The following is a 47,945-nucleotide window of genomic DNA, read 5'->3' as shown; positions in this document are numbered from 1 at the left end:
GCCGCTTCCGACCATGGTCATCCCTGGAGGCGTGGCGGACTTTGAAACTTTTCTCGGAGAAAAATGATGAGCGACCAGCTGGTGCTGTCGGCCGAGACGCGTGATCGGGGAGGCAAGGGAGCCTCGCGTGAACTGCGTCGTAATGGCCGCGTCCCCGCCGTTGTCTATGGCGGCAAAGAAGAACCCCTGATGATCCACGTCGAAGAAAAGCTGCTGATGAAGGAGTTGATGACGGGTCACTTCATGAACTCGGTCGTGATGATCGACGTCGGCGGCAAGCAGATTCGCACGCTGCCCAAAGACGTCGCTTTCCACCCGGTCAAGGATCGTCCGATCCACGCCGACTTCCTGCGCATTTCGAAGGATTCGAAAGTCCAGGTCGCGGTGCCCGTGGTGTTCATCAACGAAGAAGCCTCGCCCGGCCTGAAGCGCGGCGGCGTGCTCAACGTCGTCCGCCACGAACTCGAACTGATCTGCGACGCCGACAAGATGCCCGACGACATCGAAATCGACGTCACCGGTTATGATGTCGGCGATTCGATCCACATCAGCGCGATCACGTTGCCCAAGGGTAGCGAAAGCGCGATCACCGATCGCGATTTCACCATCGCCACGATCGTCGCCCCCTCGGCGATGAAGTCGAGCGAAGGCGACACGACGGTCGATGGCGGCGAAGCTGCTGCCGAAGGCGACGAAGCCTAAACGCTAACCATCTTGGCCCCTCCCCTTCAGGGGAGGGGTTGGGGTGGGGTTTTGCGGGGCAGCGCGAGGCCGATGGCCCACCCCGCTGCGACTAGGCAGTATGCTGCCAAGTCTCGCTGCCCCTCCCCTAAAGTGGAGGGGATTTTTCGATGCAGCTCTGGGTCGGCCTCGGCAATCCCGGTCCGCAATATGCGATGCACCGCCACAATGTCGGCTTCATGGCCGCCGACGTCATCGCCAACGTCCATGATTTCCCGGCGCCCGCGAAGAAATTCCAAGGCTGGATCCAGGACGGACGCATCGGATCGCAGCGCATCCTGCTGCTCAAACCCGGCACCTTCATGAACGAAAGCGGCCGCAGCGTGCGCGCCGCGCTGGATTTCTACAAGCTCACAGCGCCCGACGTCACCGTCTTCTACGACGAGCTCGACCTGGTGCCGATGCAGGTGAAGGTCAAGCGCGGCGGCGGCGCGGCGGGACATAATGGCATCCGCAGCATGATCCAGCACATCGGCGAGGATTTTCGCCGCGTCCGCATCGGCATCGGCCATCCGGGCCACAAGGACCGCGTCACCGGCCATGTGCTGGGCAATTATCACAAGAGCGAAATGGAGCCACTCATCGACCTGCTCGGCGCGATCGCGGCCGAAGCGAAGTGGTTGGCGGACGGCAATGACGTTCGTTTTCAGAGCGACTTGGCGCTGCGTTTGCAGCGATAGGCAGTGGCTCGAAACGACCAATTGTGGACGTAGGAGATCCTCCCCGGAACGGGGAGGGGGACCACCGCGAAGCTGTGGTGGAGGGGCACAGGCGGTTTACGCGGCGCTGGACCGGATGGGTCACGCTTTTCCGGAAACCTCGCCGCGGAGCACTATCTCTGAATCAAGGCAAACCGATGGTGCCCCTCCACCAGCTTCGCTGGTCCCCCTCCCCGTTCCGGGGAGGATCGGCGGCGCCAGCCGCCCACCTCAAAGCCGCCGATTTGGCAGCCGATGCCAACTAGGGCATTATGGTTCCGAGAGGAGCCAGTCATGACCAACCGCCATACGCCCAGCCGCCGCCAACTCATTGCCGGAGCCGCCGCGCTGACCGCCACCGCCCCTGCCCTGCTGCAAGCCGCAACCCCTGCGCCAGCGCCGTCGCTCAAAGGCCGAACCGTCTTGATCACCGGTGCATCGAGCGGCTTTGGCCGGGTCGGTGCGCTATTCTACGCCCGGCTTGGCGCCAAGGTTATCGCCACGATGCGCGGCCTGCCGCGGCCCGAAGCGGAAACGCTCGCCGCCGAAGCCGCGAAGGACAAGCTAGACCTGCATATCGTCGAAATCGACGTCACCAGCGATGCCTCGGTCGCGAGCGGGACCGCCAAGGCGTTCGAAATCGCGGGTGGCGGCATCGACACGCTGATCAACAATGCCGGAATCGGGATCACCGGGCCGGTCGAGGTCCAGGACATGGAAGCGACCAAGCTGATCTTCGACACCAATGTCTTTGGCATCCAGCGGATGCTCCGTGCCGTGCTGCCCCAGATGCGCGCCGCGAAGAGCGGACAGATATTCAACATATCGTCACAGCTGGGACGCGTGATCGTCCCCGGCGGTGGCCATTATTCGGCGACGAAATTCGCGGTCGAGGCCTTGTCCGAACAGCTTGCCTATGAGCTGGTGCCGCATGGCATTGAGGTGACGGTGATCCAACCCGGCGGCTATCCGACCAAGGTCTGGGTCAATCGCAACGCCTATACCGGCGCGCTGAAGCAGCGCAGCGATGCGGCGGTGCTCGAAGCCTATGCGCCGTTCACCAAAGGCATGGGGACCGAGGATGGCAGTGGGCGCAGCGCCGACCCGCTCGACGTCCCGCGCGCGATTGCCGAGATCATGGCAATGCCCGCGGGCAAGCGCCCGCTGCGCCGCGCCGTCCATCCGGGCAACAAGCCGCAGGAGGCGATCAATCGCGTTTCCGCCGAGGTGCAGGTGGCATGGCTGGGCGGCGGTGCGTTGGGGCCGCTGATCAAGGCCGTCCACGACTGACCGCCGCTATGTCATTAGAGTGTCATGCAAATCCTGCCTTTCTGACTTGGTGAAGCCATTGAGCTGACACCTCCCACTGCCATCGGTGCGCCACCCAAAGCCGGACAAGCCAGTCCGGGGCTCAACCGAAAACAGGGGGACTGCATGTCACATCTTACCGACGAAGCCCGCGCGCCTTATCGCGGCGAAACTGCTAATGTTCCGGCGCCCGATAGCCTGGAGGCGATCGTTGCGGCCAATCCGACGCGGCGCTCACTGCTGAAAAACGGCCTGCTCGGGCTGTCGGTGCTGCCGACCATGGCGCTGGCGGCGTGCGGCGATACGAGCGGCGATCCCACGGTAACGCTGCCCCCGACGTCCGGCCCGACCCCCACACCGACCCCGACCCCGCCCGCCACCAGCTTTGCCGTGACCTTTGCCGCGGTCGCGGCGAACCAGAATGACGCGGTGACCGTGCCCGCGGGCTATACGGTCGATGTGCTGCTCAAGGCCGGCGATTCGGTCGAAAGCGGTGCCGCCTACACCGGCAGCTTCCCGACCCCGGCGGTTGCCGAGAAATGGGCCGGCGGCAATCATGATGGGATGGAATATTTCGCTTTTCCGGGGGTCGACGCCAACAACCGCGGGCTGCTTGCGATCAATCACGAATATCCCGACCTCAATATCTTGATGTCAGGCAGCTACAACGCCGCGACCGCGACGGCGGACCAGAAAGCGCTGGTGCTATCCGCGGTCGGTATCAGTGTTGTCGAAATCGCCAAAGGCAGCGACGGCAAATGGGCGGTGCAGGCCGGATCGACGTACAACCGCCGATATACGGGCAACAGCAGCTATCGCGTCGGCGGACCCGCCGCGAGCGTCGTCGCGGGACCGATCAAGGGCATGCTCAACAATTGTGCGAGTGGACGGACTCCGTGGGACACGTATCTGACCTGCGAAGAGTCGACCGACAATTATCTCGACCCGACCCAGCCCGCGAACGGCTATGGCTGGGTGATCGAAATCGACCCGCGGCGCGAACTGGCGCAGCCGACCAAGCGCACCGCCATGGGCCGCTTCGACCACGAAAATGTCGCGTTCATGGAAAACAGCGACCGCCGCACCGCATTTTACATGGGCGACGATGCTACCCCCGGGTGCATTTACAAGTTCGTGCCGGACCGTGCCTATAGCGCGACGAACCGCGCGGCGAACACCGACCTGCTCGATTCCGGCACGCTTTATGTCGCGCGCTTCAACGGCGACGGCACCGGCGAATGGCGCGCGCTGGTTGTCGGGCAGAACGGCCTGAGCGCCGGAGCGTCCGATCCCGGCAACACCAGCCAGAGCACGACCCCGCCGGCACCGACGATCGTCAATTTCAACAGCCAGGCCGATGTGCTGATCAACTGCAAGTCGGCGGCACGCGTGGCTGGCGGCACCGTGATGGACCGCCCCGAATGGATCACCGTCGCGCCCGACAACAGCGCCGTGTTCGTGACGCTGACCAACAACAGCGGCCGCCGCGTCACCGACCCGATGAACCCGCGGGTGAGCAATTTGCACGGCCACATCATCAAGTTCAGCGAACAGGGCAATTCGCCGCTGGCGACGACCTTCCGCTGGGAAATCTTCCTGCTCGCGGGCGATCCGTCGCTGGCCGCGGGGGGCAGCAACCTGACCGGCAATATCAACGGCGACACCTTCTCCAGCCCCGACGGGCTGCGCATCGACCCACAGGGCCGGATGTGGGTGCAGACCGACCATAGCGTCCCCGGAAATTCCGGCGTGTCGGGCCGGACAATCGACCAGGCGTTTGGCCACAATGCGATGTTCTATATCGACCAGGTGACGAAGCAGTCGAAACGCTTCCTCGTCGGCCCGCTTGGCTGCGAGATCACGGGGCTTGCCTACACCCCCGACCTGCGCACCTTCTTCGTCAATATCCAGCATCCGACGGGCAACTGGCCGGTGGCGGGGCAGCAGCCGCGCTCGTCGACGATCGTCGTGCGGCGAACCGACAACCAGCCGGTCGGCAACTGATCCAGGCAACGCCCGCTCCCTTCACCCATCGGGAGCGGGCGGCAGCCGGCATACCGGTGCACACAACCGATTTGGGATCGCAGCCGTCCGTGGCATGAAGGGTGCGGGAAGGATGTGCTTCGGTTGCCGTCGCCACCTGCCCGGGAGATGTCGATGCGAATGCTGCACACCATATCACTGACGCTGGCGATCGGCCTCATCGGCCACAGCGAACTGGCCGACGCCAAACCCGCTGCGCCGCGATCAGAAAAGCGGTGCGGCTGGATCGATAATCCGACCCCCGCCAATTGGTGGCTCACCGACGCGGCCGGGCAATGGACCATCGGCCTGCAGGGCGGCCATCAGGCGCCAGGTTTGAACAGGCTGCCCGACATGCGAGCCAAAGGCTGGGTCGAGACCAACGGGTCTTACGGCTATGGCTGCGCCTGTATGCAGGTGATGACTGACGAGCCCACTGGCCGGATCACGCGTATCTATTCCGCGACCCCGCTGCCGATCCAGCGCTGCATCGCCGACAAGAAATTGCCGCCCCGCGATCGTTAACGGGTCAGCGCGGCGGCGGCGCGGCTGGTCGTTTCGGTGGCGGTGGCGGTGACCCATCAGGGGTTTGCGACATCAGCATCACGCACATCGTCCGGTGGACGCGGTGGGTCCCGCACGCGACTCCGGCGTAGCGATGCGTCGGGCGAAGCAGGCTGTGACGATGACCGCGGTCGGGAACGCCATCGTCGATCAGCAACTGATGCACCACCCCCGCGGCACTGTGGTGACCATAGGTGATCACTTCGTTGACATAGGGGCCGCCGCCACGCGCTTTCATGCGTTCGCCCGGGCCATTGCCCCGGGTGTAGTGACCGACGGCACCCGACCGCGACTGGACCGCGACATGATCAGCGGCGGCGCGCGCCAGCATGTCGCTCTGCTGCAAGCGCGGCAGCGGCTTTTCATGGCGCAGATCGCGGATCGCCTCGTCAACCGCGGCGACGCCTTCGTTGGTCATGATGTGGATTTCGCCATCGTCTTCGGCGACCAGCAGCTTGCCCTCGAACCGCGGGCGATAGCTGCGCAGGACATCGGTGTACGCGGCGGGATCGCTGCGAAAGCGATTGAGTTCAGCGAGCACGCCCGCTTCGAAACGGCTGGGCGCGGCGCTGGCAGCGACCGCGCCCAGCCCCAGCACGAGCGCGGTGGCCGTCCATCGGGAGAGTGTCGTCATGGCGCCTACGATAAAGCCGCAAGGCTGAACCGTTCGCAACGATAATCGGGCGCGTCAAAAGCTGGCGTCGCGGGCGACTTGGCGCTAGGGGCGCTGCAACCCCGGCCTCACGCCGGATTGACGGAGTTTTTATGGGTTTCAAATGCGGCATCGTCGGCCTGCCCAACGTCGGCAAGTCCACCCTGTTCAACGCGCTGACCGAAACGGCCGCGGCGCAGGCGGCCAATTACCCGTTCTGCACGATCGAGCCGAACATCGGCAATGTCGCGGTCCCTGACGCGCGGCTCGAAAAGCTGGCCGCCATCGCGAACAGCAAAAAGATCATTGCGACGCAGCTCGCCTTCGTCGACATCGCCGGGCTGGTCCGCGGCGCGTCGAAGGGCGAAGGGCTGGGCAACCAGTTCCTCGGCAACATCCGCGAAGTCGATGCCATCGTCCACGTCCTGCGCTGTTTCGAAGATGACGACATCCAGCATGTCGAAAACAAGGTCGACCCGGTCGCCGATGCCGAAACAGTCGAAACCGAATTGCTGCTGTCCGACCTCGAAAGCCTCGAAAAGCGCGTCCCCGCCTTTGTGAAAAAAGCCGCGCAGGGCGACAAGGAAGCCAAGATCGCCGCATCGGTGCTCGGCCAGACGCTTGAGCTGCTGCGCGAAGGCAAGCCCGCGCGGTTGACCGAACCCAAGGATGAGGAGGAAGCCCGGGTGCTGCGCACGGCGCAGCTGCTGACCTCGAAACCCGTGCTCTATGTCTGCAACGTCGACGAAGGCAGCGCGGCGAACGGCAATGCGTTTTCGGAAAAGGTGTTCGCCAAGGCGGCCGCTGAGGGTGCCCAGGCAGTCGTCGTATCGGCCGCGATCGAAAGCGAGCTGGTGACGATGGACATGGCCGACCGGCTTGAATTCCTCGCCGAAATGGGCCTGACCGAAACCGGCCTCGCGCGCGTCATCCGCGCCGGATACGAGCTGCTCCACCTGATCACCTTCTTCACCGTCGGGCCGCAGGAAGCGCGCGCATGGACCGTCCACACCGGCGCCACGGCGCCCGAAGCCGCGGGCGAAATCCACAGCGACTTCCAGAAGGGCTTCATCCGCGCCGAAACCATCGCCTATGACGATTATATTGCGCTGGGCGGTGAAGCGCGGGCGCGCGAAGCGGGCAAACTGCGCGCCGAGGGCAAGGCTTATGTGGTGCACGACGGGGATGTGATGCACTTTTTGCATAGCTAAGGTCCGTGCTAAAGCAACCGGGATGCTGCGACACCTGTTCCTGACCCTGTTTCTGATTGGCTTGTCGCTGTCGTCGATGACAGCGCCGGTGCAAGCCGAAACCGCTGAGGCTGGCTGCCATGGCGCGATGCCGGTCGACACCCCGCATCATCAACCCGACGCCGACGACGGAAAGACCGCCGGGCATGTCTGCATCGGCTGCGTCGCCAGCACGCCGACTTCCGTCGCCGCTTCAACGACGCCCCTTCCTCCGCTCGTGCCGACAATCCAGCCGATGGCGCGGCTCGTTGGCGCCAATGCGCCGCCCAGCATCCCACCACCCCGACCCTGACACCCGCCAAACCGAACCCCGATTTTCCGATCCTGTCAGGACGATATTATGTTGAAAACGCCTTTGCTGGCGGGCGCTGCTGCGCTCGCCCTCCTCCCGCTGTCCGCTACCGCGCAAGACCATAGCGGGCATGATCCGCACGCGGGGCATCAGATGCCCGCCGCCGAACCCAAAGCCGCCGACCCGATCGACCATCGCGCGATGGACCATAGCGCGATGGATCACAGCAACCCGGTCGCCCCCGCCGAAGGATCGGGCACCGCCCGCCTGCCCGCCAACGAGGGCGGCCACTCCGGCCTGCACATCGACGCGGGCGACGACTGGATGGTGATGACCCACGGCTTTGCCTGGGGCGTCTATACCGACCAGTCGGGGTCGCGCGGCGACGACAAGGCCTATGTCCAATCAATGCTGATGCTGTCGGGCGAAAAGCAGACCGACGGGGGCCGCATCCAGCTGAAATCAATGATGAGCCTGGAGCCGCTGATGTCGAATTTCGGCTATCCCAATCTGTTCGCGACAGGCGAGACGGCGGGCGGCGAGCCCTTGGTCGATCGCCAGCATCCGCATGACCTGTTCATGGAGCTGGCGGCACGGATCGACGTCAATGTCGGCGATGATGCGCGGCTGTTCGTCTATGGCGGTCCGGTCGGGGAGCCCGCGATCGGCCCCAGCGCCTTCATGCACCGCAGCAGCGCGCGCTATAATCCCGAGGCGCCGATCACCCATCACTGGTTCGATTCGACGCACATCACCTATGGCGTCGCAACGCTGGGCTATGCGACGCCTGCGATCCAGATCGAAGGGTCGGTCTTTACCGGCCGCGAGCCCAATGAGGAACGGTGGGGTATCGAAACGCCGCGCTTCGACAGCTGGTCGCTCCGCGGCACCTGGACCCCGTCGCGGGCGCTGGCGATGCAGGTCAGCCACGGTTTTCTGAAGGAGCCCGAGGCGATCCACCCTGGCGAGAACGAGCATCGCACCACGGCCAGCGTTCATTGGAACAACGGCGGCGGTCTGTCGGCGACCGCCGCGTTCAGTGCCAAGAACCGCGACCCCGGCGCCACGCTGACCGCTTGGCTGGCCGAGGTGAACTGGAACATCGACGATCATCACACATTGTTCGGGCGCGTCGAAAATGTGAAGAATGACGAGCTGTTCCCCGACCATGACGATCCGCTGCATGATGTCCCGTTCCGGGTGAGCAAGTTTCAGGCGGGCTATGCCTATCGCCTGCCCATCACCGGTCCGCTGAACCTCGCGCTTGGCGGCAGCATCGCCGCGTTCGACAAGCCACGCGCGCTCGATGCCGCCTATGGCAGGAACCCGATCGGCGCGACGGTCTTTGCCCGATTGAGCATCGGTCATTGATGTAACTTATGGCTGGGCTATCGAAGGTTAGCGATTCGCGCCAACGGAGCCCAGCCATGTATAACCGCCGCCACTTCCTTGCCGGGGCGACCCTTGCCGGCCTTGCCGCGCCGGCGATCGTCCGTGCGCAGGGCCTCTTGCGCGACTTTCCGTTCAAGCTGGGCGTCGCGGCGGGTGATCCAGCGAGCGACGGGTTCGTCATCTGGACCCGGCTGGCGCCCGAGCCGATGGAGCGTCACGGCGGGATGCCGCTGACCAATGTGCCGGTCGAGTGGGAGGTCGCGAGCGACACCGGGTTTCGCGACGTGGTGGCCAAAGGCACCGAACTGGCGCGCCCCGAACTCGCGCACAGTGTGCATATCGAGGTGGCGGGGCTGCTGCCCGATCGTCCCTATTATTACCGCTTTACCGCGGCGGGCGAGCGCAGCCTGCGCGGGCGCGCCCGCACCCTGCCCGCCCCCGGCGCCAAGGTCGACTCGCTGAAATTCGGGGTCGCCGGGTGCCAGCATTTCGAGTCCGGATTTTACGGCGCCTATCGGCACATGGCGCGCGAAGAGCTGGCGTTTGTCTATCACTACGGCGACTTCATTTACGAATATCAGCAGAATTATCTGTTCGACGACGGCCTGCCGATCCGCCCGGTGCGCCGATACGAGCAGCGCGCGTTGGTGGACGTCACCGATTTCCGGGCTGCTTACGCGCAGACCTTGATGGACATCGACCAGCAAGCGGTGCGTTCGGTCCACGCCCATCTGTCAAGTTTCGATGATCATGAGATCATCAACGACTGGGTGTCCGACATCGACAACTGGTCGCTCGACCTGCCCGGCAACGACCCCGACGCGCCGTCGCCAGAGGTGTTCATGCTGAAAAAACAGGCGGCGATGCAGGCGTGGTACGAACATATGCCGGTACGCAGGGCGCTGTTGCCGCGCGGCGGCATGGTCGCGCTGAACCGCGAGTTTCGCTATGGCGACCTGATGGCGATGCAGCTGCTCGACACGCGGCAATATCGCGACGACCAACCCTGCGGCGATGGGTTTAAACCAGCGTGTGCCGAGGTGTTCGCAAAGGAAGCGCAGGTTCTCGGCCGCGCGCAGGAAGACTGGCTGAACCGGAATATGGCGAAGGGCGGCGCGACGTGGAACGCGCTGGCGCAGCAGGTAACGATGATGTCGCTCGACCGGCGCCGCAAGCCCGATGAGCCCCAGAAGATTGTCAATCTCGACAGCTGGGGAGGCTATGAAGCACCGCGCGAGCGGATGTTGTCGCGGCTGGCCGGGCTCGACAATTGCGTCGTGCTGACCGGCGACGAGCATCAGAATTTCTGCGGCGACCTGGTGTTGAAGGACAAGGTCGTCGGCGCCGAATTTGTCGCGACCTCGATCTCGAGCGGCGGCGACGGCAGCGACCGGCGCAATGGCACCGACGAGTTTCTGAAGCGCAATCCCGAGCTGAAATTCGCCAACGACCAGCGCGGCTACCTGATGTGCGAGGTCGGCCGCGAGGCGTGGCAGACGCATTTCATGGTCGTCGACAAAGTGACGACGCCGGTGAACACGCTGTCGAAGCGCGCGACGGCGGTGGTCGAGAATGGCGTTGCCGGGATCAAGATGGTTTAGCTGGCGGCGGCCTTGAGCCGCCCGACGACATCCTCATCGCGGATACGGCGCCACTTCGCTTCGACAAAGCTATGGACGCCGAACAGGAACAGGCCCGCGGCGACGAGCAGATAAAGTTCGCTATGTTCGGTGAGCGCCGACAGCGCATCGCCAAGCCCTTTGACCTCGCCCGCCGATCCAAACCAGCCCGCACGGATCAGCGACACGCCGATAACGGCAAACACCACCGCGCGCGCGGCGAGCCCGGCACGGCCGACGGGGACGACCCACGCGGGCGCATCGGCGGCAACGCCCTGCATGAATTCGGTGGTCCACGCCTTCATCGCCTGATGCGCAGCCGCGGCGAGAAAGCACAATCCGATGGCACCGAGCAGCGTGCCGCCCAGCGGCATGTCGAGCAGCATTCCGGCTGCCGCCTGTTCCTGCTCGCCATTACCGGCCGCGGCCTGGCCCGATGCGAGCCTGACGGCCGCCCAGGCCAGAACGAAATGCGCAACACCGCTGGCGGCGTAGCCAATGCGGATCGCGATGCCTTTGGCTTCGTCGCCCTTGCCCTCGCTGTCGAGCGCGGCACCATACAGGCGATAGGCGCCGTACAGCGCCAATCCAAAGGCGAGCAGGCCGAGCAGATAGGCACCACCGGGCATATCGCGAACCGAACGGAAGACCCCTTGCGGGCTGGCATCTTCGGCGTTGCCGCTGGTCAACGCAAAAAAGGCGAGCAGGCAATACACCACGCCCCGCGCGCACCAGCCTACACGGGCAAAGGTTTCGAGGCGGCGCAGTCGGTTCATCGGGGTCGCTCCTGTCGGGATGTCGTCAGGCAACGTCCCGGCGCGAGCGCAGTTCCCTGGGCGGCTATTTCCGGCCGAACAGTCGCTCGACGTCGTCCATCGCCAGCTTGACCCTAGTCAACCTCTTAGAGGTGCCCAGTTTTCCGCCCAAGCTGAAGTGAGAATGTCCGATATGGGGTTGGAAGCGGAGCCCCCTCACCGCTCGGTCAGGGCACTTTTTCGACAACTGCCAATTCTTTGATGAGCAAAGAGAGCAATTCGTTCTGCTGCGCCGAAAAAAAAAAGGCTTAACCGGACGGCAAGGCGGCATTGTAAGCGCAGCTTGCATCATACTGAGCGACTTCGCTCTCATGATCGGATTTTTAGCGACCGCCACATATCCACTCGCTGCCTCAACGTTGTTAATCGCGGCGCATTTTGCAAGCGAAGCGGCATCCACAACAACCATGCTGTGAGCTATTCCCCAATCGGCGATTAACTGATCGAGGGAGAACGGGAATGGTTCGCCATTCTCTATTTGCAAGCAGCCCTCCAATGCGGGCATCAACAGTTGGCTATTGGGGTCACGCTCATTCTGTTCTGGGGTTTGGGCATCGCGCCGATGCAGATGATACTCGGCGTATCCGCGTGTTTCTTTCGGGTGCCGTGAAAGTGTGCAGGACAACAGCTGCTCGTAATCACCATTGCTGAAGGCGCGCGGCTTTGCGTTCCAATCCAGCTTGGCAATCCCCTTGCGCTGCTCGGTCATCGTAGGGGACTGCGCGGCAGCTGGATTTGCAATTGCAATAGAAAGCATCGCCAAAAACATCTTGTTCATTACCCACCCCGCTCTAGCCGTTCGCGCCTCTGGCCCCGTGACGAGCCGAAGCGAGACAATTTTTTTCCATTACGCCAACTTGGGACGGAAACAATTGGTCCTGTGCAGTCATCAACCATGACCACCTTAGCTCTCGACGATAAGCGACCAAAATGTCAACGCCCTAACCTATTCATTTTCGGCCAAAAAGCCTCTCAACGTCATCCATCGACAGCTTCACCCACGTCGGGCGGCCATGGTTGCACTGACCGCTGTGCGGGGTGACCTCCATCGTGCGGAGCAGCGCGTTCATTTCGGCGACGCTGAGGGTGCGGCCGGCGCGGACCGAGCCGTGGCAGGCCATGGTGGCGGCGACCAGTTCGAGCTTTTCATTGAGCCCCAGCGCAGCGTCATAACCCGCCAGATCATCGGCGATGTCGGTGACGAGTTTGCGGCAGTCGATCGCGCCGAGCATCGCCGGGGTCGCGCGAACCATCACCGCGACCGGACCAAAGCGTTCGAGCTCGACCCCGAGCGCCGCAAGCTGCACCGCGGCGGCTTCGAGGCGGTCGCACGCGGGTTCGTCGAGCTCGACGACTTCGGGGAGGAGCAGGCCTTGCGACGGCACCGCCTGCCCGCTCATGCCGCGGCGCAATTGTTCGAGCACCAGCCGTTCGTGCGCGGCGTGCTGATCGACGATGACGAGGCCGTCCTCGGCCTCGGCGACGATGTAGGTGCGCGCGATCTGGCCGCGCGCGATGCCGAGCGGGTGGGCGTCACCCTGCGGCACCGGCGCGGTCGCCGCTTCGGCGCGGCCCATCGGCAGCGCGTCGCGCGGCGGCGCAAAATCGATCACGCGATCGCGGAGCAGTGCTTGGGTGGCGGAATCGCTGTCGGCGCCGAACAGATGCGTCGCCGGGGCGTGCGGATAGGGCAGATGCGCGGCGAACAGGGTGGGCGCGGGCGGCGCAACCGGTTCCTGCTGCCACGCCGCCAGCGCGGCTTCGGCGGGGCGCTGGACACTGCGAAAACCATGTTCGTCGAGCGCGCGGCGCAGCCCCCCGACGATCATCCCGCGGATCAGTTGCGGGTCGCGAAAGCGCACCTCGGTCTTGGCGGGATGGACGTTGACGTCGACCTCGCCGCCCGGGACGTCGAGGAACAGCGCAACGACGGGGTGACGGTCGCGCGCGAGCAGGTCAGCATAGGCACCGCGCAACGCCCCGACGAGCAGCCGGTCCTTCACCGGGCGGCCGTTGACGAACAGATATTGATGGTCGGCGATGCCGCGATTGTAGGTCGGCAGGCTGACCACCCCGCCGATATGGACGTCGCCGCGATTGAGATCGATCCCGATGCTGTTCGCGGCGAGGTCGCGCTGGGTCAGCGCCGCGACGCGACTGAGTTGGTCCTGCCCGCCCTGCACGTCGAGCACGCGCCGCCCGTCATGCTCGACGATGAAACCGACGTCGGGCCGCGCCATCACGAGCCGCTTCACCACGTCGAGACACGCGGCATATTCGCTGCGCGCGCTGCGCAGGAATTTGCGGCGAGCGGGAACGCGCGCAAACAGATCCTCGACGACAACGCGGGTGCCGTTCGCCAGCGCGGCCGGTCCTTCGGCGACCACCACGCCATTGTCGACGACGCGCCGCCACCCGTCACCGCCCGCCACCCGGCTCTCCAATGTCAGCCGCGCAACGCTGGCGATCGACGGCAGCGCTTCGCCGCGAAAGCCCAGCGTGGTGACGTCCTCGATCGCGTCATCGGGCAGCTTCGACGTCGCATGGCGTTCGAGCGCGAGTGCCATATCGGCGGGCGTCATGCCGCAGCCGTCATCCTCGACCTCCAGCCGCGAAATTCCGCCCTCGGCGATTCGCACCGAAATGCGCGTCGCCCCGGCGTCGATGGCGTTTTCGACCAGTTCTTTGAGCGCTGCGGCGGGTCTTTCGACCACTTCACCGGCTGCGATCCGATTTACGAGCGTTTCGGGCAGGCGACGTATTGACATGGGGGCTGTCCTAGCGCAGTCGAGCGCAAATCGCGACCCACCCGCACAGCCTTATCATATTGTCCAGCCCGCCCCCGTCGGCCGAGCCGGAATCTCTCCCTGATTGGTCCTGTCGCCGGCCGGGCGCGCAGGTGTAACGACGCGGCGGCGTGGTCCTTCCCCAGGGCCAGCGCCGAGGACAGGGAAGCAGTATCGATGTCATTCTTTTCTCGCTGGTTCAAATTCAACTCCCAGGACATGGCCATCGACCTCGGCACCGCCAACACGGTGGTCTATGTGCGCGGCAAGGGCATCGTGCTGAATGAGCCTTCGGTCGTCGCTGTGGAGACGATCAACGGGATCAAGCGGGTCAAGGCGGTCGGCGACGACGCGAAGCTGATGATGGGCAAGACCCCCGACAGCATCGAAGCAATCCGTCCGCTGCGCGATGGCGTCATCGCCGACATCGATGTCGCCGAACAGATGATCAAGCACTTCATTACCAAAGTGCATGGCGGCAAACCCAACGCGTTCCGTAGCCCCGAAATCGTGATCTGCGTCCCCTCGGGCTCGACCAGCGTCGAACGCCGCGCGATCCGTGACGCCGCGTCGAATGCGGGCGCCAGCGAAGTGTGGCTGATCGAGGAACCGATGGCCGCCGCGATCGGCGCCGACATGCCGGTCACCGAACCGATCGGGTCGATGGTCGTCGACATCGGTGGCGGCACAACCGAAGTCGCGGTGCTGTCGCTCCGCGGCCTCGCCTACACCACCTCGGTGCGCGCCGGCGGCGACAAGATGGACGAAGCGATCGTCTCCTATGTGCGCCGACATCATAATCTGCTGATCGGCGAAGCAACCGCCGAGCGGATCAAGAAGGATTTCGGCATCGCGCGCATTCCTGCGGATGGCGTCGGGCTGACGATCCACATCAAGGGCCGCGACCTCGTCAACGGCGTGCCCAAGGAAATCTCGATCAACCAGGCGCAGATCGCCGAAGCTTTGTCCGAACCGATCGGTACGATCGTCGAGGGCGTCCGCATTGCGCTGGAAAACACCGCCCCCGAACTTGCCGCCGACATTGTCGACCAAGGCATCGTCCTGACCGGCGGCGGCGCGCTGATCGCAGAGCTGGACGAATTGCTCAAGGAAGCGACCGGGCTGCCGGTGACGGTTGCCGACGATCCGCTGACCTGCGTCGCGATCGGCACCGGCCGCGCGATGGAAGATCCCGCGTTCCGCGGCGTACTCCAGCAAGCCTGAGCGAGCGTATCTGAGCTATGGTCCGCCCGGTACATCGACGTCCGGGGCAATCCCGAAAGGCCCAATACAGCCTGTTCGCGGCCTATGTCATCGCGGTGACAGGCGCCGTCGCCGGGCTGTTGCTGGCGATCCTGTCGGTCGTTGACCCCGTCGGCTTTGCCCAGCTTCGCGTGGCGAGCCAGGAAATCACTGCGCCTGTCGCGCGCGTGTCGCGGTCGGTCATCGGATCGATTTCGGGGATCGACGATACGGTCGGTGCCTATGTCCGCGCCGGGTCGCAGAACCGGCGGCTGCGCAGCGAACTGGCCGACACGCGCCGCGAACTGGTCGCGACCAGCACCTTGCAGGAAGAAAACCGCCAGCTGAAAGCGCTGCTCAAGCTGCAGGAAACCGACAAGACCGCGCTCGCCAACGGCTATCTACTCACCTCGACCTCGACCAGCAGCAAGCGCATCGCGCTGCTCAGCATCGGGCGCAATCTGGGGGTCGCCCCGGGCCAACCGGTGCGCGGTGCCGACGGCCTGGTCGGGCGCGTCCTTGGCTCAGGACCGTCGGTCTCGCAGGTGCTGCTGCTGACCGACGTCGACAACATCGTCCCCGTCCGCCGCGCCCGCGACGGCCTGCCCGCGCTCGCTTATGGCCGCGGCAATGGCGATCTCGACATCCGCACTCTCAACATCGCCAACAACCCCTTCAAGCCCGGCGACATATTGGTCACCTCGGGCACTGGCGGCCTCTATCCGCCGAACATCCCGGTCGCGATTGTCGTGCGGCGACAGGATGACGGCGCCCTCGCCCGCCCCCTCGCCGACCCCGGCAAGGTCGATGCGGTGTCGGTGCTGCGGCCGTACACGCCCGACAACATCGAGGCGCAGCCCGCCCCAGCGCCGCCGCGTCCGGCACCGGCAGGCGCCGCCCCATGAACAATCGCGCCGCGCCGCGCCTCGGCGAACCGGCCTCACTGTGGCGGATGCGGATCGTGCCGGTGGCAACGGTGATGGTCGCTTCGGCGCTCCCCCTGATGCTGCCGCTGGTCGCCAATTCGCCGGTGTTACCGCCGCTCGGCCTGCTGTTCTTTTTGTGCTGGCAATTGCTGCGCACCGAAATGTGGCCTGTGTGGATCGGGCTGCCGCTCGGGCTGTGGGACGATCTGTTCAGCGGCCAGCCGATCGGCACCGCGGTCGGGCTGTGGACACTCGCCAGCATCGCAATCCATTATTCGTCGCAGCGCATCTATTGGCGCGGTTTCCTGCACGATTGGGTGATCGCTGCCTTGCTGATTGCCATCATTCAATCGCTCGCGGCGCTGATCGCGCACCCCGGCGCTGCGACCGACCGCGTTCTTGGTCTGGTGGTGCCGCAAATCGTCCTGTCCATCCTGCTGGTCCCGTTGTTCATGCGTCTGACCGGCAAGTTTGACAATTTCCGGCTGAAACGCCGATAATCCCCCATGGCACGCGGCAAAAGCCCCCCCATTACCGAAGCCTGGCGCGGTATCACCTTCACCCGCCGCGCGCTCGTCGTCGGCGGCGCCCAGGCCGCAGTGGGCATCGCGCTGGCGGCGCGCATGGCCTATATTTCGGTGGTCGATAATGACCGCTATGTTCTCGAATCCGAAAGCAATCGCGTCAATCTGACGCTGGTACCACCCCGCCGCGGCTGGATCGTCGATCGCAACGGCAAGGCGCTGGCCAACAACCGCGTGTCACTGCGCATCGACATCATCCCCGACCGATTGCACAATCGCGACGTCGTGCTCGGGCAATTGCGCACCCTGTTGCAACTCGATGGCGATACCATGCAACGGATCAACCGGGACCTGAAGGCCGCCTCGGGCTACCAGCCGGTCGCGGTCGCCGAGGACATGAGCGAGGCCCAATATGCCTCGATTCTCGTCCGCCTGCCCGAAATGCCCGGCATCGCTCCGCAGCGCGGCTTTGCCCGCAACTATCCGACCGGCGCCGCGGTGGGCCACCTGATCGGCTATGTCGGGGCGCCCAACGCCGAAGAATATCAAAAGGCCAAGGATCCGCTCTACATCACGCCCGGATACCGGATCGGCAAAGATGGGTTGGAGAAGTATTTCCAGCCGATGCTGAAGGGCAAACCCGGCGCGCGGCGCGTCGAGGTCACCGCGCGCGGCAAGGTGGTGCGCGACCTCGACACCCAGCCCGACGTGCAAGGCAAGACCGTTCATCTGACGATCGATGCCGACCTGCAAGAATATGCCGCGCGTCGCATGGGCCGCGAATCGGGAGCGATCATCGTGATCGACTGCCTGAACGGCGACATCTTGTCGTTCGTCTCGATGCCAAGTTTCGATCCCAACAGCTTTTCGGACGGGATCAGCAACAATGAATATAGCTGGCTGCGCGCCGACGATCACCAACCGCTGATCAACAAGGCGACGCGCGGCCTTTATCCTCCCGGTTCGACGCTGAAACCGATGGCGGCGATCGCGGCGGTCCAGCACGGCGTCGACCCTGGCGAGCGCCACACCTGCATCGGCGGCTACCGGCTCGGCAACCGCTTCTTTCGCTGTCTTGGCACCCACGGCAGCGTCGACATGCCGACCGCGATCGAGAAAAGCTGCAACAGCTATTTCTACTGGCTGGCGCATCGCCTTGGCTATGACGCGATGGCACCGACCGCCAAATTGCTCGGGCTGGGCGAGGAATTTCAGCTCGCCGGCAGCAACCAGCGGTACGGCACAATTCCCGACAGCGCGTGGAAGATGCGCCGATACGACCAGAAATGGTCAGCGTCGGATTCGCTGAACGCGGTGATCGGACAAGGTTATGTCAGCGTCAATCCGCTGCAACTGGCGGTGATGACCGCGCGAATGGCGTCGGGGCGCCGGCTCTACCCGCGCCTGATCAACCGGACGTTCACGAACGAACCTTTGCCCTTTTCGGCCGAGGCGCTGGCCGTCGCGCGCGCCGGGATGGACCGCGTCGTCAACGGCGCCGGGACAGCGGTGCGCAGCCGCTTGCCGCTCGATGGCATCACCATGGGCGGCAAGACCGGGACGGCACAGGTGCGCGGCCTCGCCTCCGGATCGCGCGGCCAGAGTGGCGCGTGGAAATATCGCGACCATGGCCTGTTCGTCTGCTTCGCGCCGGTCGAAAATCCGCGCTATGCCGCATCGGTGGTGATCGAACATGGCATGGGCGGCTCGCGCGCCGCGGCGCCGATCGCCAAGGACATCTTCACTTTTCTCTATGACCGCGCAAAGGCGATGGAAGCACTCGAGACGCTCGAGGCTGGCTGGGGCGGCACGATCAAGGAGCGGATGGACCGCGACTATGCCGCCTGGAAAGCGGGCGCGGCAAGCGATCCCAACCCGGAGCTGCCGCAATGATCGTCGTCCCACCCGCCATCCAGCGCATTCCGTGGAAGCTGATCGCGCTGCTGACCGCCATCACCGGCTTTGGCATCCTCGTGCTTTATTCGGCGGCGGGCGGCAGTTTCACGCCGTGGGCGATGCAGCAGACCATTCGCTTCCTCGTCTTCCTGACCGTGGCGATGGTGATCGGGCGCTTTCCGCTCCGGATTTTCGAGGATTTCTCATACATCGCCTATATCGGCGTGCTCGTCCTGCTGATCGCGGTCGAGCTGCTCGGCTTTGTCGGCGGGGGCAGCCAGCGCTGGTTGAATCTGGGCTTCATGAACCTCCAGCCCTCCGAGTTGATGAAGGTCGCGATCGTCGTCGCGCTGGCGCGCTTCTATGCGCAATTGCCCCCCGGAAACACGCGCAGCTGGACGGCACTCTGGCCCGCGCTGATCATGATCGGCATTCCAACCGCGCTTGTCATGCTGCAACCTGATCTCGGCACCGCGCTGTCGATCTGTATCGGCGGCGTCGTGGTGATGTTCGTCGCCGGCCTGCCCTTCTGGTGGTTCGGCGGCACCGCGATCGCCGGGGCCGCGGCGCTTCCGATCCTCTTCTCCTTCCTGCACGACTATCAGCAAAAGCGCGTGCTGATCTTCCTCGATCCCGAAAGCGACCCGCTTGGCGCGGGTTATCACATCAGCCAGTCAAAGATCGCGATCGGGTCAGGCGGCATCGGCGGCAAGGGCTTCCTCAATGGGTCGCAAAGCCATCTCGACTATCTGCCCGAAGGTCACACCGACTTCATCTTTGCGACAATGGCCGAAGAATGGGGGCTGATCGGCGGGCTGGCGCTGATTTTCGGGTTCTTCCTGCTGCTCCGTTGGGGAACACGCGTCGCACTGAAAGCACGCACCCGCTTTGGTCAGCTGACCGCCGCGGGCCTGACAATGACGATCTTTTTCTACATCGCGGTCAATCTGATGATGGTGATGGGGCTCGCGCCCGTGGTCGGCATTCCGCTGCCCCTCTTTTCGTACGGCGGCTCGTCGATGCTCACGATCATGACCTGCGTCGGCATCATATTGGCGATCGAAAACGACAGCAAAACCGGGACGCGCCGCTTTCATTGAGAAAAATCTTCGGCGCAGGCATTGCCATCCCCGTATCGGCATGATAGCGGGCCGCTCGCTTCGCAGCAAAGAGGACAACTCGCCGCCGCCAAGCGCGCCGAAAACCGGCAGTGGACGCATAGCTCAGTTGGTAGAGCAGCTGACTCTTAATCAGCGGGTCCTAGGTTCGAGCCCTAGTGCGTCCACCATATTTTCCAATTGCTTAACGCCTCCGCTCAGGGGCACCGTCTTAGAAAGACGGGATCAAGACGGGCGTGCTGATTAGCGCTGGTACGATGCGCTACCCGTAGGGCCAACACGTTGTTCAGCCCTCCGTCATGGCTGCATACCAGCCGACCACTCGGGGCATGTATGACCACGGCAAGCGAAAATAGGAACGCGAGGGCGCGTGCGTGATCCACCACGGCACCAAACTCGTTCTGGATGTGAACGGGCTCCTAAAGATGCTTGAGTGCAAGCCCCTGATCGACCAGCCCAATAACGATATGTTGATCTTGAGCATCGCCACGCGCGGCTCGCTCGGCCATGCCACGGCTAGCCACTCAAGTGTCGGACGGCACCAAGGGAACGCGCGTTGCTATCGACGGAGAATGTCTGCCCTGTGTAGGGTCCGCCGTGGGCCCGGAGCCATCCGACCACAGATTTTTTCGCCGGTTTGCCTTGCGCTTGCGTGCCCAGATCATCAGCCCGGTGACGATGATGATCGACAAGACTACGCCCGACAGCGAGATAATGATCCGCCCGGCCAATCCAAATGCCTCGCCGCTGTGTAATGGAAACATCCAGGCGTTGAATAGGTCGCCGCTCGATCCCTCGGCCTGATGGCGCTCGGCCAGCACCTGACCGGTGGTGTAATCGACGACCGTCCAGCGTCGCCCGAGATCGTCGAGATCGCGCGGATCGAAGCTGCGCAGCCACCATATATGCTTGTCGGGATGCCAGGATATGGCATTGACCGCTCCGGCGCCGGGCCGACTTTCGGCAATCGCGATCGCGCGGTCGACGTCGAGCGCAGGCCGGAAAATCGGCTGGGGCTTGGGGGGGACATCTTCGATCGGAAAGGCGGAGATCGGCGAGAACTGGCCGACGACGGTGCGGAACTCGCCGTTCCACGTCAGCGCCCAGCCGGTCAGCGCCAGCGTGAATGTCACGGGGAGCAGCCACAGACCGCCCGCGCGGTGCAGATCGAAAGTCAGGCGAAAGCCGCCCGCGCGCCAGCGGGCGGTAAAACTGCGTTGCCAGTTTTTCGCTTTCGGGAAAGACAGCATGATGCTGACAAAATGATCGATCATCCAAAGCAGCGCCACCAGGCCGAAGAACCAGTAACCCCATGGTCCGAGGCTGAGGTCCATGTGCAGCTGGTAGAGAAATTGCATGACGCGGCGCCGGTCCAGTCCGGCCTCGCCAAAGATGCGCTGCCCCAGGATCTGGCCCGAATAGGGGTCGAGGTACGTCTGGCGAAACACATAGTCCGCGGGCGCCGGGCCGTTTGGCGCGACAAACGCCAGCACCGAATCGGTCGCCTCGCGCGGCCGCATCAGGTAATCGACGTGATAACCGGGGTTGGCCGCCTCAAGCCGGTCGACAAGCACCTGCACGGGCAGGCGGTCACCCGTTGCGGCGACATGGCGCAGGTCGGGGTTCAGCCAGCCATCTATTTCGTCGGACCACACGATGACCGAGCCCGTGATCGCAAGGATCAACAGCCACACAGCGGCCAGCAGCCCGAACCAACGGTGCCAGATGACAAGGAACCGCCGCGCCTTCATGGGCGACTACAGATCGACCGCGAGTGTCAGGCGCACCGTGCGCGGCGCGCCGGGCTGGGCGGTAAAATCGGTCGACTGGAAATAATCCTTGTCGAACAAGTTGGTGACACTCAGCCGTGCGGTCACCGGCGACTGGTTGATATCGAAACGATAGCGCGCACCCAGATCGAACACCGTGTAACCCGAAATGGCACGGCTGTTGGTGGCGTCGTAAAACTGGCCGCTGCTATAGCGCATATTCGCCAACAGCGCCGCGCCCGGTAGGCCGGGTATTGCGCCGTCGACCCCCAGCACGAGCACATTCTTCGGCACCGATATGGGGCGATTGCCGTCGAGCGTCGGGTCGGCGTTGTCGAGCAGCTTGGCATCGAGATAGGCATAGCTTGCCAGCAATTTGAGCCCCTCGACCGGCTCGCCGAACACATCGAGTTCGAACCCGCGATGGCGCTGGCGGCCAAAGGTGTCAAAGATCAGGGTGACCGGATCGACATAGGATGACGGTCGTTCGATGTCGAACAGGGCAGCGGTCAGACCGACGCTGCCGAAGTCGGCCTTCAATCCGCCCTCATACTGACGCGATACGCTTGGCGGCAGTATGGCGCCGCGATTGACGGCCTGCTGCGGGGCGATCGAGCCAGCCTCGACGGCCTTGAGATAATTGCCATAGACCGCAATCTGGTCGGTGATCTTGAACAATGCGGCAAAGGCGGGTGACCAGTCATCCGACCGGTAGGTCCTTAACGGACCGCCAGGGGTCGGCGCGCCATAGTTGAAACTGTCGATCGAAATCCGGGTATATCGGACGCCACCGGTCACGAGCAGCCTGCCATCGAACAAGGCCAGCTCGTCGGCGACCACAAGCCCCTGGGTGGTGGTGTCGCTGAAGGGGAAGAACGTGCCGGTGCCGACGGTGCCGGGCGTGGTGCCTTCATAGCTTGCCGGATCATAAATATTGAAGATGGGCTGGACATACGCGGGATCGATGGCGAGATCGGAAAATTTCGGCTTTGATCGAATATAGCTGTACGACAGGGTCACCGCGTGGCCGATCGCACCGGTATCGAACCGCCCCCGCAAGCCGACATCGACATTATAGCCGTCGCCCCAATCGACTTCGCCCTCCTGCGCGAAGACGAAGCTATCCGATGTGCCGTCGGTGTCGATCACCGATGCGGTCAGTCCGACATAGCGTTCCTGGCTGCGGACGAGTCCCGCGACGGCGAAGGCATTGAAGCCTTCGGCGATCTGGACGTCGAGCGCGGCGCGAACGAACTGGTCATGCTGCATCCGCCGGTCCCATTCGGGGCCGCTGATCCGGTCTCCCGCAGGCGGACGGCCGATCGCGACGCCTGGATTATAGAAATAGCCGCCGGTGCCGCCGCGGGTGAGCGAGTACATATTGCCATATTGCAGGTCGAGGTTGACCGGTCCGCGGCGATAGTTGAGCGCGATGTGGGAAACCTGGCTCTTTTCCTCGATATCGTCGATGGCGCTTTCGCCGTCACGCAGCGACAGGTTGACTCTTATTCCCAGTTGATCTGCCGCGCCAAACCTCCGGCTGATGTCCGCCAATCCGCCGAACGTGCCCTGGCTAGCAAAGAGCCCCGTCACGCGGGTCAGCGGTGCGTCGATCGGCTTCTTCGAGACGTAGTTGATTGTGCCGCCGACACCACCGACAATGCCGGTAAATACCGCCGTCGGCCCTTTCAGGATATCGACACGCTCCAGCAATTCCAGCGGGTAGCGGCGTGTCGCAACAGTGTAGAAGCCATCGAAGCTCGACTCGAACGGCTCCATGCGAAAGCCGCGCAGCCGACCGGCGCCGGCACCGTTGATCGTCGTTGCATTGGTGCTGCTGAACGAAGCATCGCGGCTGACGATGTCATTGGACGTCAGCGCAATCTGATCGGCGATGTAAGCCTCGCTGAACGATTTTGTGCTGACCGGCGTCTCAAACAGGTCGCGATCGCCAAAGGTGCCAAGGGTGGCGCCCCGCGAAATCTGGTCGCCGGCATAGTCCTCGATTTTCTGGCCGGTGACGACGATGGCCCTGTCGCTTGCCCGATCATCCTGGCTGCCAGTCGGGAGTGCCGCATCTTGGGCGGCGGCGGGCTGGCTGGCGATGGCCAGCAAGGCGCTCCAGCTGACGAGAGAAAATTTAGAACGGTTCACGACGTTTCCTGCCTGGTGATTCGCACGGCGGGTATCATCAGCCAGCTCGAAACTCAATGCGAATGATTTGCATTAACTTTCCGCATCGCCGGTCGAGGCGGGGATTGAGCCATCGGTCGGCAGCGTCGGTGACAGCTAAGACAACGCCTTGGCCAAGCCAATCAATCGCCTTTACAACACTCAGGTAATCGATCGGGGATCACGATGGCGATCCCTTGACGCCGTCGAATATACCACGCTCGAATTGATCGACTGGTTCAACAACCGGCGGCTTCTGGAGCCCATCGGCAATATCCCGCCCGCCGAAGCCGAAGAACGAGATTGCGCCATGCTGGACGACGTCGCCATGGCCGCGTAACCTACACGAAATGGCCTCCGGCAGTCCCGGCGCGGTTCAGCCCTTCAAAATCGGCCACTCTGCTCAAACAAAATTGCCCCGGCTCATCACTGCCGCCAAAGGCAGCGTTGGCTCCAGCGGTCGTCGCGACGGCAACCAATGCGCGCACATTGCCCGGAGACCTGGAGCGGGTAGCGGGAATCGAACCCGCCTAGCTAGCTTGGAAGGCTAGAGCATTACCACTATGCTATACCCGCATCGCCAAGGTCGGCGGCGATTGCCATTTCGCTCCGTCGGCGTCAAGTCCGGCGTCGCCCGTCTATTGAGAACATCGTGGCAACATGCTAAGCCATCCGGGTGGAAGATGCCGCCGACCTCGCCCCTGACGCGCCCATGGATGGCCCGGTTCGCAAGATCATCCATGTCGACATGGACGCTTTTTATGCGTCGGTCGAACAGCGCGACGATCCGGCGCTGCGCGGCAAGCCCGTCGCCGTCGGTGGATCGTCGCGGCGCGGGGTGGTCGCCGCGGCCAGCTATGAAGCGCGCAAGTTCGGGGTGCGTTCGGCCATGCCCAGCATCACCGCCAAGCGCCAATGCCCCGAGCTGATTTTTGTACCGCCCCGCTTCGACGCCTATCGCGAGGTCTCGCACCAGATCCGCGCAATTTTTCATGATTATGCCGATGAGGTTGAGCCGCTGTCGCTCGACGAAGCCTATCTCGACGTCAGCGCCGACAAGTCCGGCCTCGGCAGTGCGACCGCAACCGCCAAACTGATCCGCCGCCGCATCCGCGAGGAAACCGGCCTGACCGCCTCCGCCGGCGTGTCGTACAACAAGTTCATCGCGAAGCTGGCGTCGGACCAGAACAAGCCCGACGGGCTCACCGTCATTCCGCCCGGCAAGGGCGCCGATTTTGTCCAGGCATTGTCGATCCGCCGTTTCCACGGCATCGGCCCGGTGACGTCGGCGAAGATGGAGGGGCTCGGGGTGTTTTCGGGCGCCGATCTCGCAGGCAAGGACCCGTTATGGCTGGCGACGCATTTCGGTAACAGCGCCGAATGGCTGTTCAACCTGGCGCGCGGCATCGACCATCGCCGCGTCAAATCACACCGACCGCTGAAATCGCTGGGCGGCGAGCGCACCTTTTTCAACGACCTGATCACCGACACCGAAATCCGCGAGGCGCTGGCGCATGTGTGCGCCGTCGTGTGGGACCGGGCGGCGAAAAAAGGCGCGCGCGGGCGGACGGTGACACTGAAACTGCGCTACGCCGATTTTCGCACGATCACGCGGGCGAAATCGGTTGCGACGCCGATTCTGGACGGCACATCTTTGCTGGCGGCAGGTGAAGCGATACTGGCGCCGCTCCTGCCGACCGAGCAGGGAATCCGCCTGCTGGGACTGACCCTGAGCAAATTCGAAGGCGAGGAAGCAGACACGTCCGATGTGTCGCCGATGTCCGCCGACCTCCTCAGCCTTATTTAACCACCGCGGGCGCATGGCGCCTGATCGCGGCCTGCATCCTGGGCGATAGCGTCGGCAAGGCACAACGGATGAGCGCTTCATCCGACACCTGGATTTCCTCGCGAAATGGTGCGCCCACACGATAGAGCGCGCGGTCGGGGCCCGTCACCTTGACCCGAAAATAGCCTGCGCCGTCATAGCCGTCGAACTGCATCTGGGTGAAACCGCCCTCCACCACCCGCGTCTGCGTGATCGGGCGCAATTCGGCTGCCGGGCCAAGGTTTCCGGTCGGCCCGTAGAAATAGAGGGAGCCCCATCGCGTCCCGTCAAAGACATAACCATAACGCACATTCGCGCATTTCTGGTTATCGTTGGTCCATAACCCCTTCGCGATTGGCAATTTTATGGTAGGCTGCGCCATCGCAGGCACACAACTGGCGATCGCCGCCAGCGTCAGCATGACTATCCGCATCGTCTTCCTCCCGTCAGCCCGAAGCGGCGTCATGGTGGCGGATTTGGCGCACGCGATCAACCCGGCATGGGCAGGCTATTCGGCCAAAGCTCCCAGCCGCCTTTCCTTCGTGGCAGTAAAGCGAATGTCGGGATTGCGCTGAGTGATATAGCCGACTTCCCAGCCGTCCTTGGCCATGAACACCGGCGCGCCGTCGCGGTCGGTGGCGCTGGCGCCGCGATGTTCCGACTGGAACGCTTTCAGCTTCGCGGGATCGTCGCTGGCGATCCAGCGCGCGGTTTCCCACGGCGACTGCTCCAGCTTCGCCTCGACCTTATATTCGGCGTCGAGGCGGCTGATCAGCACTTCGAGCTGCAATTGCCCGACGACCCCGACGATCATGTTCGCGCCGATTTCGGGGTAGAAGACCTGGATGATCCCCTCCTCGGCCATGTCGTCGAGCGCCTTGCGGAGCTTTTTCGTCTGGGTCGGATCGACGAGCGCAACGCGGCGCAGCAATTCGGGGGCGAAGTTCGGCAGGCCGGTGATCGTGACGTCAGTGCGCTCGGACAAGGTGTCGCCAACGCGCAATGTGCCATGGTTCGGAATGCCGATGATGTCGCCAGGAAAGGCTTCCTCGGCCATTTCGCGGTCCTGCGCCAGGAACAGCATCGGGCGGCTGATCGCGATCGCCTTGCCCGTCCCGCCCTGCATCAGCCGCATCCCGCGCTCGAATTTGCCCGAGCAGAGGCGCATGAACGCGATGCGGTCGCGGTGCGCGGGGTTCATATTGGCCTGGACCTTGAACACAAAGCCGGTGACCGCATCGTCGGTCGGCTGCACCGGCGCGGGCTCGGCGGGTTGCGGCTGCGGCCCCGGCGCGTGCTGCGCCAGCGCGGCAAGCAGGTCGGTGATCCCGAATTCCTTCAGCGCCGATCCGAAATAGACCGGCGTCAGGTCGCCATTGCGATAGGCCGCGGCATCGAACTCGGCGTAGCAGGCCGACGCCAGCTCGGTTTCTTCCTTGAGGTGCGCGAGCGCATCGGCGCTGATCTCCGCCGCCAGCGCCGGATCGCCGAGTCCTGCCACCTTGGCGCGGTGGCCTTCATACATCCGCGACGCATCGCCGCCCGGTTTCATGATCGCCGGATCGACCAGATCGTAAATCCCCTCGAACTGCCCGCCCATGCCCGCGGGCCAGTTCATCGGGCAGACATCAAGCGCGAGCCGATCGGCGACCTCGTCGAGCAGTTCGAACGGCGGCAACCCCTCACGATCAACCTTGTTGATAAAGGTGATGATCGGTACCGAACGCAACCGGCACACCTCGAACAGCTTCAGCGTTTGCGGTTCGATGCCCTTTGCGGCGTCGATCACCATCACCGCGCTGTCGACCGCGGTCAGGGTGCGATAGGTGTCTTCGCTAAAATCCTCGTGGCCCGGGGTGTCCAGCAGGTTGAAGACCAGCCCGGCATGTTCGAAGGTCATCACCGACGAGGTCACCGAAATTCCGCGCTGCTGCTCGATCTTCATCCAGTCGGATCGAGCGCGCCGCGCCTGTCCGCGCGCCTTGACCTCGCCCGCGATATGAATTGCGCCGCCGGCGACAAGCAATTTCTCGGTCAGCGTCGTTTTACCTGCGTCGGGATGCGAGATGATGGCGAAGGTGCGGCGGTCGGGGTGCGTCTGGGACATGGCGCGGGCGGTTAGCAGGTGGCGCCGGATGTGGAAAGGGTTGGCATCGCGCCTCGCGCGCGATTGTCGTATCCGCCGGAGTGGGCCGCCGCGGGCCAAGCGACGGCTCATTTGGTTTGCCCGCCTGCCTCCCAATTGACCTCGCCGATGAACCGGCGCAGCATCGCGGGATGACCCTCACCATCACCCCCAGCGGCCAGTCCTGCGGCGCCCGCGTCACCGGCATCGACCTGACCCAGCCGCTCGCTCCCGACACCGTCGCTGAAATCCGCGCCGCCTGGCTTGACCATCACATCCTCGCCTTCCCCAATCAGAAAATGGACGACGACGATCTCGAACGCTTCACCCTATATTTCGGCGGTTTCGGCGACGATCCCTTCATCAAGCCGATCCCCGGCCGCCAGCATGTCATCGCCGTCAAGCGCCGCGCCGACGAAACCTCGCCCTTGTTCGCCGAAAACTGGCACAGCGACTGGAGCTTTCAGGCCCGCCCGCCCGCCGGAACCTGCCTGTTCGGCATCACCATCCCGCCTGTCGGCGGCAACACCGAATTTTCCAACCAGCACGCCGCGCTCGACGCGATGCCCGCTGCGCTGCGCGCGAAAATCGAAGGACGCAACGCGATCCACAGCGCGCGCGGCGGCTATGCGCCGTCGGGGATGTATGGCGCGCAGGATAAGGATCGCAGCATGGACATCCGCTCGGGCGACGAGGCGCTGGCGACGCAGCTCCACCCTTTCATCCGCCGCCACCCCGAAACCGGCCGCGAAGGGCTGTTCGGCTGCGCCGGTTACATCATGGGCATCGAAGGCATGGACGATGCCGAGGCGCTGCCGATCCTCTCCGAACTGCTGCAATGGCAGGGGCGCGAGGAATTTCGCTATTCGCACCAGTGGGAGCCCGACATGCTGGTAATGTGGGACAACCGCTCGCTCCTGCACCGCGCCACCGGTGGCTACGACGGCCACGACCGCCTGCTCCACCGCACGACGATCGCGGCGTGGGAGGGGTAATCTCAGGGAGTGCAGCGGCTGCGTTGGGGTCGGGAGCTGATTGCAAATCCTCTCCCCTTGAGGGAGAGGATAGCGCAGCTTGCTCCGTGAGGAGCTAGCGAAGCTTGGTGAGGGGGTGAGCCGCCTGCGGGCGAGAAACCCCTCTCAACTGCGGCTAGGCAGCAAGCTGCCAAGCCTTCGTATCTCTCCCTCAAGGGGAGAGATATCGAATATCCGACGCCCGCAACTGGTCGCTTTCAGCCTCTCAACCACGCCCTTCCTTCGCCAACGTGCTCACCACCCCCCACGCAATCAACGCCTGCCCGCCAAAATAGAGCGGCCACACCAACCACAGCGTCACGTCCTTCGACAGCGTACCGCCCTCCCCGGCAAAGATGAACAGGTCGCTCGCCAGAAACATCATCGCGCCGATCCCGGTGCGATAGCGCGGGAAGCGGCTGATCCACGCCGTCGCCGCCATGATTGCGACCCCACCAGTATAGGCAATCGCCGCGCCCATCAGCGCCGCCTCGGCCCCGCGCGTCAGCCCCCACGCGATGATCAACGCCAACGGCACCAGCGCCCACGCCAGCAACTTCTGCGACGACGTCAGACTGGGCCGCCGGTTGCGCAGATACAGGATGATCGCGATCAGATGCCCCGTCGCGAAAGCCGCGGCCCCCGCCAGCATCCCGAACGCATCGAGCAACCAGTCGCCCAGCGCCCCGAACGCCAGCACCGCCGCGATCAGCTGGCCGTGGGTGCCCCGCGCATTTGCCGCCGCCCACACCGCGAGCAACCCGACCCCCGACGCCTTCCACGCCCAGATCGCCGGCCCGTCGAGCCGCAAATAGACCCCCACGAAATAGCTGATCCCACCGACCAGCGCCGCCCACCACAGCCACCGCGCGCGGTCCCAGTCTCTGGCCCAAACCTGCTCACTCATGCCCCGCCCCTTTGCATCTTGCCCGCAATCCGCCTACTGCGCGGCACATTGGTCGCAAGTCAACGGATAGGGTAAATGGCGGAATACGACGTGCACATCATCGGCGGCGGCCTCGCCGGATCCGAAGCCGCGTGGCAGCTCGCCGAAGCCGGTTTCCGCGTCCGCCTCTCCGAAATGCGCGGCGGCGGCGACATCACCCCGGCGCATCAGGGCGACGCGCTCGCCGAGATGGTGTGCTCGAACAGCTTTCGCAGCGACGACGGCGACAGCAACGCCGTCGGCCTGCTCCACCGCGAGATGCGCACCCTGGGCTCGATCATCATGCGCGAGGCCGACGCGACCAAGGTACCCGCGGGGTCGGCGCTCGCCGTCGATCGCGATCTCTTTTCGGGCGGCGTCACCCGCGCGCTCGAAGCGCACCCCAATATCACCATCGTCCGCGAACGTATCGACACGCTGCCTAGCGAAGGCCTGACCATCGTCGCCACCGGCCCGCTCACCGCCGCCAGCCTCGCCGACAGCATCGGCGCCGCAACCGGCAAGGACGCGCTCGCCTTTTTCGACGCCATCGCCCCCATTGTCTATCGCGACAGCATCGACATGGACATCGCGTGGATGGCCAGCCGCTGGGACAAGGTCGGGCCGATCGGCGACGGCAAGGATTATATCAACTGCCCGATGGACAAGGATCAGTATCACGCCTTCGTCCAGGGGCTGGTCGATGGCGACAAGACCGAATTCAAGGAGTGGGAGACCAACACCCCCTATTTCGAAGGCTGCATGCCGATCGAGGTGATGGCCGAGCGCGGCCCCGAAACCTTGCGCTTCGGGCCGATGAAGGGCGTCGGGCTCGACAATCCGCGCACCGGGAGGTGGCCTTACGCGGTTGTCCAGTTGCGCCAGGACAATGCGCTCGGCACGCTGTGGAACATGGTCGGTTTCCAGACCAAGCTCAAGCACGCGGCGCAGGTCGAGCTGTTCCGCACCATCCCCGGCCTTGAAAAGGCCGAATTCGCGCGCCTCGGCGGCCTCCATCGCAACAGCTTCATCCGCTCGCCCGAATTGCTCGACGCGCAGCTGCGCCTCAAATCAGCGCCGCATATCCGTTTTGCCGGACAGATCACCGGCTGCGAGGGCTATGTCGAAAGCGCCGCCATCGGCCTGATCGCCGCGCGTTTTGCCGCGGCCGAGCTCGGCGGCCGGACCCTGCCGCCGCCGCCGCTCGAAACCGCGCTCGGCGCGTTGCTCGGTCACATCACCGGCGGCGCCGATGCCGCGAGCTACCAGCCGATGAACGTCAATTTCGGGCTGTTCCCACCGCTGGCCGAGGATGTGCGGAAGAAGGATCGCAAGCTCGGCTATACGGCGCGGGCGGGTGCGGCGCTGGCCGAGTGGGTGAAGGTCGCGGAGGGCGTGGCGGCCTGAACGTCGCCCCCGCGCAGGCGGGGGCCGCCGTCGTTTTACGCGGCGATGCTGGTTTAGGCCTCTAGAGGCTCCCGCCTTCGCGGGGGCGACGACCAAGTCAACAACTACACTTCGCCTTCACCGCCCGTTTCGGTGCCGTCGTCGCAAACTCCGCGCGCGTCAGATCGCCCGACTTGTCGCCATCGGCCCCCGCAAACCGCTCGCCCGTCGCCACCGCCCACTCCTCGAACGTCAGCAGATTATTGCCATCCTTGTCGAGCTTGCGAAACGCCGCCGTCCGCGACGACATCAGCTCGATACGGCTGATCCGCTCGTTGCGATCGCGGTCGAAGCGGTTGAACCGCCGCTCCTCGCGCGACGCCTCTTTCGCGGCGGGCAAGGCAGGCGGCGCCGGTCCGCGCTTCGGCGCATTCGCCCCGGCTACCGGGATCGCGGCCAAAGCAGGCGGCGGCTCGGGCAGCACCTCCTCCTCGGCAATCTGCGTATAGCCGGCCCACAAAAACAGGCCGCCGGTCAACAGCAACGCGCTCGCCACGCCGCCGATCAGAAAACGGGAAATCGCCATCGGTCCCTCCGCCTCGTCCGATCCCATTGGCTATCACAGCGGCGCAGAAATCGGCAAAAATCGGCGCCACTATGGCGGCAAATAATAACGGCAAAACCATTCAAAACGACCCGGTTCATGGCTATATCCGATCAATGTCCAACTACCTCCCGACCCTGAAGCAGATGCAATATCTGGTCGCGCTGCACGAACATGGCCATTTCGGCCGCGCCGCCGATGCCTGCAACGTGACGCAATCGACGCTGTCGGCGGGCATCCGCGAGATTGAGACCTTGCTCGGCCAGACACTGGTCGAGCGCACGCGCCGCGTCGTCCGCTTCACCGGCCTCGGCAATGCCATTGTCGAAAAGGCGCACCGGGTTTTGCGCGAGGCCGAGGAACTCGCCGACATGGCCGCCGCCGCCGCCGCACCGCTGGTCGGCGACCTCAGGATGAGCGTCATCCCGACCATCGCGCCTTTCCTGCTCCCCGGTATGCTCCGCCTGCTGCGCAAGGAGCGCCCGGCGCTCAAGCTGTTCCTGCGCGAGGAACCGAGTGCGCAGGCGTGCGAGTCGCTGCACCATGGCACCGTCGATTGCGTGCTCCTTGCCCTCCCCTACGCTTGCGGCGACGTCGAGAGCGAGGAGTTGTTCGACGACGCGCTGTTCGTCGCCTTCCCCGGCGACCAGTCCGAAGACCTGCCCGCGATGGTCAGCGCCGACCAGATCGACCCGGCGCAGATGCTGATGCTGGAGGACGGGCATTGCCTGAAGGACCACGCCCTCGCCGCATGCAACCGTCCTGAACTCCGCGCCGGGGCGCGGATGATGGGGACGTCGCTGCATACGTTGGTCCAGATGGTCGACAATGGCCTCGGCATCACGATGCTGCCGCAGATGGCGATCGAGGCCGGCATCCTCGACCACACCGACATCGACACCCGCCCGCTCGATTCGGACCATGACTGGCGCACGATCGCGCTGGTGTGGCGCAAGGGCAGCCCGCGGGCGGACGAATTCAAGATGCTGGCGGATATTTTCCGGAAACACCGGGCGGCAAGCGAATCAGCATCGTAACAGGCCGTTTGTCCTGAGGAGCCATTGAGCTTGCCGAAATGGCGTCTCGAAGGAACCCAGCATCGCAATCCTTCGAGACGGGTCTTCGCAAAGCTCAGCCCCTCCTCAGGACAAACGGCATTTTGGCGTTAGGTTGCCCACCGCTCCGCCCGCACCGCATCCCCCGCCCGCGCCTCGACCCACGTCACCTGCCCATCGCCAAACGTCTCACGCTTCCACAACATCACATCGGTCTTCAGCCGGTCGATCAGAAACTCGCACGCCGCCAGCGCTTCGCTGCGATGCGGGCTGCTCGCGAGCACCAGCACGATCGTGTCGCCCGGCGCCATCGCGCCGACGCGGTGGATCAAAGTCAGTGCCGCCAGCTGCCAGCGGTCCGCGGCAGCATGCGCCAGATCGCCCAACCCCGCTTCGGTCATCACCGGATGATGCTCCAGGAACAACTCAACCAGCCCGCCGTCGCCGCGCACGCGCCCGATAAAGCTGGCACTTGCGCCGTGGCCGCCCGCATCATGCAGGTCGAGTTCGGCGCCGACATCGATCGCCGCCCCCTGCACCGCGACGCGGATCATCCGCCGGTCACTGGCGGAAACAGCGCAACCTCGCGCGCGCCGTTCAGCGGCGCACCCGGCCCCATCATCACGCCGTCGATTGCGGCGCGGATGCGCTGCGGCTCGGCAAAGGCAAGCGCTCCACGCTCGTCACGCCCGGCGAGGAACGCCAGCAGCGCAGTCAGATCGGTAACATCGGCGGGCAGCTCGACGACCTCCTCAGCCGCCCCCATCCGCTCGCGTACCCAGGCAAAATATGCGATATTCAGCGCCATGTGCGCTCAATCCATATGCTTCAGGCCGACGCGCAGATAATCCCAGCCGGTGATCAGCGTCAGCACCGCGGCGCCCCACAGCGACGCGAGCCCGACCAGCTTGACCCACTCCAGCGCAGGCAGTGCCCCGGCCAGGATCAGTGCACCGAAGGCGACGAGCTGAAAGGTCGTTTTCCACTTCGCCAGCTGCGTCACCGGCATCGACACCTGCAACGTCGCCAGAAATTCGCGCAGCCCCGACACGATGATCTCGCGCAGCAGGATCATCAGCGCCGCGATGACGTGATAACCGGTGATGTCGCGGGTAAAGACGAGCAGCAGGATGACCGCCGCAATCATGATCTTGTCGGCGATCGGATCGAGGAAAGCCCCCAGCCGCGATACGATGCCGCGCGAGCGTGCCACATAACCGTCAAAATAATCGGTAATGCCCATCAGGCAGTACAGACCGAACGCCAGCGCATAATCGATCGGCTTGGGCTGGTGCGAACCCTCGACCACTCCCGGCCACAGCAGGAACAGCAAAATGGGCACCGCCAAAATGCGCGACAATGTCAGGATGTTCGGAAGACTGAGCATGATCCCTGATTCCAGCGCCCGTGTTTCGTCCGGCCCAAAATGGGCTTTGACCGCGTCCGCCCTAACCGATAAGCCCCACGCGCGACAACCATATTGCCGTGATGCATCGGCGCCGTCGCAATGTCAGGCTGCAAAAGTGGATTTTCAATGACCGGTTCCTTTGCGCTGATGAAGCAACGCCGGTTTCTGCCCCTGTTCGCTACCCAGTTCCTCAACGCCTTCAACGACAATTTCTACAAGATGGCGATGGTGATCCTGGTCACCTTCACGATCTACAAGGATCCGGAGACCGAGGCCTGGTTCAACGCGCTGGCGGGCGGCCTGTTCATCCTGCCCTTTTTCCTGTTTTCGGCGCTGGCCGGGCAACTCGCCGACAGCACCGACAAGACGCGGATGATCCGCCTGATCAAGACCGCCGAAATTTTCATCATGATCGTCGGCGCGATCGGCATCTGGCTGCATCTGGTACCGGTCATGCTGCTGGCGCTGTTCGCGATGGGGATGCACTCGGCCTTCTTCGGCCCGATCAAATACGCGATCCTGCCCCAGCATCTGGAGGAGGACGAGGTGCTCGCGGGGACTGGCTGGGTCGAGGCCGGAACCTATATCGCGATCCTGATGGGGACGATCGTCGGCGGTCTGACGCCGCCCCATATCGCGATTCCCGGCATCATCGCGGTTGCCTTGATCGGGCGACTGACCGCGACTTTCGTTCCCGCCGCGCCGCCGGAAGCCGAGGCCCAGGGGATGATGATCGACTATCATGTCTTTCGCTCGTCGTGGCGGCTGGTCAATTCGACGATGCACATCCCGCGCCTGTTTCTGGCGATCGTGTCGATCAGCTTTTTCTGGGCGATCGGCGCCATTCTGGCGGCGCAGTTCCCGCCGCTGGTCAAGAATGCGCTGGGCGCCGACAATACCGTCGCCACGCTGTTCACCGCCATCTTCTCGGTCGGGGTCGCCATCGGTTCGATTGTCGTCAACCGGTTGCTCAAGGGTCAGGTATCGGCCCGCTATTCGCCCGGCTCGGTGCTGGTGATGAGCCTGTTCGTGCTCGACCTGTGGTGGAATGTGAAGGGGTGGAGCCATCATAGCACCGCCTTGATGGACTGGCGCGAATTCCTGTCCCTGACCACCGGCGACCGCATCATTTTCGATCTGCTCGGCATCGCAATTGCAGGCGGCATGTTCGTTGTGCCGCTCTACGCTTTCCTGACCACCACGGTCGCCAAGTCGCAGACCGCGCGGACGGTTGCCGCGAACAACATCGTCAATTCGGGCTTCATGGTCGCGGCGGTGCTGTTGCTGAGCGTCCTGATCGGCATGGGGCTGACAATCGACGACACGCTGCTGATGGTGGCAGCAATGTGTCTGGTTTCGGCGGTGCTGGCGTGGAAGCTACACAAGGCGTGCGATTAGCCTGGCGGCGAATGGCTGATATGGGGTGGGGAGCGGACTTATCACTAGCTAGGTTTCAGCATGACCGTTCACCCTAAGATAAAGCTTTCGCGCCTTCGCGATATCGGCTGGTCGCTTTGGGACCCCATTGGCCTAGGGTCGCCGGGCGACGGCTGGCCGGAAAGCTGCGCCGATGAATACGACAGCTATTTGCTGATGGTATCAACGATGCTTTGTTCAGGCCATTCGAGAGAAGACGCGAGCGAGTACCTTCGTCAAATCGCAGGCGTCCAAATGGGCCTATCTGATGTAGATGCAGGCGCAGCTAAAGCCGCGGCGAATGCCATTGCAGACTATTTGGAGACCCTGCCAGATGGACCTTCAAATGTCCCCTAGTGGTCGTTCGCGGTCATTCCGAGCAAATCGGCAGCAAACGTCCGAAATGGGGTGGATTCCCGACTGTTCCTTATTCGTCATCCCGGCGAAGGCCGGGATCTCGCCGGTGCGGTAAACCGAGAGGGCGAGATCCCGGCCTTCGCCGGGATGACGATAGTTGGATGTCCGCTTGTGGGCGTTAGCCGCCCTCAAATCAAAAACATCATCGTCGCGGTGAAAAACACCGCGAAACTCTGCAAAAACAGCCGCAGGTCGCTGCCCGCAAAGATCGACACCGGCTCGCGGTGCGCCGCCAGCGCCTGCCGCAACTCGCCCTGCCAATCGGCAGGTGCGCTCAGCCGCGCGATCGTCAGCTGGCGGGCGCTATGCGCCTGAATCCGGCGGCGAATGTCGATGTGATCCGAGTCCATGCCCGGCAAGCTAAGCAGGTGTTAACGATTTGGTAAGGTTAAAAGATCGTTAACGGGCACAGCGTGTCAAAGCGGCACAGCGGCTAATCCTTTGGGATAGGTCGCACCCGAACCGTCTGTGCATCGCGCGCGCCGACCTGAAACGGCTTGCAGCGCTGCGGCCGCATCCGCGGCCCCAGGCACAGCCGCACCTCCTTGAGCCATCCCTGCTGGTCGGTCGTCACCGCGATCATCGGTGCGGTCACGCCCCGGTTGGCTGCGGCAAAGGCGCGGCGAACGCTGCCCGCCGTCTGCGGCCGCGCCGCCAGCGCCGCCATGTCGGGAAAACGCACCGCGCGGAACAGCATCGCGGCGGCGCGGAAATAGGCGGCGGGATTCGGGCTCATGCAGGTGCCATGCTTCGCCCACTCATGCTGGAGCAGCTGGACCGATGGCGTCATGCACAGATGCTCGCGCAGCACCGGCTGCGGCACGATTCTCGCCGGGCGGCACCATTGCGGATAGTCGCGGCTGTCGGTTTCGGGCCACAGCCCGTGGAGCACCCAGCCAAAGCGGCCATTTTCGCCCGCGCACTGGAACCGGTCGCGCGCGTCGTGGGGATTGCGGACATTGGCGCAATGCTGCGGCGACCAGCTCATGGCCAGCAGATAGCCGGTGGTCGGCGTCTTGCGCACCGGTTCGCCGCGCTTCGGCTGGTCGAGCCGCGGGACCGGGATGCGATCGGGGAGCTTGCAGGCGAGCGCCTGGGCTTGGGCTGCGGTAGGCGCGACGAGCAGCGCCAGTGCGGACAGCGCCCACCCCTTTTTCCGTTCGTGCTGAGCTTGTCGAAGCACCGTTTTTCCTTTGCCGCGGTAAAGAGAAGAACAGCCCTTCCCCCGAACGTGATCCGGGGTCAGGGCGAACGGTAAGTTGGCGTGGCGGAATCAAACCAAAGCAAAATCAAGCCCAACATCCGCCGCGGGCGCCGACTGCGTCAACCGCCCGACCGACACATAGGTCACCCCCGTCGCGCCGATCGCGCCGATCGTGTCGAGCCGCACTCCGCCCGACGCCTCGGTCGGCACCTTGCCACCGACGATCGCGACACATGTCCGCAGCTCGTCCAGCGTCATATTGTCGAGCAACAGGTGCGTCGCTCCGGCATTCAGCGCGGGCTCGACCTGTGCCACCCGGTCGACCTCGACGATGATGCTCGCAATCCCCGCCGCGACCGCGCGGCGCACGGCTTCCTCGACCGACCCAGCGACCGCGACATGATTGTCCTTGATCATCGCCGCGTCCCACAGGCCCATGCGGTGGTTGGTCGCGCCACCCATCCGCGTCGCATATTTCTCCAGCACCCGCAGGCCCGGGATCGTCTTGCGCGTGTCGAGCAACGTCGCGCCGGTTCCTGCCAGCGCATCGACATATTGGCGCGTCATTGTCGCGATGCCCGACAGATGCTGCACGGTGTTCAAAGCCGATCGTTCGGCGGTCAGCATCGCCCGCGCATTGCCCGACAGGCGCATCAAATCGCTCCCCGCGGCCACCTCGGCGCCTTCGGGGGCCAGGATTTCGATCTCCATGGCAGGATCGAGCGCGCGAAAGAAAGCTGCGGCGATCGGCAGCCCCGCGACGATGATCGCATCGCGGCTGTCCATCACCCCCCCGAACCGAGCATCAGCGGGAATCACCGCCATCGACGTAATGTCGCCCCCCGCCCCCAGATCCTCGGCCAGCGTGGCACGGACAAAGGCGGCGAGGTCGAAATCGGGCAGGGAAAATTGGGTCATGCGCCTGCGATAATGGGAGCCCCCAGCAAATCAACTTGACGTTTACGTAAACTAACGCTGACATGCACGCCACGTGGCACCTTAGTCCACATCCGGAGAGGCCCAATGCAATCACCCATCTGCGCGATGCTCGTCATCGAATTCCCCCTCCTCGCCTTCTCGCACTGCCGCGACGTCGTCGTCGCGGTGTCGAAAGCAGGCGGCATGGGCGTCTTCGGCGCCGCCTCGCTCCCGCCCGAACGGCTTGAGGAGGAACTGGCGTGGATCGACTCGCATATCGGCGGCAAGCCCTATGGCGTCGACCTGATCGTCCCCAACAGCTTTGCGGGAAAAGGCGAAGACCGTCGTAAAATGCCCCCTATCCCTGCCGAACACAAAGCCTTCGTCGCCGACCTTCTCGGCAAGCATGGAGTCGATGAAGGCAATCTCGCACTTCCCGCTGTTGGCGGCGGCCTCGGCGAAAACATGACCGACGACGGCGCGGCCAGGCTGCTCGAAGTCGCTTTCCGGCACCCGATCAAGCTGGTCGCCAATGCGCTCGGCGTGCCGCCGCCGCTAATGCTCGAACTTGGCAAGCGCCACAATGTGCCCGTCGCGGCGCTCGTCGGCACCCGCGATCACGCCCTCGCGCAGGTCGGCGCCGGAGTGGACATCCTCGTTGTTGCAGGCGGCGAAGCGGGCGGTCACTGCGGCGAAGTTGCGACGATGGTGCTCGTGCCCGAGGTCGCGGCAGCGGTCGAAGCGGTTGGTGCGACCACGCCAATCCTCGCCGCGGGCGGCATCGTCACGGGGCGCCAGATGGCGGCGGCGATGGCGATGGGCGCCCACGGCGCGTGGACCGGATCGGTGTGGCTGACCACGGCCGAGGCCGAAACCAATCCGGTGGTGAAGGAAAAAATGCTGCTCGCCAGTTCGCGCGACACGGTGCGCTCGAAAAGCCGCACCGGCAAACCCTCGCGCCAGCTCCGCTCGCCCTGGACCGACGCGTGGGAGGCCGAAGGCGCGCCCAAACCGCTGCCGATGCCGTTGCAATCGCTGGTCAGCGAACCCGCGTTGCGCAAGGTCGATAAATTGTCCGAGGGCGGCCACGAAGGCGCCAAGGCACTGGCGACCTATTGGGTCGGCCAGGGTGTCGGGCTGATGAACGAGGCCATGGGCGCCGGTCAAGTCGTGCAGGAATTCAAGGCCGACTGGATCGCCGCGTGCGAACGGCTGAACGGATTTATCGGCGAATTATGATCGTCGCCCCCGCGAAGGCGGGGGCGACAAATATAATCAGCTAACCGTCGCTTTGACAATCTTGCCCGGTTCGCGCGGCGGCTCGCCCTTGGGCAGCGCGTCGACATTTTCCATGCCTTCGATCACTTCGCCCCAAGCGGTGTACTGGTTGTCGAGGAAGCGCGCGTCGTCGAAGCAGATGAAGAACTGGCTGTTTGCGCTGTTCGGGTTCTGCGCCCGCGCCATCGAACACACACCGCGGACGTGCGGCTGCGCGTTGAATTCGGCGGGCAGGTCGGGCAGCGGGCTGCCGCCCATGCCGGTGCCGGTCGGATCGCCGCCCTGCGCCATAAAGCCCGGGATGACGCGGTGGAACACGACGCCGTCGTAGAACCCTTCGCTGGCAAGCTGGGTAATCCGCTCAACGTGCAGCGGCGCAAGGTCGGGGCGCAGGCGGATAACAACATCGCCGGTCGACAGCGAAAGGGTGAGAGTCTGGTCGGTCATGCTCGGCTCCTGTAGAAATAATGGCGGTGCCATAGCGAGCAACAGCGCCAAAGCCACGCTTTAATTGCCGCGGTTGCCTCGCTGGCGTTGCCATCTGGCGGTGCCGCGACTAGGGGGAAGGCTCGGCCCGCCGGCAGTCGTCGGCCCAAACAGGGAGGACCGCGCGATGGATAACCGCGAAGATTCCCACGCCACTGACGATACCGCCATCACTGACGACCGCGACCGCGAAGCAGTGGCGCGCGAAACCGAAACCGAGCTCGATGAAGACGACCGGCTGAGGCCAAAATTCGTCCGCGACGTCATCGAACTGGCCGAGGCGGGCGAAGGCGAAGCGGCGCGCGAGCGCATCGGCCGCCTGCACCCAGCCGACATCGCCGATCTGTTCGAACTCGCGCGCAGCGACGAGCGCCCGATGCTGGCCGCCGTGCTGGGCAATATGCTGTCCGCCGACGTGCTGGCGGAAATGAACGATTATGTGCGCGAGGAGCTGATCGACCTGCTCGCGCCCGAACAGGTTGCCGAGCTGGCGTCCGAACTCGATACCGACGACGCCGTCGCGATCATCGAGGATATGGAGGCCGACGAGCAGCAAGCAGTGCTCGACGCAATGGAGCCTGAAGATCGCGCCGCGATCGAGGACGCCCTCTCCTTCCCCGAGGAATCCGCTGGCCGCCTCATGCAGCGCGACCTGGTCGCGGTTCCCGAGCACGTCACCGTCGGCGACGTCATCGACCGGCTGCGCGAAGACACCGCGCTGACCAGCGATTTCTGGGAAATCTTTGTCGTCGATCCGATGCATCGTCCAGTCGGGTCGTGCCAACTCAGCTGGATCCTGCGCACCCCGCGCGACATCGCGATCAGCGATGTGATGAAACGCGAACAGACGCTGATTCCCGTCGATATGGACCAGGAAGAGGTCGCGCTGCGCTTTCAGAAATATGCGCTGATCTCGGCCGCCGTCGTCGATCGCGCCGGGCGCCTCGTCGGGATGATCACCGTCGATGATGTCGTGCATATCATTCAGGAAGAGGCGGGCGAGGATATCCTGCGCCTGTCGGGCGCCGGCGACGGCGACATCAACGAACCTATCCGCGAAACCTACAGCGCTCGCGTGCGCTGGCTGGTCGCCAATCTGGGTACCGCCCTGCTCGCCTCATCAATCGTCGGCTTTTTCGGCGGCGCGATCGAACAGATGGTGACGCTCGCGGCGCTGATGCCGATCGTCGCCGGGGTCGGCGGCAACGCCGGTACTCAGACGCTGGCGGTGACGGTTCGCGCGCTGGCGATGAACCAGCTGACCGATTCGAACAGCTGGCGCGCTATCTGGCGCGAAATGAAGATCGCACTCCTCAACGGCGCGACGATTGCGCTGCTCGCGGGGACGGCTACCGCTATATGGTTCGCCAACCCGCAGCTGGGCGCCGTGATTGCCGCGGCGATGGTCGTGAACATCTTTGTGGCAGGCGTCGCTGGGGTCGCGATCCCGCTCCTGCTCGACCGCCTCGATCAGGATCCGGCGGTCGCGAGCTCGATTTTTGTCACCATGACCACCGATTCCATGGGCTTTCTGGCCTTCCTTGGTCTGGCCGTGGCTAGCGGCCTGACCACCATGGGCTGAGCAAGATATTGGAATCAAAAGTCGATTCCTATACTCCAAAAAAGACCCGAAAAAATTTCACCGAGCCATTTTTTTTCGGGAACTTATCCCACATTTGGCTCGTTTCCCATTCGAGCAGCGATCATCGCCCCCCCGCAGCGCTGCTCAGCAACATTGGCCCGGCCCGCATTTCCCTCCCCCCCCTCGAAAGCGTGCCGGGCCATTTTGCATCCTATCCAGAGAGGTTTGAAAAAATGACGAGTTTCCGCGCTATCATTCTCGCCATTCTGGCAAGTGTTGTCGTCACCGGCTGCAACACGGTCAAGGGTGCAGGCCGCGACATCGAATCGGTCGGTCAGGCTGGCGCCGACGCCATCGACTGATCGGGATTACCCCGCTTACCCTAAGCCTCTTCGAGAGGCTCGACAGGCGCCGCTTCGGCGCCTGTTTTGCGTCGGCGCTGAGTAAACCAGATCGCAAACAACGATATTTCGTAAAGCAGGATCAGCGGCACGGCGAGCAGGAACTGGCTCAAAATGTCCGGCGGCGTCGCTACCGCTGCAATGGCAAATGCAGCCACGATCATGTAACGCCGCGCGCCGACCAGTTGATCGCGGGTGACGATACCCGATCGTTCAAGCAGCATCAGCAAGATCGGCAGCAGGAAACAGATGCCGAACGCCATGATAAACTGCATGATGAAACTGAGGTAATTGGCAACCGACGGCAGCGCCTCCTGCTGGATTCCGCCCATATCGCCCTGAAAGCCGAGCAGAAATTTCAGCGCCACCGGTACGGTCACGAAATAGGCGAGGCACGCCCCGGCTGTGAACAGTACTGGGGTCGCGAGCAGGAAGGGTAGCAACGCGCGCTTTTCCTGACGATACAGGCCCGGCGCGACGAACTTCCACAGCTGGTTCGCGATCACCGGAAAGGCGATCATCATCGATGCGAATAGCGCGACCTTGATCTGAACAAAGAATGCCTCGAACAACTGGGTGTAGATAATCGTGCCCTGCCCCGCCGCGACGAGCGGCTGAACAAGGATGCTGAAGATCGGTTCGGCGTAATAAAGACACACGCCAAAAGCCAAGGCGATGGCCACCAGCGATTTCAGCAGCCGCGAGCGCAACTCGATCAGATGGTCCAGCAGCGGCATCTTGCCGCCCGCGCCATCATCCTCGGCGGCGATTGGTGTTTCGACGGTCATGGCAGCGGGCCATCGCGCGGGGGCACCGCGTGGGTTTCAGAAGGCGCGGTAGCGGCGGCTGCCTCGTCCGTATCTTGCTGGCTCGGAGCGTCGGGCGCAGCAGAAGCCGGTTTGGGTGTCGACGTGTTCACATCATCGATGCGCGGAAACTCTCGCATGATCGCGTCATTCTGCTCACGCCACTGCTTCTCTAGCTCTTCGAGCTCGGCCTCACGCATCATCGTGTCGAGCCCGGAGCGGAAGTGGCGCGCCATGCCGCGCGCCTTGCCCATCCACTTGCCGACGAAACGCATCGCCTTTGGCAGGTCTTTCGGACCGATGACGACCAGAGCCACCACGATGACGAGCATCAGCTCGGTGGGCGCGACGTCGAACATCGATTAAAGCTTCCCTCCGCCGCCGGACCAGAATCAGAGCTTGTCGTGCTCGGCGGTTGGCGTCGTGATCGGGGCGCTATCGGGCGCGCGCTGGCCTTCGATATGCTTCGGCGTGGCGGGCGGCGCGTCGTCTTCGGCCATGCCCTTTTTGAAGCTTTTGATGCCTTTGGCGACATCGCCCATCATATCGGAAAACCGGCCTTTGCCGAACAGCAGCAGCACGAGGATGCCGACGATCAGCCAATGCCAGATGCTGAAGCTACCCATATCAAATTCTCCTTGCGGCGATCATCTAAGCTTCTTCGCCGTCTTTTACTAGGTCTAGCTCGCCCATCGCATCGTCAAAGGCGAGGTCGACCGGATCGAGCAAGCCTGCGGCGCGCAGATCGTCGATGCCCGGCAAATCCTTGCGGCTGCTAAGGCCGAAATGCTGCAAAAATGCGTCGGTCGTCTTGTAGATCAGCGGTCGACCCGGGACCTCGCGGCGCCCCGCAGGCGCGATCCATTCGGCCTCCATCAGCACGTCGAGCGTACCTTTCGACGTCTGGACGCCGCGGATCGCCTCGATTTCGGCGCGGCTGACGGGTTCGTGATAGGCGACGATCGCCAGCACTTCGGCGGCAGCGCGCGACAATTTGCGCGGATCATCACGTTCGCGGCGGAGCAGATGCGCAAGGTCGGCCGGGGTCTGAAAATGCCAATGCCCGCCGCGTTCGACCAGTTCGATGCCGCTGCCCGCATGGCGCGCGGCGATCGCCTGAATGAAAGCGCGCACCTCGCCGATGCTCCAGTCGTCACCCAACCGCGCGGCGACCTGCCGCGGGTCGAGCGGCTCATCGCTGGCAAACAGCATCGCTTCGATGGCGCGTTCGCGGTCGTCGATCGGGTTCATGCGGCGGGTTGTCCCATGGCAGCAGCCTTCAGGTAAAGCGGTTCAAATGCGCCCGCCTGTTTCAGGTCGACGCGCCCCTGCCGTGCCAGTTCGAGCGCAGCGACAAAACTCGACGCAATTGCCGAGCGGCGCAGCGGTCCATCATAGGCGGGCGGGAGGAAGTCGGCGAGTTCGGCCCAGTCGAGCTTGATTCCGATCATCCGCTGCAAATGGTGGAGCGCCGCATCGAGCGTAATCACCGGGCGCCGCGATACCATATGGACAACGGGCTCGCTGCGCAGCTTGACCTGCCCATAGGCCGACAGCAGGTCGTAAAGGCTGGCGTCCCAGCGACGCAGCTTGACGTCGCGCAGACCCTCGGGCTTGGCGCGCAGAAACACGTCGCGGCCGATGCGGTCGCGCGCAAGAAGTCGTGCCGCGGCCTCGCGCATCGCCGCCAGCCGCTGCAATCGCAGTTGCAGGCGCAGCGCGAGTTCGTCGGGTGACGGTTCCTCAAGCGGGTCCTTGGGCAGAAGAAGTGCCGATTTGAGGTAGGCGAGCCAAGCCGCCATAACCAGATAATCGGCGGCGACCTCCAGCTTCAGTTCGCGCGCCTCGGCAATGAAGGTCAGATATTGTTCGACGAGCGCCAGAATCGAAATCTGCTTGAGATCAACCTTCTGGCTGCGCGCCAGCGTGAGCAGCAGGTCGAGCGGCCCTTCCCAGCTTTCTAGCGAAAGTTGCAGCGCGTCATCATTTTCAGGTGCGGTCGACGCCACCTCAAAATCGAGCGCCAGTTCGTCCATTGCAGGCTCAGGCAACTGCAAGCAGCGCGTCGCGCTGTTCGACGAGCGTCGCAAACGCGCGGTTGTCTCCGATCCCTGACACGCGGTCCATCGCGCCTTCCAGCCGGGCGCGCGATACGGTGCTGATCGGGTCGAGGGCGTTGGCGATGCCGATCATATCGCCCATCCTGGCCCAGCAATTGAGCGCGATATCGCAACCCGCCGCGACGGCAGCGGCGGCCCGCGAAGGCACGTCGCCCGCCAGAGCCTTCATGTCGAGATCGTCGGACATCAACAGCCCGTGAAAGCCGATGCGCTGACGGATCACGCTATCGATGATGATCGGCGACAGCGTCGCGGGCCGGTCGGGATCCCATGCCTCAAACACCACGTGGCACGTCATCGCCATGGCGGCATCGCGCAGCGCCGCGAACGGTGCCAGATCGGTCTGCAAATCGCGATCGGTCGCCGTCACCACCGGCAGCGCCTCGTGCGTATCGAGCAGCGCGCGGCCGTGGCCGGGGATGTGTTTGACGATGCCAACGACGCCGCCGTCCTGCAATCCGCCCAAGATTGCGCGCCCCAGCGCGGCGACGCGCATCGGCTCGCTGCCCAGCGCGCGGTCGCCGATCACGTCGCTCGCCCCCGGCTGGCGCACATCGAGCAAAGGCATGCAATCGACGTTAATGCCGACTTCCGCCAACATCGCCGCAAGCGCCATCGCGTTCAGTCGTGCCGCTTCAATCGCGCTCGCGGGCGCGCGTTCGTACAGCGCGTCGAAGGTCGCGCCGCTCGGGAACGTCGGCCATTCGGGCGATTTCATCCGCGCGACCCGACCACCCTCCTGATCGATCAGGATGGGCACATTGTCCCGCCCATCCAGCGCGCGCAACTCGTCGGTCAGCCGCCGCAGCTGCTCGCGGTTTTCGATATTGCGCCCGAACAGGATATAGCCTGCCGGATCGCTGTCGCGAAAGAAGGCGCGCTCGTCGTCGGTGAGGGTCAGTCCCGACAGGCCGAAAATAGCGGGTATCATCGTATCGCAAACTCCATCGGCCGCCGCCCCCTCATGCGGCTACCACATGGCGCAACATGCCATAGCGGCGCGTTAGTACCAACGGAGTCTGCGGCCAAACGGGCCGAATCAGCGAACGACGACGCAATTTTCACCCGCTACGCGCAATTTCCCACACAAATTCTCAGCGTTAGCGGCCGTTCCTGCGGATACGCGCAAACGATAGACCGTGCCGTCGCCAACCTTGGCAGGCGACACCGACTTGTTAAGATCGGCCAGATAGGCAAAGCGTTTCGACAGGTTGGTCCACGCCTTCGCGGCCGCCGCATCGCTGCTGAATGCGCCGAGCTGGATCATCGCCGATCCCACCGCCGCAGCCGCCGGTGCAGCTTTCGGTGTCGCAGCAGGCGCCTTGGTCGACGCCGCCGCCGTCTTAGCTTCTACCTTTGCGGGCGTCGGCGCGGGTTTCGCCTTTGCTGTAGCGGCCTTGTCCGCCGCGGCTTTCGCGGCCTCGCGCTCCTGCGGCGTTACGGCCGGCTCTTCGGGCATCCGCGTCGGATCGACCTTGCCGGCGGGCTCGGCGCCTTCGCTGGCCGAGAAGCTGGCATCGCCCTCGCCTTCAAAGGTCTTTGCGCCATCATTCTTCGGCGCGACCTTGTAATTGCCATCCTGCGCCGCGATCAGCTCGCCTTTGCCGCGCGCGCCGCCGTTCTGGACCCACCACAGCCCGCCCAGCACCGCCCCGATCAGCAACAGACCGCCGAGCACCATGACCAGCAGACGCGCGGGCGAAACCTCGCCATCGTCCTCAACCCCGTCGGCGGCTTCGAGCCATGGCAGGCGATCTTCGCTCTCCAGCCCCAGCCCCACATCGCCTTGGTCGGCGTTCTTGTCCTCGGCCATCAGTTCATCTCCTCGAGCGCCTCTACCCCCATCAGGTGCAGCCCGTTGCGAATTACCTGCCCGATTCCATCGGCCAAATAAAGGCGCGTCGCGGTCAATTCGGGGTCATTTGCCAAAATGACACGGGCGTCGGGGCGATCGTTACCAAGGTTCCACCAGGCATGGAACGCGGCGGCAACATCGGCGAGATAGAAGGCAATGCGATGCGGCTCGCGCGAAGCGGCGGCAGCTTCGACGATCCGCGGAAATTGCGCGAGCAGCTTGACGAGGCCGAGTTCATAGTCATCGAGGCGCTCGGCGTTCGGCGCAGCAGGCGCGACCCCCGCCTCGGCGAGCTTGCGTTTCAGCGATGCGATCCGGGCGTGCGCATATTGGACGTAGAAGACGGGGTTGTCGCGCGATGCCTCGACCACTTTCGCAAAGTCGAAATCCATCTGCGCATCAGCTTTGCGCGTCAGCATGGTGAAGCGCACCGCGTCCTTGCCGACCTCATCGACGATGTCGGCGAGGGTGACGAAGTTGCCCGCGCGCTTCGACATTTTGAACGGTTCGCCGTTCTTGAGTAGCCGCACCATCTGGACCAATTTGACGTCGAACTTCTTCTTGCCGCCCGTTAGCGCGGCGACCGCGGCCTTGATCCGCTTCACGGTCCCAGCATGGTCGGCCCCCCAGATGTCGATCAATTCGTCGGCGGTTTCGGCCTTCTGGTAATGATAGGCAAGGTCGGCGCCGAAATAGGTCCAGCTACCGTCGGATTTCTTGATCGGCCGGTCCTGGTCGTCGCCAAATTTGGTCGAGCGGAACAGCGGCAGCTCGACCGGCTCCCAATCCTCGGGCGTTTCGCCTTTGGGTGCTTCAAGTACGCCGTCATAGACAAGGTCGTGGTCGCGCAGCCATTTTTCGGCAGCTTCCGGCTTTCCCGCCGCCTGCAATTCGGCTTCGGATGAAAACAGGTCGTGATGAATGCCGAGCTTGGAGAGGTCGGCGCGGATCATGTCCATCATCGCGCTGACCGCTTCGGCCCGGAACAGCCCAAGCCACGCGCTTTCCGGTGCGCCGACAAAGCGGTCGCCATATTCGGCCGCCAGCTTGCCCGCCACCGGAATCAGATAATCGCCCGGATATAGTCCCTCCGGCACCGCCCCGACAGCTTCGCCCAGCGCTTCACGGTACCGCAAATGGACCGAGCGGGCGAGAACATCGACCTGTCCGCCCGCGTCGTTGACATAATATTCCCGGGTGACCCGATGTCCTGCAAACTCGAGCAGGGCTGCGAGCGCGTCGCCGACCACTGCGCCGCGGCAATGGCCGACGTGCATCGGGCCGGTCGGGTTCGCCGACACATATTCGACATTGACGCGCCGCCCCTGCCCCATC

The 47,945-nt window shown here is 64.0% G+C and carries 48 protein-coding genes, 2 tRNA genes and 1 pseudogene (1 of these 51 cut by a window edge); 25 read left to right on the top strand and 26 right to left on the bottom strand.

Annotation, left to right across the window (positions count from 1 at the left end):
* Positions 1–66 precede the first annotated feature (66 nt).
* The 5 genes from VGN68_RS18175 to VGN68_RS18155 all read left to right on the top strand — a co-directional run bounded on the left by VGN68_RS18175 (position 67) and on the right by VGN68_RS18155 (position 5,294).
* A complete protein-coding gene (locus VGN68_RS18175) occupies positions 67–702 on the top strand; it encodes a 50S ribosomal protein L25/general stress protein Ctc (protein WP_327478754.1) in 636 nt (211 codons plus the stop codon).
* 149 nt (positions 703–851) lie between these two features.
* Positions 852–1,421, top strand: a complete 570-nt coding sequence (gene pth, locus VGN68_RS18170) for an aminoacyl-tRNA hydrolase (protein WP_327478752.1) — start codon at positions 852–854, stop codon at positions 1,419–1,421.
* Positions 1,422–1,733: 312 nt separating this feature from the next.
* Complete coding sequence (locus VGN68_RS18165) at positions 1,734–2,729, top strand: SDR family oxidoreductase (protein ID WP_327478750.1); 996 nt, start codon at positions 1,734–1,736, stop codon at positions 2,727–2,729.
* Between the two features lie 144 nt (positions 2,730–2,873).
* Positions 2,874–4,751, top strand: coding sequence for a PhoX family protein (locus tag VGN68_RS18160; RefSeq protein WP_327478748.1), 1,878 nt, complete (start codon positions 2,874–2,876; stop codon positions 4,749–4,751).
* Between the two features lie 153 nt (positions 4,752–4,904).
* On the top strand, positions 4,905–5,294 hold the full coding sequence (locus tag VGN68_RS18155; RefSeq protein WP_327478746.1) for a DUF4087 domain-containing protein: 390 nt from the start codon (positions 4,905–4,907) through the stop codon (positions 5,292–5,294).
* Positions 5,295–5,298: 4 nt separating this feature from the next.
* Here the strand turns inward: VGN68_RS18155 and VGN68_RS18150 are convergent, their stop codons facing one another.
* Positions 5,299–5,967 (bottom strand): CAP domain-containing protein, encoded by a 669-nt coding sequence (locus VGN68_RS18150; RefSeq protein WP_327478744.1) that lies wholly within the window; start codon positions 5,965–5,967, stop codon positions 5,299–5,301.
* A gap of 131 nt (positions 5,968–6,098) precedes the next feature.
* Here VGN68_RS18150 and ychF point away from each other — a divergent pair, with 131 nt between their 5' ends.
* From ychF to VGN68_RS18130, 4 genes are read left to right on the top strand one after another with little or no spacing between them, the layout of a single operon-like run.
* Positions 6,099–7,196 (top strand): redox-regulated ATPase YchF, encoded by a 1,098-nt coding sequence (gene ychF / locus VGN68_RS18145; RefSeq protein WP_327478742.1) that lies wholly within the window; start codon positions 6,099–6,101, stop codon positions 7,194–7,196.
* A 22-nt stretch (positions 7,197–7,218) separates the two neighbouring features.
* Positions 7,219–7,527 carry a hypothetical protein gene (locus VGN68_RS18140; protein ID WP_327478740.1) on the top strand — a complete coding sequence of 103 codons (309 nt, stop codon included), beginning with the start codon at positions 7,219–7,221 and terminating at the stop codon, positions 7,525–7,527.
* A 48-nt stretch (positions 7,528–7,575) separates the two neighbouring features.
* Positions 7,576–8,898 (top strand): hypothetical protein, encoded by a 1,323-nt coding sequence (locus VGN68_RS18135; protein WP_327478738.1) that lies wholly within the window; start codon positions 7,576–7,578, stop codon positions 8,896–8,898.
* Between the two features lie 56 nt (positions 8,899–8,954).
* The gene (locus VGN68_RS18130) at positions 8,955–10,520 is read left to right on the top strand and encodes an alkaline phosphatase D family protein (RefSeq protein WP_327478736.1); all 1,566 of its coding nucleotides are present in this window, start codon (positions 8,955–8,957) and stop codon (positions 10,518–10,520) included.
* On the opposite strand, the gene VGN68_RS18125 is transcribed toward VGN68_RS18130, so the two are convergent.
* The 3 genes from VGN68_RS18125 to mutL all read right to left on the bottom strand — a co-directional run bounded on the left by VGN68_RS18125 (position 10,517) and on the right by mutL (position 14,121).
* Positions 10,517–11,314, bottom strand: coding sequence for a DUF1206 domain-containing protein (locus VGN68_RS18125; RefSeq protein WP_327478734.1), 798 nt, complete (start codon positions 11,312–11,314; stop codon positions 10,517–10,519). The genes VGN68_RS18130 and VGN68_RS18125 overlap by 4 nt on opposite strands.
* A 64-nt stretch (positions 11,315–11,378) precedes the next feature.
* Positions 11,379–12,131: a hypothetical protein gene (locus tag VGN68_RS18120; RefSeq protein WP_327478732.1), complete on the bottom strand. Its 753-nt coding sequence runs from the start codon at positions 12,129–12,131 to the stop codon at positions 11,379–11,381.
* Between the two features lie 172 nt (positions 12,132–12,303).
* On the bottom strand, positions 12,304–14,121 hold the full coding sequence (mutL, locus tag VGN68_RS18115) for a DNA mismatch repair endonuclease MutL (protein ID WP_327478730.1): 1,818 nt from the start codon (positions 14,119–14,121) through the stop codon (positions 12,304–12,306).
* Positions 14,122–14,316: 195 nt separating this feature from the next.
* Here mutL and VGN68_RS18110 point away from each other — a divergent pair, with 195 nt between their 5' ends.
* The 6 genes from VGN68_RS18110 (at position 14,317) to VGN68_RS18085 (ending at position 20,015) form a co-directional block, all read left to right on the top strand.
* Positions 14,317–15,363, top strand: a complete 1,047-nt coding sequence (locus tag VGN68_RS18110; RefSeq protein WP_088441978.1) for a rod shape-determining protein — start codon at positions 14,317–14,319, stop codon at positions 15,361–15,363.
* A gap of 17 nt (positions 15,364–15,380) precedes the next feature.
* Positions 15,381–16,286 (top strand): rod shape-determining protein MreC, encoded by a 906-nt coding sequence (mreC, locus tag VGN68_RS18105; RefSeq protein WP_327478727.1) that lies wholly within the window; start codon positions 15,381–15,383, stop codon positions 16,284–16,286.
* Entirely contained in the window at positions 16,283–16,807 is a 525-nt protein-coding gene (locus VGN68_RS18100; protein ID WP_327478725.1) for a rod shape-determining protein MreD, read from the top strand. The genes mreC and VGN68_RS18100 overlap by 4 nt, the downstream gene beginning before the upstream one ends.
* Before the next feature lie 6 nt (positions 16,808–16,813).
* Positions 16,814–18,724, top strand: coding sequence for a penicillin-binding protein 2 (gene mrdA / locus VGN68_RS18095; RefSeq protein WP_327478723.1), 1,911 nt, complete (start codon positions 16,814–16,816; stop codon positions 18,722–18,724).
* Positions 18,721–19,827, top strand: a complete 1,107-nt coding sequence (gene rodA, locus VGN68_RS18090; protein WP_327478722.1) for a rod shape-determining protein RodA — start codon at positions 18,721–18,723, stop codon at positions 19,825–19,827. The genes mrdA and rodA overlap by 4 nt, the downstream gene beginning before the upstream one ends.
* Before the next feature lie 112 nt (positions 19,828–19,939).
* Positions 19,940–20,015, top strand: a tRNA-Lys gene (locus tag VGN68_RS18085).
* A gap of 354 nt (positions 20,016–20,369) precedes the next feature.
* On the opposite strand, the gene VGN68_RS18080 is transcribed toward VGN68_RS18085, so the two are convergent.
* Together VGN68_RS18080 and VGN68_RS18075 are read right to left on the bottom strand one after the other, a co-directional pair.
* Entirely contained in the window at positions 20,370–21,596 is a 1,227-nt protein-coding gene (locus tag VGN68_RS18080; protein ID WP_327478720.1) for a PepSY-associated TM helix domain-containing protein, read from the bottom strand.
* 6 nt (positions 21,597–21,602) lie between these two features.
* On the bottom strand, positions 21,603–23,768 hold the full coding sequence (locus VGN68_RS18075; RefSeq protein ID WP_327478718.1) for a TonB-dependent siderophore receptor: 2,166 nt from the start codon (positions 23,766–23,768) through the stop codon (positions 21,603–21,605).
* A gap of 94 nt (positions 23,769–23,862) precedes the next feature.
* Between VGN68_RS18075 and VGN68_RS18070 the strand changes: the two are divergent.
* Positions 23,863–24,126: pseudogene (locus VGN68_RS18070) on the top strand (integrase core domain-containing protein); the annotation flags it as partial.
* 162 nt (positions 24,127–24,288) lie between these two features.
* Here VGN68_RS18070 and VGN68_RS18065 read toward each other — a convergent pair.
* Positions 24,289–24,362: transfer RNA gene (locus tag VGN68_RS18065), tRNA-Gly, on the bottom strand.
* A 136-nt stretch (positions 24,363–24,498) separates the two neighbouring features.
* Here VGN68_RS18065 and dinB point away from each other — a divergent pair.
* Positions 24,499–25,593: a DNA polymerase IV gene (gene dinB, locus VGN68_RS18060; protein ID WP_327478760.1), complete on the top strand. Its 1,095-nt coding sequence runs from the start codon at positions 24,499–24,501 to the stop codon at positions 25,591–25,593.
* Here the strand turns inward: dinB and VGN68_RS18055 are convergent.
* Positions 25,586–26,044: a hypothetical protein gene (locus VGN68_RS18055; RefSeq protein WP_327478716.1), complete on the bottom strand. Its 459-nt coding sequence runs from the start codon at positions 26,042–26,044 to the stop codon at positions 25,586–25,588. The two genes, dinB and VGN68_RS18055, sit on opposite strands and share 8 nt — an antisense overlap.
* A gap of 75 nt (positions 26,045–26,119) precedes the next feature.
* Positions 26,120–27,718, bottom strand: coding sequence for a peptide chain release factor 3 (locus tag VGN68_RS18050; protein WP_327478714.1), 1,599 nt, complete (start codon positions 27,716–27,718; stop codon positions 26,120–26,122).
* Between the two features lie 170 nt (positions 27,719–27,888).
* Here VGN68_RS18050 and VGN68_RS18045 point away from each other — a divergent pair, with 170 nt between their 5' ends.
* Positions 27,889–28,731, top strand: a complete 843-nt coding sequence (locus VGN68_RS18045) for a TauD/TfdA family dioxygenase (RefSeq protein ID WP_327478712.1) — start codon at positions 27,889–27,891, stop codon at positions 28,729–28,731.
* Between the two features lie 244 nt (positions 28,732–28,975).
* Here the strand turns inward: VGN68_RS18045 and VGN68_RS18040 are convergent, their stop codons facing one another.
* Positions 28,976–29,656 (bottom strand): lysoplasmalogenase, encoded by a 681-nt coding sequence (locus VGN68_RS18040; RefSeq protein ID WP_327478710.1) that lies wholly within the window; start codon positions 29,654–29,656, stop codon positions 28,976–28,978.
* A 75-nt stretch (positions 29,657–29,731) separates the two neighbouring features.
* Between VGN68_RS18040 and trmFO the strand changes: the two genes are divergently transcribed.
* A complete protein-coding gene (gene trmFO / locus VGN68_RS18035) occupies positions 29,732–31,081 on the top strand; it encodes a methylenetetrahydrofolate--tRNA-(uracil(54)-C(5))-methyltransferase (FADH(2)-oxidizing) TrmFO (RefSeq protein WP_327478708.1) in 1,350 nt (449 codons plus the stop codon).
* 97 nt (positions 31,082–31,178) lie between these two features.
* Here the strand turns inward: trmFO and VGN68_RS18030 are convergent, their stop codons facing one another.
* Complete coding sequence (locus VGN68_RS18030) at positions 31,179–31,646, bottom strand: EF-hand domain-containing protein (RefSeq protein WP_327478706.1); 468 nt, start codon at positions 31,644–31,646, stop codon at positions 31,179–31,181.
* 134 nt (positions 31,647–31,780) lie between these two features.
* Between VGN68_RS18030 and VGN68_RS18025 the strand changes: the two genes are divergently transcribed.
* The gene (locus VGN68_RS18025; protein WP_327478704.1) at positions 31,781–32,701 is read left to right on the top strand and encodes a hydrogen peroxide-inducible genes activator; all 921 of its coding nucleotides are present in this window, start codon (positions 31,781–31,783) and stop codon (positions 32,699–32,701) included.
* Positions 32,702–32,829: 128 nt separating this feature from the next.
* On the opposite strand, the gene VGN68_RS18020 is transcribed toward VGN68_RS18025, so the two are convergent.
* From VGN68_RS18020 to pgsA, 3 genes are read right to left on the bottom strand one after another with little or no spacing between them, the layout of a single operon-like run.
* On the bottom strand, positions 32,830–33,273 hold the full coding sequence (locus VGN68_RS18020) for a molybdenum cofactor biosynthesis protein MoaE (RefSeq protein WP_327478702.1): 444 nt from the start codon (positions 33,271–33,273) through the stop codon (positions 32,830–32,832).
* Complete coding sequence (locus tag VGN68_RS18015) at positions 33,270–33,527, bottom strand: MoaD/ThiS family protein (protein ID WP_327478700.1); 258 nt, start codon at positions 33,525–33,527, stop codon at positions 33,270–33,272. Before VGN68_RS18015 ends, VGN68_RS18020 begins: the two co-directional genes overlap by 4 nt.
* A 6-nt stretch (positions 33,528–33,533) precedes the next feature.
* The gene (gene pgsA / locus VGN68_RS18010; RefSeq protein WP_293704433.1) at positions 33,534–34,106 is read right to left on the bottom strand and encodes a CDP-diacylglycerol--glycerol-3-phosphate 3-phosphatidyltransferase; all 573 of its coding nucleotides are present in this window, start codon (positions 34,104–34,106) and stop codon (positions 33,534–33,536) included.
* A 147-nt stretch (positions 34,107–34,253) separates the two neighbouring features.
* Between pgsA and VGN68_RS18005 the strand changes: the two genes are divergently transcribed.
* Both VGN68_RS18005 and VGN68_RS18000 read left to right on the top strand, forming a co-directional pair.
* Entirely contained in the window at positions 34,254–35,525 is a 1,272-nt protein-coding gene (locus VGN68_RS18005; protein ID WP_327478697.1) for an MFS transporter, read from the top strand.
* A 60-nt stretch (positions 35,526–35,585) separates the two neighbouring features.
* Positions 35,586–35,900 carry a hypothetical protein gene (locus VGN68_RS18000; RefSeq protein WP_327478695.1) on the top strand — a complete coding sequence of 105 codons (315 nt, stop codon included), beginning with the start codon at positions 35,586–35,588 and terminating at the stop codon, positions 35,898–35,900.
* 188 nt (positions 35,901–36,088) lie between these two features.
* Here VGN68_RS18000 and VGN68_RS17995 read toward each other — a convergent pair whose 3' ends face one another.
* The 3 genes from VGN68_RS17995 to nadC form a co-directional block, all read right to left on the bottom strand.
* A complete protein-coding gene (locus VGN68_RS17995) occupies positions 36,089–36,310 on the bottom strand; it encodes a hypothetical protein (RefSeq protein ID WP_293704430.1) in 222 nt (73 codons plus the stop codon).
* Positions 36,311–36,393: 83 nt separating this feature from the next.
* Positions 36,394–37,143: a ribonuclease T2 family protein gene (locus VGN68_RS17990; protein ID WP_327478693.1), complete on the bottom strand. Its 750-nt coding sequence runs from the start codon at positions 37,141–37,143 to the stop codon at positions 36,394–36,396.
* A 90-nt stretch (positions 37,144–37,233) separates the two neighbouring features.
* Positions 37,234–38,082, bottom strand: coding sequence for a carboxylating nicotinate-nucleotide diphosphorylase (gene nadC / locus VGN68_RS17985; RefSeq protein WP_327478691.1), 849 nt, complete (start codon positions 38,080–38,082; stop codon positions 37,234–37,236).
* Positions 38,083–38,187: 105 nt separating this feature from the next.
* On the opposite strand from nadC, the gene VGN68_RS17980 reads away from it, so the two are divergent.
* On the top strand, positions 38,188–39,321 hold the full coding sequence (locus VGN68_RS17980; RefSeq protein WP_327478689.1) for a nitronate monooxygenase: 1,134 nt from the start codon (positions 38,188–38,190) through the stop codon (positions 39,319–39,321).
* 36 nt (positions 39,322–39,357) lie between these two features.
* Here the strand turns inward: VGN68_RS17980 and VGN68_RS17975 are convergent, their stop codons facing one another.
* Positions 39,358–39,807 (bottom strand): peptidylprolyl isomerase, encoded by a 450-nt coding sequence (locus tag VGN68_RS17975; RefSeq protein ID WP_293704423.1) that lies wholly within the window; start codon positions 39,805–39,807, stop codon positions 39,358–39,360.
* A gap of 166 nt (positions 39,808–39,973) precedes the next feature.
* Here VGN68_RS17975 and mgtE point away from each other — a divergent pair, with 166 nt between their 5' ends.
* Positions 39,974–41,428 (top strand): magnesium transporter, encoded by a 1,455-nt coding sequence (gene mgtE / locus VGN68_RS17970; RefSeq protein WP_327478687.1) that lies wholly within the window; start codon positions 39,974–39,976, stop codon positions 41,426–41,428.
* Between the two features lie 233 nt (positions 41,429–41,661).
* Entirely contained in the window at positions 41,662–41,790 is a 129-nt protein-coding gene (locus VGN68_RS17965; protein WP_293704456.1) for an entericidin A/B family lipoprotein, read from the top strand.
* A gap of 20 nt (positions 41,791–41,810) precedes the next feature.
* Here VGN68_RS17965 and tatC read toward each other — a convergent pair whose 3' ends face one another.
* From tatC to argS, 8 genes are all read right to left on the bottom strand, one after another.
* Positions 41,811–42,617, bottom strand: coding sequence for a twin-arginine translocase subunit TatC (gene tatC / locus VGN68_RS17960; protein ID WP_327478684.1), 807 nt, complete (start codon positions 42,615–42,617; stop codon positions 41,811–41,813).
* On the bottom strand, positions 42,614–42,994 hold the full coding sequence (gene tatB, locus VGN68_RS17955; protein ID WP_327478682.1) for a Sec-independent protein translocase protein TatB: 381 nt from the start codon (positions 42,992–42,994) through the stop codon (positions 42,614–42,616). Before tatB ends, tatC begins: the two co-directional genes overlap by 4 nt.
* A gap of 33 nt (positions 42,995–43,027) precedes the next feature.
* Positions 43,028–43,261, bottom strand: coding sequence for a twin-arginine translocase TatA/TatE family subunit (locus tag VGN68_RS17950; protein WP_327478680.1), 234 nt, complete (start codon positions 43,259–43,261; stop codon positions 43,028–43,030).
* Positions 43,262–43,286: 25 nt separating this feature from the next.
* Positions 43,287–43,886: an SMC-Scp complex subunit ScpB gene (gene scpB / locus VGN68_RS17945; RefSeq protein WP_293704415.1), complete on the bottom strand. Its 600-nt coding sequence runs from the start codon at positions 43,884–43,886 to the stop codon at positions 43,287–43,289.
* Positions 43,883–44,671 (bottom strand): ScpA family protein, encoded by a 789-nt coding sequence (locus VGN68_RS17940; RefSeq protein ID WP_327478678.1) that lies wholly within the window; start codon positions 44,669–44,671, stop codon positions 43,883–43,885. Before VGN68_RS17940 ends, scpB begins: the two co-directional genes overlap by 4 nt.
* 7 nt (positions 44,672–44,678) lie before the next feature.
* Positions 44,679–45,686 (bottom strand): beta-N-acetylhexosaminidase, encoded by a 1,008-nt coding sequence (gene nagZ, locus VGN68_RS17935; RefSeq protein WP_327478676.1) that lies wholly within the window; start codon positions 45,684–45,686, stop codon positions 44,679–44,681.
* Positions 45,687–45,794: 108 nt separating this feature from the next.
* Positions 45,795–46,568 carry an SPOR domain-containing protein gene (locus VGN68_RS17930; RefSeq protein WP_327478674.1) on the bottom strand — a complete coding sequence of 258 codons (774 nt, stop codon included), beginning with the start codon at positions 46,566–46,568 and terminating at the stop codon, positions 45,795–45,797.
* On the bottom strand, positions 46,568–47,945 hold the 3' portion of the coding sequence (gene argS, locus VGN68_RS17925) for an arginine--tRNA ligase (protein ID WP_327478672.1). The gene runs 350 nt beyond the window's last position; 1,378 of the gene's 1,728 nt are visible here — the last part of the coding sequence; its start codon lies beyond the right edge, outside the window; the stop codon is at positions 46,568–46,570. Before argS ends, VGN68_RS17930 begins: the two co-directional genes overlap by 1 nt.

The organism is Sphingopyxis sp., assembly GCF_035998965.1.
In the GTDB taxonomy this organism is placed as follows: Bacteria; Pseudomonadota; Alphaproteobacteria; order Sphingomonadales; family Sphingomonadaceae; genus Sphingopyxis.
This window is presented reverse-complemented; position numbering and strand designations above follow the sequence as displayed.

What these genes read in the sequence shown, in the direction of transcription:
- VGN68_RS18130 (WP_327478736.1), top strand. Translation starts at nt 8,955, where the DNA reads ATGTATAACCGCCGCCACTTCCTTGCCGGGGCGACCCTTGCCGGCCTT.
- VGN68_RS18100 (WP_327478725.1), top strand. Translation starts at nt 16,283, where the DNA reads ATGAACAATCGCGCCGCGCCGCGCCTCGGCGAACCGGCCTCACTGTGG.
- VGN68_RS18015 (WP_327478700.1), bottom strand. Translation starts at nt 33,527, where the DNA reads ATGGCGCTGAATATCGCATATTTTGCCTGGGTACGCGAGCGGATGGGG.
- VGN68_RS18050 (WP_327478714.1), bottom strand. Translation starts at nt 27,718, where the DNA reads ATGTCCCAGACGCACCCCGACCGCCGCACCTTCGCCATCATCTCGCAT.
- tatB (WP_327478682.1), bottom strand. Translation starts at nt 42,994, where the DNA reads ATGTTCGACGTCGCGCCCACCGAGCTGATGCTCGTCATCGTGGTGGCT.
- VGN68_RS18175 (WP_327478754.1), top strand. Translation starts at nt 67, where the DNA reads ATGAGCGACCAGCTGGTGCTGTCGGCCGAGACGCGTGATCGGGGAGGC.
- VGN68_RS17950 (WP_327478680.1), bottom strand. Translation starts at nt 43,261, where the DNA reads ATGGGTAGCTTCAGCATCTGGCATTGGCTGATCGTCGGCATCCTCGTG.
- VGN68_RS17940 (WP_327478678.1), bottom strand. Translation starts at nt 44,671, where the DNA reads ATGGACGAACTGGCGCTCGATTTTGAGGTGGCGTCGACCGCACCTGAA.
- VGN68_RS18045 (WP_327478712.1), top strand. Translation starts at nt 27,889, where the DNA reads ATGACCCTCACCATCACCCCCAGCGGCCAGTCCTGCGGCGCCCGCGTC.
- trmFO (WP_327478708.1), top strand. Translation starts at nt 29,732, where the DNA reads ATGGCGGAATACGACGTGCACATCATCGGCGGCGGCCTCGCCGGATCC.
- nagZ (WP_327478676.1), bottom strand. Translation starts at nt 45,686, where the DNA reads ATGATACCCGCTATTTTCGGCCTGTCGGGACTGACCCTCACCGACGAC.
- rodA (WP_327478722.1), top strand. Translation starts at nt 18,721, where the DNA reads ATGATCGTCGTCCCACCCGCCATCCAGCGCATTCCGTGGAAGCTGATC.
- VGN68_RS18040 (WP_327478710.1), bottom strand. Translation starts at nt 29,656, where the DNA reads ATGAGTGAGCAGGTTTGGGCCAGAGACTGGGACCGCGCGCGGTGGCTG.
- VGN68_RS18120 (WP_327478732.1), bottom strand. Translation starts at nt 12,131, where the DNA reads ATGAACAAGATGTTTTTGGCGATGCTTTCTATTGCAATTGCAAATCCA.
- VGN68_RS17965 (WP_293704456.1), top strand. Translation starts at nt 41,662, where the DNA reads ATGACGAGTTTCCGCGCTATCATTCTCGCCATTCTGGCAAGTGTTGTC.
- VGN68_RS18160 (WP_327478748.1), top strand. Translation starts at nt 2,874, where the DNA reads ATGTCACATCTTACCGACGAAGCCCGCGCGCCTTATCGCGGCGAAACT.
- VGN68_RS17930 (WP_327478674.1), bottom strand. Translation starts at nt 46,568, where the DNA reads ATGGCCGAGGACAAGAACGCCGACCAAGGCGATGTGGGGCTGGGGCTG.
- VGN68_RS18135 (WP_327478738.1), top strand. Translation starts at nt 7,576, where the DNA reads ATGTTGAAAACGCCTTTGCTGGCGGGCGCTGCTGCGCTCGCCCTCCTC.
- VGN68_RS17995 (WP_293704430.1), bottom strand. Translation starts at nt 36,310, where the DNA reads ATGGACTCGGATCACATCGACATTCGCCGCCGGATTCAGGCGCATAGC.
- VGN68_RS18005 (WP_327478697.1), top strand. Translation starts at nt 34,254, where the DNA reads ATGACCGGTTCCTTTGCGCTGATGAAGCAACGCCGGTTTCTGCCCCTG.
- VGN68_RS18110 (WP_088441978.1), top strand. Translation starts at nt 14,317, where the DNA reads ATGTCATTCTTTTCTCGCTGGTTCAAATTCAACTCCCAGGACATGGCC.
- VGN68_RS18000 (WP_327478695.1), top strand. Translation starts at nt 35,586, where the DNA reads ATGACCGTTCACCCTAAGATAAAGCTTTCGCGCCTTCGCGATATCGGC.
- VGN68_RS18150 (WP_327478744.1), bottom strand. Translation starts at nt 5,967, where the DNA reads ATGACGACACTCTCCCGATGGACGGCCACCGCGCTCGTGCTGGGGCTG.
- mutL (WP_327478730.1), bottom strand. Translation starts at nt 14,121, where the DNA reads ATGTCAATACGTCGCCTGCCCGAAACGCTCGTAAATCGGATCGCAGCC.
- VGN68_RS18020 (WP_327478702.1), bottom strand. Translation starts at nt 33,273, where the DNA reads ATGATCCGCGTCGCGGTGCAGGGGGCGGCGATCGATGTCGGCGCCGAA.
- VGN68_RS18025 (WP_327478704.1), top strand. Translation starts at nt 31,781, where the DNA reads ATGTCCAACTACCTCCCGACCCTGAAGCAGATGCAATATCTGGTCGCG.
- mrdA (WP_327478723.1), top strand. Translation starts at nt 16,814, where the DNA reads ATGGCACGCGGCAAAAGCCCCCCCATTACCGAAGCCTGGCGCGGTATC.
- mreC (WP_327478727.1), top strand. Translation starts at nt 15,381, where the DNA reads ATGGTCCGCCCGGTACATCGACGTCCGGGGCAATCCCGAAAGGCCCAA.
- dinB (WP_327478760.1), top strand. Translation starts at nt 24,499, where the DNA reads ATGGATGGCCCGGTTCGCAAGATCATCCATGTCGACATGGACGCTTTT.
- VGN68_RS17975 (WP_293704423.1), bottom strand. Translation starts at nt 39,807, where the DNA reads ATGACCGACCAGACTCTCACCCTTTCGCTGTCGACCGGCGATGTTGTT.
- pgsA (WP_293704433.1), bottom strand. Translation starts at nt 34,106, where the DNA reads ATGCTCAGTCTTCCGAACATCCTGACATTGTCGCGCATTTTGGCGGTG.
- VGN68_RS18125 (WP_327478734.1), bottom strand. Translation starts at nt 11,314, where the DNA reads ATGAACCGACTGCGCCGCCTCGAAACCTTTGCCCGTGTAGGCTGGTGC.
- pth (WP_327478752.1), top strand. Translation starts at nt 852, where the DNA reads ATGCAGCTCTGGGTCGGCCTCGGCAATCCCGGTCCGCAATATGCGATG.
- VGN68_RS18140 (WP_327478740.1), top strand. Translation starts at nt 7,219, where the DNA reads ATGCTGCGACACCTGTTCCTGACCCTGTTTCTGATTGGCTTGTCGCTG.
- mgtE (WP_327478687.1), top strand. Translation starts at nt 39,974, where the DNA reads ATGGATAACCGCGAAGATTCCCACGCCACTGACGATACCGCCATCACT.
- VGN68_RS18055 (WP_327478716.1), bottom strand. Translation starts at nt 26,044, where the DNA reads ATGCGGATAGTCATGCTGACGCTGGCGGCGATCGCCAGTTGTGTGCCT.
- VGN68_RS18030 (WP_327478706.1), bottom strand. Translation starts at nt 31,646, where the DNA reads ATGGCGATTTCCCGTTTTCTGATCGGCGGCGTGGCGAGCGCGTTGCTG.
- VGN68_RS18165 (WP_327478750.1), top strand. Translation starts at nt 1,734, where the DNA reads ATGACCAACCGCCATACGCCCAGCCGCCGCCAACTCATTGCCGGAGCC.
- VGN68_RS18155 (WP_327478746.1), top strand. Translation starts at nt 4,905, where the DNA reads ATGCGAATGCTGCACACCATATCACTGACGCTGGCGATCGGCCTCATC.
- tatC (WP_327478684.1), bottom strand. Translation starts at nt 42,617, where the DNA reads ATGACCGTCGAAACACCAATCGCCGCCGAGGATGATGGCGCGGGCGGC.
- scpB (WP_293704415.1), bottom strand. Translation starts at nt 43,886, where the DNA reads ATGAACCCGATCGACGACCGCGAACGCGCCATCGAAGCGATGCTGTTT.
- nadC (WP_327478691.1), bottom strand. Translation starts at nt 38,082, where the DNA reads ATGACCCAATTTTCCCTGCCCGATTTCGACCTCGCCGCCTTTGTCCGT.
- VGN68_RS18080 (WP_327478720.1), bottom strand. Translation starts at nt 21,596, where the DNA reads ATGAAGGCGCGGCGGTTCCTTGTCATCTGGCACCGTTGGTTCGGGCTG.
- VGN68_RS17980 (WP_327478689.1), top strand. Translation starts at nt 38,188, where the DNA reads ATGCAATCACCCATCTGCGCGATGCTCGTCATCGAATTCCCCCTCCTC.
- ychF (WP_327478742.1), top strand. Translation starts at nt 6,099, where the DNA reads ATGGGTTTCAAATGCGGCATCGTCGGCCTGCCCAACGTCGGCAAGTCC.